56 protein-coding genes, 1 tRNA gene and 1 riboswitch (2 of these 58 running past the window's edge) are annotated in these 56,929 nt (G+C 69.3%); of the genes, 47 read left to right on the top strand and 10 right to left on the bottom strand.

Annotation, left to right across the window (positions count from 1 at the left end; all coding sequences use genetic code 11):
* The 11 genes from nusB to N2M23_RS16145 form a co-directional block, all read left to right on the top strand.
* Nucleotides 1-100 carry the 3' portion of a transcription antitermination factor NusB gene (gene nusB / locus N2M23_RS16195; RefSeq protein WP_341870608.1) on the top strand. Its footprint begins 383 nt before the window's first position, so only the last 100 of its 483 coding nucleotides appear in the window; the start codon falls outside the window, past its left edge; its stop codon occupies nt 98-100.
* Between the two features lie 11 nt (nt 101-111).
* Complete coding sequence (locus N2M23_RS16190; RefSeq protein WP_265446882.1) at nt 112-861, top strand: acetyltransferase domain-containing protein; 750 nt, start codon at nt 112-114, stop codon at nt 859-861.
* Nucleotides 862-928: 67 nt separating this feature from the next.
* Entirely contained in the window at nt 929-1,531 is a 603-nt protein-coding gene (pyrR, locus tag N2M23_RS16185) for a bifunctional pyr operon transcriptional regulator/uracil phosphoribosyltransferase PyrR (protein ID WP_265446880.1), read from the top strand.
* On the top strand, nt 1,528-2,454 hold the full coding sequence (locus N2M23_RS16180; protein ID WP_265446879.1) for an aspartate carbamoyltransferase catalytic subunit: 927 nt from the start codon (nt 1,528-1,530) through the stop codon (nt 2,452-2,454). The genes pyrR and N2M23_RS16180 overlap by 4 nt, the downstream gene beginning before the upstream one ends.
* Nucleotides 2,451-3,752, top strand: coding sequence for a dihydroorotase (locus tag N2M23_RS16175; RefSeq protein WP_265446876.1), 1,302 nt, complete (start codon nt 2,451-2,453; stop codon nt 3,750-3,752). Before N2M23_RS16180 ends, N2M23_RS16175 begins: the two co-directional genes overlap by 4 nt.
* Nucleotides 3,749-4,918 carry a glutamine-hydrolyzing carbamoyl-phosphate synthase small subunit gene (carA, locus tag N2M23_RS16170; protein WP_265446874.1) on the top strand — a complete coding sequence of 390 codons (1,170 nt, stop codon included), beginning with the start codon at nt 3,749-3,751 and terminating at the stop codon, nt 4,916-4,918. Before N2M23_RS16175 ends, carA begins: the two co-directional genes overlap by 4 nt.
* A gap of 1 nt (nt 4,919) precedes the next feature.
* Nucleotides 4,920-8,225 (top strand): carbamoyl-phosphate synthase large subunit, encoded by a 3,306-nt coding sequence (gene carB / locus N2M23_RS16165; RefSeq protein ID WP_265446873.1) that lies wholly within the window; start codon nt 4,920-4,922, stop codon nt 8,223-8,225.
* An 11-nt stretch (nt 8,226-8,236) separates the two neighbouring features.
* Nucleotides 8,237-9,073, top strand: a complete 837-nt coding sequence (locus N2M23_RS16160) for an iron-sulfur cluster-binding protein (RefSeq protein ID WP_265446872.1) — start codon at nt 8,237-8,239, stop codon at nt 9,071-9,073.
* Entirely contained in the window at nt 9,070-10,041 is a 972-nt protein-coding gene (locus tag N2M23_RS16155; protein ID WP_265446871.1) for a beta/alpha barrel domain-containing protein, read from the top strand. The genes N2M23_RS16160 and N2M23_RS16155 overlap by 4 nt, the downstream gene beginning before the upstream one ends.
* The gene (gene pyrF / locus N2M23_RS16150) at nt 10,034-10,906 is read left to right on the top strand and encodes an orotidine-5'-phosphate decarboxylase (RefSeq protein WP_265446869.1); all 873 of its coding nucleotides are present in this window, start codon (nt 10,034-10,036) and stop codon (nt 10,904-10,906) included. The genes N2M23_RS16155 and pyrF overlap by 8 nt, the downstream gene beginning before the upstream one ends.
* Before the next feature lie 41 nt (nt 10,907-10,947).
* Nucleotides 10,948-11,508, top strand: a complete 561-nt coding sequence (locus tag N2M23_RS16145) for a hypothetical protein (protein WP_265446868.1) — start codon at nt 10,948-10,950, stop codon at nt 11,506-11,508.
* Here the strand turns inward: N2M23_RS16145 and N2M23_RS16140 are convergent.
* Nucleotides 11,493-12,005, bottom strand: a complete 513-nt coding sequence (locus tag N2M23_RS16140) for a GNAT family N-acetyltransferase (RefSeq protein ID WP_265446867.1) — start codon at nt 12,003-12,005, stop codon at nt 11,493-11,495. The two genes, N2M23_RS16145 and N2M23_RS16140, sit on opposite strands and share 16 nt — an antisense overlap.
* 353 nt (nt 12,006-12,358) lie before the next feature.
* Here N2M23_RS16140 and N2M23_RS16135 point away from each other — a divergent pair, with 353 nt between their 5' ends.
* Nucleotides 12,359-14,059 (top strand): HNH endonuclease signature motif containing protein, encoded by a 1,701-nt coding sequence (locus N2M23_RS16135; protein ID WP_265446865.1) that lies wholly within the window; start codon nt 12,359-12,361, stop codon nt 14,057-14,059.
* 94 nt (nt 14,060-14,153) lie between these two features.
* On the opposite strand, the gene N2M23_RS16130 is transcribed toward N2M23_RS16135, so the two are convergent.
* The gene (locus tag N2M23_RS16130; protein ID WP_265446863.1) at nt 14,154-14,408 is read right to left on the bottom strand and encodes a DUF5652 family protein; all 255 of its coding nucleotides are present in this window, start codon (nt 14,406-14,408) and stop codon (nt 14,154-14,156) included.
* A 9-nt stretch (nt 14,409-14,417) separates the two neighbouring features.
* A complete protein-coding gene (locus N2M23_RS16125) occupies nt 14,418-15,794 on the bottom strand; it encodes an MFS transporter (RefSeq protein ID WP_265446862.1) in 1,377 nt (458 codons plus the stop codon).
* A 215-nt stretch (nt 15,795-16,009) separates the two neighbouring features.
* On the opposite strand from N2M23_RS16125, the gene mihF reads away from it, so the two are divergent.
* From mihF to N2M23_RS16025, 20 genes are all read left to right on the top strand, one after another.
* On the top strand, nt 16,010-16,336 hold the full coding sequence (gene mihF, locus N2M23_RS16120) for an integration host factor, actinobacterial type (protein ID WP_265446860.1): 327 nt from the start codon (nt 16,010-16,012) through the stop codon (nt 16,334-16,336).
* Nucleotides 16,333-16,935, top strand: coding sequence for a guanylate kinase (gmk, locus tag N2M23_RS16115; RefSeq protein WP_265446859.1), 603 nt, complete (start codon nt 16,333-16,335; stop codon nt 16,933-16,935). Before mihF ends, gmk begins: the two co-directional genes overlap by 4 nt.
* A gap of 49 nt (nt 16,936-16,984) precedes the next feature.
* The gene (rpoZ, locus tag N2M23_RS16110; protein WP_171158377.1) at nt 16,985-17,248 is read left to right on the top strand and encodes a DNA-directed RNA polymerase subunit omega; all 264 of its coding nucleotides are present in this window, start codon (nt 16,985-16,987) and stop codon (nt 17,246-17,248) included.
* 41 nt (nt 17,249-17,289) lie between these two features.
* A complete protein-coding gene (gene coaBC, locus N2M23_RS16105) occupies nt 17,290-18,504 on the top strand; it encodes a bifunctional phosphopantothenoylcysteine decarboxylase/phosphopantothenate--cysteine ligase CoaBC (RefSeq protein WP_265446858.1) in 1,215 nt (404 codons plus the stop codon).
* A gap of 61 nt (nt 18,505-18,565) precedes the next feature.
* Complete coding sequence (gene metK, locus N2M23_RS16100) at nt 18,566-19,789, top strand: methionine adenosyltransferase (protein ID WP_265447001.1); 1,224 nt, start codon at nt 18,566-18,568, stop codon at nt 19,787-19,789.
* Nucleotides 19,790-19,922: 133 nt separating this feature from the next.
* Complete coding sequence (locus tag N2M23_RS16095) at nt 19,923-22,016, top strand: primosomal protein N' (RefSeq protein WP_265446856.1); 2,094 nt, start codon at nt 19,923-19,925, stop codon at nt 22,014-22,016.
* Nucleotides 22,017-22,049: 33 nt separating this feature from the next.
* The gene (locus tag N2M23_RS21030; RefSeq protein WP_265446854.1) at nt 22,050-22,724 is read left to right on the top strand and encodes an HAD family hydrolase; all 675 of its coding nucleotides are present in this window, start codon (nt 22,050-22,052) and stop codon (nt 22,722-22,724) included.
* An 11-nt stretch (nt 22,725-22,735) separates the two neighbouring features.
* Nucleotides 22,736-23,281: a peptide deformylase gene (gene def, locus N2M23_RS16085; RefSeq protein ID WP_265446853.1), complete on the top strand. Its 546-nt coding sequence runs from the start codon at nt 22,736-22,738 to the stop codon at nt 23,279-23,281.
* Between the two features lie 3 nt (nt 23,282-23,284).
* Nucleotides 23,285-24,214, top strand: coding sequence for a methionyl-tRNA formyltransferase (gene fmt, locus N2M23_RS16080; RefSeq protein ID WP_265446851.1), 930 nt, complete (start codon nt 23,285-23,287; stop codon nt 24,212-24,214).
* The gene (locus N2M23_RS16075; RefSeq protein WP_265446849.1) at nt 24,211-25,731 is read left to right on the top strand and encodes an RsmB/NOP family class I SAM-dependent RNA methyltransferase; all 1,521 of its coding nucleotides are present in this window, start codon (nt 24,211-24,213) and stop codon (nt 25,729-25,731) included. The genes fmt and N2M23_RS16075 overlap by 4 nt, the downstream gene beginning before the upstream one ends.
* 10 nt (nt 25,732-25,741) lie before the next feature.
* Nucleotides 25,742-26,404 carry a ribulose-phosphate 3-epimerase gene (gene rpe, locus N2M23_RS16070; RefSeq protein WP_265446847.1) on the top strand — a complete coding sequence of 221 codons (663 nt, stop codon included), beginning with the start codon at nt 25,742-25,744 and terminating at the stop codon, nt 26,402-26,404.
* 32 nt (nt 26,405-26,436) lie between these two features.
* A riboswitch (FMN riboswitch) is annotated at nt 26,437-26,564 on the top strand.
* A gap of 111 nt (nt 26,565-26,675) precedes the next feature.
* Entirely contained in the window at nt 26,676-27,674 is a 999-nt protein-coding gene (gene ribD, locus N2M23_RS16065) for a bifunctional diaminohydroxyphosphoribosylaminopyrimidine deaminase/5-amino-6-(5-phosphoribosylamino)uracil reductase RibD (RefSeq protein ID WP_265446845.1), read from the top strand.
* A 2-nt stretch (nt 27,675-27,676) separates the two neighbouring features.
* Entirely contained in the window at nt 27,677-28,294 is a 618-nt protein-coding gene (locus N2M23_RS16060) for a riboflavin synthase (protein ID WP_265446844.1), read from the top strand.
* Nucleotides 28,291-28,995, top strand: a complete 705-nt coding sequence (locus N2M23_RS16055; protein ID WP_265446842.1) for a nicotinamide mononucleotide transporter family protein — start codon at nt 28,291-28,293, stop codon at nt 28,993-28,995. Before N2M23_RS16060 ends, N2M23_RS16055 begins: the two co-directional genes overlap by 4 nt.
* Complete coding sequence (gene ribB / locus N2M23_RS16050) at nt 28,992-30,185, top strand: 3,4-dihydroxy-2-butanone-4-phosphate synthase (protein ID WP_265446840.1); 1,194 nt, start codon at nt 28,992-28,994, stop codon at nt 30,183-30,185. Before N2M23_RS16055 ends, ribB begins: the two co-directional genes overlap by 4 nt.
* Before the next feature lie 52 nt (nt 30,186-30,237).
* Entirely contained in the window at nt 30,238-30,720 is a 483-nt protein-coding gene (ribH, locus tag N2M23_RS16045; RefSeq protein ID WP_265446838.1) for a 6,7-dimethyl-8-ribityllumazine synthase, read from the top strand.
* Nucleotides 30,717-31,727, top strand: a complete 1,011-nt coding sequence (locus N2M23_RS16040) for a DUF2971 domain-containing protein (protein WP_265446837.1) — start codon at nt 30,717-30,719, stop codon at nt 31,725-31,727. Before ribH ends, N2M23_RS16040 begins: the two co-directional genes overlap by 4 nt.
* Before the next feature lie 67 nt (nt 31,728-31,794).
* The gene (locus N2M23_RS16035; protein ID WP_265446835.1) at nt 31,795-32,058 is read left to right on the top strand and encodes a phosphoribosyl-ATP diphosphatase; all 264 of its coding nucleotides are present in this window, start codon (nt 31,795-31,797) and stop codon (nt 32,056-32,058) included.
* 16 nt (nt 32,059-32,074) lie between these two features.
* The gene (gene hisG / locus N2M23_RS16030; protein ID WP_265446999.1) at nt 32,075-32,923 is read left to right on the top strand and encodes an ATP phosphoribosyltransferase; all 849 of its coding nucleotides are present in this window, start codon (nt 32,075-32,077) and stop codon (nt 32,921-32,923) included.
* Nucleotides 32,911-33,399, top strand: coding sequence for a PH domain-containing protein (locus N2M23_RS16025; protein WP_265446833.1), 489 nt, complete (start codon nt 32,911-32,913; stop codon nt 33,397-33,399). The genes hisG and N2M23_RS16025 overlap by 13 nt, the downstream gene beginning before the upstream one ends.
* Here the strand turns inward: N2M23_RS16025 and N2M23_RS16020 are convergent.
* Nucleotides 33,396-33,953: a nucleoside/nucleotide kinase family protein gene (locus N2M23_RS16020; protein ID WP_265446832.1), complete on the bottom strand. Its 558-nt coding sequence runs from the start codon at nt 33,951-33,953 to the stop codon at nt 33,396-33,398. The two genes, N2M23_RS16025 and N2M23_RS16020, sit on opposite strands and share 4 nt — an antisense overlap.
* 25 nt (nt 33,954-33,978) lie before the next feature.
* On the opposite strand from N2M23_RS16020, the gene hisF reads away from it, so the two are divergent.
* Nucleotides 33,979-34,734: an imidazole glycerol phosphate synthase subunit HisF gene (hisF, locus tag N2M23_RS16015; RefSeq protein ID WP_265446830.1), complete on the top strand. Its 756-nt coding sequence runs from the start codon at nt 33,979-33,981 to the stop codon at nt 34,732-34,734.
* Nucleotides 34,735-34,779: 45 nt separating this feature from the next.
* On the opposite strand, the gene N2M23_RS16010 is transcribed toward hisF, so the two are convergent.
* Nucleotides 34,780-35,322, bottom strand: coding sequence for a PDDEXK family nuclease (locus tag N2M23_RS16010; protein WP_265446828.1), 543 nt, complete (start codon nt 35,320-35,322; stop codon nt 34,780-34,782).
* Between the two features lie 21 nt (nt 35,323-35,343).
* Here N2M23_RS16010 and N2M23_RS16005 point away from each other — a divergent pair, with 21 nt between their 5' ends.
* The gene (locus tag N2M23_RS16005) at nt 35,344-35,733 is read left to right on the top strand and encodes a hypothetical protein (RefSeq protein ID WP_265446827.1); all 390 of its coding nucleotides are present in this window, start codon (nt 35,344-35,346) and stop codon (nt 35,731-35,733) included.
* On the opposite strand, the gene N2M23_RS16000 is transcribed toward N2M23_RS16005, so the two are convergent.
* Nucleotides 35,730-36,374 (bottom strand): TIGR03085 family metal-binding protein, encoded by a 645-nt coding sequence (locus N2M23_RS16000; RefSeq protein ID WP_265446825.1) that lies wholly within the window; start codon nt 36,372-36,374, stop codon nt 35,730-35,732. The genes N2M23_RS16005 and N2M23_RS16000 overlap by 4 nt on opposite strands.
* A gap of 27 nt (nt 36,375-36,401) precedes the next feature.
* Nucleotides 36,402-36,572, bottom strand: coding sequence for a hypothetical protein (locus N2M23_RS15995; protein WP_265446823.1), 171 nt, complete (start codon nt 36,570-36,572; stop codon nt 36,402-36,404).
* A gap of 108 nt (nt 36,573-36,680) precedes the next feature.
* Between N2M23_RS15995 and hisI the strand changes: the two genes are divergently transcribed.
* The 12 genes from hisI (at nt 36,681) to N2M23_RS15935 (ending at nt 51,292) form a co-directional block, all read left to right on the top strand.
* Entirely contained in the window at nt 36,681-37,043 is a 363-nt protein-coding gene (hisI, locus tag N2M23_RS15990; RefSeq protein ID WP_265446822.1) for a phosphoribosyl-AMP cyclohydrolase, read from the top strand.
* Nucleotides 37,040-38,596, top strand: coding sequence for an anthranilate synthase component I (locus tag N2M23_RS15985; RefSeq protein ID WP_265446821.1), 1,557 nt, complete (start codon nt 37,040-37,042; stop codon nt 38,594-38,596). The genes hisI and N2M23_RS15985 overlap by 4 nt, the downstream gene beginning before the upstream one ends.
* A gap of 4 nt (nt 38,597-38,600) precedes the next feature.
* Complete coding sequence (locus N2M23_RS15980) at nt 38,601-39,200, top strand: Trp biosynthesis-associated membrane protein (protein ID WP_265446819.1); 600 nt, start codon at nt 38,601-38,603, stop codon at nt 39,198-39,200.
* A 54-nt stretch (nt 39,201-39,254) separates the two neighbouring features.
* On the top strand, nt 39,255-39,545 hold the full coding sequence (locus tag N2M23_RS15975; protein WP_265446817.1) for an HGxxPAAW family protein: 291 nt from the start codon (nt 39,255-39,257) through the stop codon (nt 39,543-39,545).
* Nucleotides 39,542-40,330, top strand: a complete 789-nt coding sequence (gene trpC, locus N2M23_RS15970; RefSeq protein WP_265446815.1) for an indole-3-glycerol phosphate synthase TrpC — start codon at nt 39,542-39,544, stop codon at nt 40,328-40,330. Before N2M23_RS15975 ends, trpC begins: the two co-directional genes overlap by 4 nt.
* Nucleotides 40,323-41,603: a tryptophan synthase subunit beta gene (trpB, locus tag N2M23_RS15965; protein ID WP_265446813.1), complete on the top strand. Its 1,281-nt coding sequence runs from the start codon at nt 40,323-40,325 to the stop codon at nt 41,601-41,603. The genes trpC and trpB overlap by 8 nt, the downstream gene beginning before the upstream one ends.
* 5 nt (nt 41,604-41,608) lie before the next feature.
* The gene (gene trpA, locus N2M23_RS15960) at nt 41,609-42,415 is read left to right on the top strand and encodes a tryptophan synthase subunit alpha (protein ID WP_265446998.1); all 807 of its coding nucleotides are present in this window, start codon (nt 41,609-41,611) and stop codon (nt 42,413-42,415) included.
* Nucleotides 42,412-43,302: a prolipoprotein diacylglyceryl transferase gene (gene lgt / locus N2M23_RS15955; protein ID WP_265446811.1), complete on the top strand. Its 891-nt coding sequence runs from the start codon at nt 42,412-42,414 to the stop codon at nt 43,300-43,302. Before trpA ends, lgt begins: the two co-directional genes overlap by 4 nt.
* Nucleotides 43,303-43,441: 139 nt before the next feature.
* Complete coding sequence (gene gltB, locus N2M23_RS15950; RefSeq protein ID WP_265446810.1) at nt 43,442-47,977, top strand: glutamate synthase large subunit; 4,536 nt, start codon at nt 43,442-43,444, stop codon at nt 47,975-47,977.
* Nucleotides 47,970-49,427, top strand: coding sequence for a glutamate synthase subunit beta (locus tag N2M23_RS15945; protein ID WP_265446809.1), 1,458 nt, complete (start codon nt 47,970-47,972; stop codon nt 49,425-49,427). Before gltB ends, N2M23_RS15945 begins: the two co-directional genes overlap by 8 nt.
* Nucleotides 49,428-49,502: 75 nt before the next feature.
* A complete protein-coding gene (gene pyk, locus N2M23_RS15940) occupies nt 49,503-50,951 on the top strand; it encodes a pyruvate kinase (RefSeq protein ID WP_265446808.1) in 1,449 nt (482 codons plus the stop codon).
* A 258-nt stretch (nt 50,952-51,209) separates the two neighbouring features.
* Nucleotides 51,210-51,292, top strand: a tRNA-Leu gene (locus N2M23_RS15935).
* A gap of 91 nt (nt 51,293-51,383) precedes the next feature.
* Here N2M23_RS15935 and N2M23_RS15930 read toward each other — a convergent pair.
* From N2M23_RS15930 to N2M23_RS15920, 3 genes are read right to left on the bottom strand one after another with little or no spacing between them, the layout of a single operon-like run.
* Complete coding sequence (locus N2M23_RS15930; RefSeq protein WP_265446806.1) at nt 51,384-54,155, bottom strand: alkaline phosphatase family protein; 2,772 nt, start codon at nt 54,153-54,155, stop codon at nt 51,384-51,386.
* A 2-nt stretch (nt 54,156-54,157) separates the two neighbouring features.
* The gene (locus tag N2M23_RS15925; RefSeq protein WP_265446805.1) at nt 54,158-55,462 is read right to left on the bottom strand and encodes an ABC transporter permease; all 1,305 of its coding nucleotides are present in this window, start codon (nt 55,460-55,462) and stop codon (nt 54,158-54,160) included.
* A gap of 50 nt (nt 55,463-55,512) precedes the next feature.
* The gene (locus N2M23_RS15920) at nt 55,513-56,457 is read right to left on the bottom strand and encodes an ABC transporter ATP-binding protein (RefSeq protein WP_265446803.1); all 945 of its coding nucleotides are present in this window, start codon (nt 56,455-56,457) and stop codon (nt 55,513-55,515) included.
* Between the two features lie 131 nt (nt 56,458-56,588).
* Between N2M23_RS15920 and N2M23_RS15915 the strand changes: the two genes are divergently transcribed.
* A protein-coding gene (locus tag N2M23_RS15915) for an acetamidase/formamidase family protein (RefSeq protein WP_265446802.1) crosses the window boundary here: on the top strand, nt 56,589-56,929 show its 5' end (the start). It continues 685 nt past the right edge of the window; the window shows 341 of its 1,026 coding nt (coding positions 1-341); it begins with the start codon at nt 56,589-56,591; its stop codon lies beyond the right edge, outside the window.

Raw genomic sequence — 56,929 nt, 5'->3', positions numbered from 1 at the left:
GGCGGTGCGCCTCGCCGGCGCGCTGTCGACCGAGCAGTCGCCGAAATTCGTCGGGGGACTGCTCAACAAGCTCGCGGCGGTCAAGCAGACCCTGGTCTGAGGCGGAGCTCCGTGCCGACCGGTGCCGTGGCGTCACCCGTCGTGACGACCCGCTGGGTCGCCGTGGACGTGGCTCGCGGCGTGGCGATCGTCGCGGTGGTGCTCTTCCATCTCGTCTGGGATCTCGGCAGCCTCGGTTTCATCGACTGGCAGATCAACGCCCATCGGTCCGGCAAGATCGCCGGCCGGGTCATCGCCGGCAGCTTCCTCGCCCTCGTCGGTGTTTCATTGGTGCTCGCCCACGGGCGCGGCATCCGGTGGCGCCGATTCTGGCGGCGTGAGGCGCAACTGGTCGTCCTCGCGCTTGCGGTCACCGTATTCAGCTGGTTCTACGACAGGGACGAACTGGTCACCTTCGGCATCCTGCAGGCGATCGCCGTCGCCTCGGTCGTGAGTGTCGGATTCGTCACGCTCCGACCGGTTTTCGCGTATGCCGCAGCACTCGTCGCGCTCGCCCTTCCCTGGGTGGTGCACCTGCCCGGCCGGTCACCGTGGGTCTCGTGGACCGGTCTTGCCGAAGGCAGCCGGCCGTCCCTGGACTGGCAGCCGCTGTTTCCGTGGATTGCGTTGACACTGCTGGCAGTCGGGCTGACCCGGCAGGTGGTTGCTGCGTCATACGAGCCGGAGGGGTGGGCCCACCGACTGCGCGAGTGGCAGCCGGCCGACCCGGTCACGCGGGCGCTCGCGGTGACCGGGCGGCACACGTTGTCGATCTATCTGGTGCACCAGCCCGTGCTCTACGGAGTGCTCTCGCTGCTGTAGCCTTGCAGCCGTTCGACATCCTTTAACGATCCGTCCCGTGAGGCGGCGAAGGAGGTCAGTGACGCACATGCAGCGTCCCGACTTTTCAGATGCAGGCTCTTTGGACCCTGGCTCCGCGCAGGCCGCTCCGCCGCCGGGCCGGACGGTCCTTTCCGCCGGCGACATCTCCCGCGCGCTGCGCCGCATCGCGCACGAGATCGTGGAGCACAACAAGGGTGCCGACGACCTGGTCGTGCTCGGCATCCCGACCCGGGGCGAGGCACTGGCGACCCGGCTGGTCGGTTTGCTCGCCGAGATCGAGGGCGCGCAGGTCCCGGTGGGCTCGCTCGACGTGACGATGTACCGCGACGACCTGCGCAGCCAGCCCACCCGTGCGGTCGGCGCGACCTTCATCCCCGAGTCCGGCATCGACGACAAGGTCGTGGTGCTGGTCGACGACGTGCTCTTCTCCGGCCGCACGGTGCGCGCCGCGCTCGACGCACTCGGCGATCTTGGCCGGCCGCGGGCGGTGCGCCTGGCGGTCCTGGTCGACCGCGGCCACCGCGAGTTGCCGATCCGTGCCGACCACGTCGGCAAGAACCTGCCCACCGCGCGCTCCGAGCGGGTGCGGGTGCGGCTCGACGAGAACGACGGTGTCGACGAGGTGCGCATCGTCGGAGGGGAGTCATGAAACACCTGCTGTCCGCGGCCGACCTGAGCCACGACGACGCCCTGCAGATCCTCGCCACCGCCGAGCAGATGCACGACGTGCAGCGGCGCGAAGTCAAGAAGCTGCCGGTCCTGCGCGGCCGGACGATCGTCAACCTCTTCTTCGAGGATTCCACCCGCACCCGGTCGTCCTTCGAGATTGCCGGCAAGTGGCTGTCCGCCGACGTGATCAACGTGTCTGCGAAGGGCTCGTCGGTCAGCAAGGGGGAGTCGCTGCGCGACACCGCGATGACGGTCGCGGCCATGGGGGTCGACGGTCTCGTCATACGGCATCACGCGAGCGGTGCGCCGCTCCAGGTGACCCAGTGGGTCGACGCGATGGTCGTCAATGCCGGCGACGGCACCCACGAGCACCCGACGCAGGCGTTGCTCGACGCCTACACGATGCAGCAGCGACTCGGCGATCTTGCCGGCAAGCGGGTCGCGATCGTCGGCGACCTGACCCACTCCCGGGTGGTGCGCAGCAACCTGATCCTGCTGCGCACGCTCGGCGCCGACGTGACCCTTGTCGCGCCACCGACGCTGATGCCGAGCGGCATCGCGGATTGGTCTGCGGCAGAAGGGTTTTCCTACGGTTACGACTTCGACGAGGTCCTGCCGGATCTCGACGCGGTGATGATGCTGCGGGTGCAGAAGGAGCGTATGTCGGGGGGTTACTTCCCGACGCCCCGCGAATACACCGTGGGCTACGGACTCACCCGGGACCGCCTGCGCGCGCTGCCCGATCACGCGGTTATCTGCCACCCCGGCCCGATGAACCGCGGCCTGGAGATCACCGCCGACGCGGCCGACGAGGCCAGGTCGCTCATCCTCGACCAGGTGTCAGCCGGGGTCGCGGTGCGAATGAGCGTGCTGTATCACCTGCTCGGAGGGGCTGAATCATGAGCAACCACAACACTTTCCTGATCAAAGGCGCCGACCTCGTCGGTGCCGGCCGGCAGGACCTGCTGATCAAGGACGGCGTGCTGGCCGAAGTGGGCAAGGCCGCGCCGAAGGGTGCGACGGTGGTCGACGCCGACGGGCTGGTCGCGCTGCCGGGTCTGGTCGATCTGCACACCCACCTGCGGGAGCCGGGGCGGGAGGACGCCGAGACGGTGTCGACCGGCTCGGCCGCCGCGGCGGCGGGCGGTTTCGCGGCGGTGCTGGCGATGGCCAACACCAACCCGGTCACCGACACCGCCGAGGCCGCCGAGCGCGTCCACGACCTGGGCCGCGCCTGCGGGCTGGTCGACGTGCAGCCGGTCGGCGCGGTGTCCAAGGGCCTGGCCGGTGAGTCGCTCGCCGAGCTCGGCCTGATGGCGCGCAGCCGGGCCGGGGTGCGGGTCTTCTCCGACGACGGCAAGTGCGTGCACGACGCGCGTCTGATGCGCCGGGCGCTGGAGTACGTCAAGGCGTTCGGCGGAGTCGTCTCCCAGCACGCGCAGGAGCCGCGGCTGGCCGACGGTGCCGCCTGCTGTCACGAGGGTGAGCTGTCCGGCCGCCTCGGACTGCCCGGCTGGCCCGGCGTCGCGGAGGACGTCATCGTCGCCCGCGACATAATGCTCGCCCGGCACACCGGGTCGCGCCTGCACATCGCGCACGTCTCCACCGCGGGATCGGTCGAGGTGATCCGCTGGGCGAAGGCGCAGGGCATCGCGGTCACCGCCGAGGTCACCCCGCACCATCTGATGCTCTCGACGTCCCGGCTCGACGGCTACGACCCGACCTACAAGGTCAACCCGCCGCTGCGCCCCGACGAGGACATCGAGCAGCTGCGCAAGGCGTTGGCGGACGGCACGATCGACGCGGTCGCCACCGATCACGCGCCGCACGCCCGGCACGACAAGGAGCACGCCTTCGCCGAGGCGGCGTTCGGGATGCTCGGGCTGGAGCAGGCACTGCAGGTGGTCAACACCGTCATGGTGCAGCCCGGTCTGATGACCTGGCAGCAGGTGGCCGACGCGATGTCCGTCCGCCCGGCGCAGATCGCCGGACTGGCAGGTCACGGCCGTCCCCTGGAAGTCGGCGAACCGGCAAACCTCACGCTCATCGACCCCAGTGCCACCGTGGAAATCGATGGGACACAGTCACATTCGCTGTCCCGCAACAATCCGTGGCACGGCGAGAAACTCATCGGCCAGGTGCAGGCAACCTTCCTGCGCGGCCGCGCCACCCTGCTCGACCAGGAGGTAATCACCGCATGACGACCCCGACCGGCGACACGGCATCGGTCATCGACCCGCTGACCGGCCGCGAGCCCGCGACGCTCGTGCTGGAGGACGGCACCACTTTCCGCGGACAGGCCTACGGCGCCATCGGTGAGACCTTCGGGGAGGCGGTGTTCTCCACCGGGATGACCGGCTACCAGGAGACGCTGACCGACCCCAGCTACCACCGCCAGGTCGTGGTGATGACCGCGCCGCACGTCGGCAACACCGGCGTCAACGACGAGGACCGGGAGTCCCGCAAGATCTGGGTCAGCGGGTATGTCGTGCGCGACCCCGCGCTGCGGCCGTCCAACTGGCGCGCCACCCGCACCCTCGAGCACGACCTGATCGAGCAGGGCGTGGTCGGGATCAGCGGCATCGACACCCGGGCGCTCACCCGGCATCTGCGCGAGCGTGGTGCGATGCGGGTCGGCATCTTCTCCGGCCCGGGCGCGGATGCAACCGATCTCGTGCAGCGAGTGCAGGATCAGCCGCTGATGGCCGGGTCCGAGCTGGCGTCGCAGGTGAGCACGAGCGAGGCCTACGTCATACCGGCAGAGGGGGAGAAGCGCTTCACCGTCGCCGCGCTCGACCTCGGGATCAAGGGCATGACCCCGCACCTGATGGCGCAGCACGGCATCGAGGTGCACGTGCTGCCCGCCGACAGCAGCTTCGAGACGATCCGGGCGGTGCAACCCGACGGGGTCTTCTTCTCCAACGGCCCGGGCGACCCGGCGACCGCGCCGCAGGTGGAGGTGTTGCGGGAGGTGCTCGCGGCGAAGGTGCCGTTCTTCGGCATCTGCTTCGGCAACCAATTGCTGGGCCGCGCACTGGGTTTCGGCACCTACAAGCTGAAGTACGGCCACCGCGGCATCAACCAACCGGTGCTGGACCGCACGACCGGCAAGGTCGAGATCACCGCGCACAACCATGGCTTCGCGGTCGACGCGCCGCGCGACGGCGAGCCGGTGACCGCACCCGCCGGTGACTCGTTCGGCCGGGTGCGCGTGTCGCACATCGGACTCAACGACGACGTCGTCGAAGGGCTGGAATGCCTTGACGTGCCTGCGTTCTCGGTGCAATACCACCCGGAGGCCGCGGCCGGCCCGCACGATGCGGCATACCTGTTCGATCGCTTCGTGGAACTGATGGAGAAGAACTGACATGCCCAAACGGGACGACATCAAGAGCGTGCTCGTGATCGGCTCCGGGCCGATCGTCATCGGGCAGGCCTGCGAATTCGACTATTCCGGCACCCAGGCGTGCCGGGTGCTGCGCGCCGAGGGCATCCGCGTGGTGCTGGTCAACTCCAATCCGGCGACCATCATGACCGACCCGGAGTTCGCCGACGCGACCTACGTCGAGCCGATCACTCCCGAGGTGGTCGAGGCGATCATCGCCAAGGAGCGGCCGGATGCGGTGCTGGCGACCCTGGGCGGTCAGACGGCGCTCAACACCGCCATCGCGCTGCACGACGCGGGGGTGCTGGAAAAGTACGACTGCCCGCTGATCGGCGCCAACGTCGAGGCGATCGAGCTCGGCGAGGACCGCGAGCGGTTCAAGGGCGTTGTCGAGCGCTCCGGTGCCGAGTCGGCCAAGTCGATCATCTGCCGCACGATGGACGAATGCCTCGCCGCCGCAGACGAACTCGGCTACCCGATGGTCGTCCGTCCGTCGTTCACCATGGGCGGGCTCGGCTCCGGCTTCGCCTATGACGAGGAAGACCTGCGCCGCATCGCCGGCGCCGGTCTGCAGGCGAGCCCGACCACCGAGGTGCTCCTGGAGGAGTCGATCCTCGGCTGGAAGGAGTACGAGCTGGAGGTTATGCGCGACCATGCCGACAACGTGGTTGTGGTTTGCTCCATCGAGAACCTCGACCCGATGGGGGTGCACACCGGCGACTCGATCACGGTCGCGCCGGCGCTGACCCTGACCGACCGCGAATACCAGCGACTGCGCGACATCGGCATCAAGGTGATCCGCGAGGTCGGCGTCGAGACGGGCGGCTGCAACATTCAGTTTGCGGTCAACCCCGAGAACGGCCGCATCATCGTGATCGAGATGAACCCGCGGGTGTCGCGTTCGTCGGCATTGGCCTCCAAGGCAACGGGATTCCCGATTGCCAAGATCGCCGCGAAGATGGCGATCGGCTACACCCTCGATGAGGTGCCCAACGACATCACCCAGGAGACCCCGGCCAGCTTCGAGCCGACCCTGGACTATGTCGTGGTCAAGGTGCCGCGCTTCGCGTTCGAGAAGTTCCCGGCCGCGGACCCGACGCTGACCACCACGATGAAGTCGGTTGGTGAGGCGATGTCGATCGGCCGCAACTTCACCGAGGCGCTGCAGAAGGCGCTGCGGTCGATGGAGCGATCGGGCGCGAGTTTCCACTGGCGGCCCGATGACAAGCCGACGCTCGAGATGGGCCGCGCTCTCCTCCAGCAGGCGATCACTCCGACCGATGGCCGAATCGTGTTGGTGCAGCAGGCTCTTCGCTCCGGGCTGAGCGTCGAGGAGGTGCACGAGGCGACCAAGATCGACCCGTGGTTCCTCGACCAGATCGAGCTGATCAACAAGGCGGCCGAGCTCATCGGCGGGGCCGACCAGCTCACTCCGGAGTTGCTGAGACTGGCCAAGCACCACGGTTTCTCCGACGCGCAGATCGCCCAGCTCACCGGGATGCCCGAGGCAGTGGTGCGCGGGGTGCGGCACGCGCTGGGGGTACGTCCGGTCTACAAGACCGTCGACACCTGCGCCGCGGAGTTCGCGGCCAAGACGCCCTACTACTACTCCAGCTATGACCAGGAGTCGGAAGTCGAGCCGCGCGAGCGTCCCGCGGTGATCATCCTCGGCTCGGGACCCAACCGGATCGGCCAGGGTGTGGAGTTCGACTACTCCTGCGTGCACGCGTCGTTTGCCTTGCAGGACAAGGGATTCGACACGATCATGGTCAACTGCAACCCGGAGACCGTGTCCACCGACTACGACACCTCCAGCCGGCTCTACTTCGAGCCACTCACCATGGAGGACGTGCTCGAGGTGGTGCACGCCGAGCAGGAGGCCGGGCCGATTGCGGGCGTCATCGTGCAACTGGGCGGTCAGACTCCGCTTGGCCTCGCCCAGGCACTCAAGGACGAGGGAGTCCCGATCGTCGGCACCACCCCGGAGGCGATCGACCTGGCCGAGGACCGCGGCGCGTTCGGGCGCGTCCTCGCCGAGGCCGGGCTGCCGGCGCCGAAGCACGGCACGGCATACAGCGTCGAGGAGGCGCTGGAGGTGGCGCGCGAAATCGGCTACCCGGTGCTGGTGCGCCCGTCATACGTCCTCGGCGGCCGCGGCATGGAGATCGTGTATGACGACGCGACTCTCAGCGACTACGTGACCCGCGCGACGCAGGCCTCGAGCGAGCACCCGGTGCTGGTCGACCGATTCCTCGACGACGCGATCGAGATCGACGTCGACGCCCTGTATGACGGCACCGACATGTATCTCGGCGGCATCATGGAGCACATCGAGGAGGCCGGCATCCACTCCGGTGACTCGGCGTGCGCTCTGCCCCCGGTGACGCTCGGCGCCGAGGAGATCGAGCGGGTGCGCAGCTCCACGCGTGCGCTGGCCGAGGGCGTCGGGGTGCGCGGCCTGATCAACGTGCAATTCGCTCTCGCGCACGACACGCTCTACGTGCTCGAAGCCAATCCCCGTGCCAGCCGGACGATTCCGTTCGTCGCGAAGGCGACCGGTGTGCCGCTCGCCAAGGCCGCTGCCCGGGTGATGCTCGGTGACTCGATCCAGCAGTTGCGCGACGAAGGCATGCTCCCGGCGCACGTCGACGGGGGCATGCTCCCCTCGGACGCGGCGATCGCGGTCAAGGAGGCGGTGCTGCCGTTCAAGCGGTTCCTGACCAAGGAGGGCCAGGTCGTCGACAGCCTGCTCGGGCCGGAGATGCGCTCGACCGGCGAGGTCATGGGCATCGACGACGACTTCGGTGCCGCCTTCGCCAAGAGCCAGCTCGGGTCGGTCACCGGCCTGCCGCGCAAAGGCGCGATCTTCGTATCCGTCGCCAATCGCGACAAGCGCGCGATGATCTTCCCGATGAAGCGGCTGGCCGACCTCGGGTTCGACATCCTCGCCACCGCGGGCACGGCAGATGTCCTGCGCCGCAACGGTATTCACGCCGAGGTGGTCCGCAAGCACAGCGAGGGCAAGGGCCCGGAGGGTGAGCCGACCATCGTCGACCGCATCCTCGACGGCGACGTCGCAATGGTGGTCAACACCCCGTCCGGTCAGGGCGCGCGGGCAGATGGCTACGCCATCCGGGCGGCGACGACCAGCATGGACCGTCCGATCATCACCACCGTGCAGCAGCTGGCTGCAGCGGTGCAGGGCATCGAGGCGCAGCTGGCCGGACCGGTGCGGGTCAAGCCGTTGCAGCACCACGCCCGCGACCTCGGTCTGTTCGAGCGGGTCTGAGAGCCGGAGCGGTGACCGTGGTCGAGGCGCGCGGTGAGCTGATCGCAAGCCGCCGGATGGGAGTGTTCCAGCACCACACGATCGTGGTGCCGGAGCTTGCCGACCGCGCCCGGCCCGGGCAGCTCGCGTCGTTCGCCGTCGGCGGGCGCACCTCGGCGCTGCTCGGCCGGCGCACGCTCCCGCTCGCCGCGATCACGCCCAGTGGCACGTATGGCGGGACCATCGAGGTGGTGGTCGATCCGGTGCGGGACGCCGGGATGCGCTGGCTGGCGGACCTGCGGGTGCACGACGAGGTCGACGTGATCGGACCGCTCGGCCGGGCCTTCCCGCTGCCGGCGCACGGGGTCGACTCCATGGTGCTCGGAGTGGGAGCGTCTGCGGCGCCGCTCGGCTGGCTGTCGACCGCCCTGCGCGATCGCGGTTGTCGAGTCGAGCTCATGCTCGCGGGGGAGACCGACCGGCACCTGGTGGGAGTCATCGAGGCACGCCGGGTGATCGGCACGGTGTCGGTGGTGACGCCCGGCCCGACCGGCCTGCTGCCTGTCCTGCGCGACGAGCTGCAACGCACGCTGCGGGCGACCGAAATCTCGGTGGTGTATGCCGCGGCTCGCGCACCGGAGCTGTCGGCCGTCGCCGAGGTGGCCCGCCCGTTCGGGGTGACGGTGCAGGCCCTGCTCGACGAGGCGATGCCGTGCGGCACGGGGTTGTGCGGCAGCTGCGAGGTGCCGGTGACGGGTTCGGACGGCATCAGTCGCACCATTCGCTGCTGCACCGAAGGCGCCGTCATACGTGGTGACCTGGTGGAGTGGGACCGTTACGTCGCCGAGCTGTGGGAGACGGTGCGGTGACTGCCGAATCCGTCTCTGCCGACATCGATCTCACGGTCAACGCCGGTGGACTGGCGCTCCAGACTCCTGTCATGGGCGCCTCCGGCTGCTGCGGCTTCGGTCACGAGCTGCTGCGTCTGGGACGAGCCGGAGACGTCTCCGCCCTCGTCACGCCGTCGCTCACCGCGCGGACCCAGTCGTCGGACCATCGCGGTGTGCTGCTCGAAGTGCCGAGCGGTCTGGTGTCGCCGACCGACCGGCCGAGCCTCGGCACGGGGCAGCTCGAGGCGACGCGGCTGCCATGGGACGCCGACGGCATCCCGCCGGTGATCGTGTCGCTGGCCGGCAACCTGTCCGGTGCGTATGCCGAAGCTGCCGACCAACTGCGCCGCCAGAGCCTGATGCGCCGGGTGGCCGGTGTCGAGGTCAACCTCGCCTGCGGTGATCGCAAGAACGACGACCGGCCGTTCGCCCACGACGTCTTCGGCGCTACCAAGGTGATCGCGCGGGTGCGCGAGCAGCTGCCGCGGGACTTGCCGCTCTTCGCCAAGCTCAGCGCAGACGTGCACGATCTGGTCGAAATCGCCCGTGGCTGTGTGAAATCCGGCGCCACCGGTCTGGTTGTGAGCAGTCCGTTGCGGGCACTCTCGATCGATCTGCCGACCTTGCGACCTCGGCTCACGCCGGCCGTCACCGGTCTGTCCGGACCGGCGATCCTGCCGATCACGTTGCGCGCGGTGTGGGAGCTGCGCGCCGCCGTGCTGTCGGGTCGACTGCCAAACGTGGCCGTCGTCGCCGTCGGCGGCATCGCGCGCGCGAGTGATGCGGTGCAGGCCCTGGCCGCGGGCGCTTCCGCCGTGCAGGTGGGCAGCGTGATGTTGCACGACCCTTCCTCCGCGGAGCGGGTCACCACGGGTCTGCTCGCGGAGTGCGAGCGGCTCGGCATACCATCTGTGAAAGATCTGATCGGGCGGGCACATCATGACTGAGACTCCAATACCGTTGGAACCATTCGGCATTCGGCTCGGTGCGGCGATCGGCGAGCATGGGCCGATCTGTGTGGGCATCGATCCGCATCCGTCGCTGCTGGAGCAGTGGGAGCTACCGGTGTCGGTGCGCGGGCTGCGCCGGTTCGCCGAGACCGCCGTCGAGGCGTTCGGGGGTGCGGTGGCGATGGTGAAGCCGCAATCGGCCTTCTTCGAGCGCTTCGGCGCGGCAGGCGTCGAGGTGCTCGAAGACACCCTGTGCGGTCTGCGGGAGACCGGCACACTGAGCCTGCTCGACATCAAGCGCGGCGATATCGGCTCCACCATGCAGGCGTATGCCGAGGCATATCTCAGCGACGACTCGCCGCTGCGATCGGACGCGATCACCGTCAGCCCCTTCCTCGGATTCGGTTCGCTGGCACCGGCATTCGACATCGCTTCCCGCACCGGCCGAGGCGTTTTCGTGTTGGCGATGACGTCAAACCCGGAGGGCGCCTCCGTCCAGCACGCCACATGGGAGGGGGAGACGGTCGCCGGTGCGGTCATCGACGCCGTCGGGGAACGCAACGCGCTGGCGGCAGTGGGCGAGTTCGGTGACGTCGGAATGGTGGTCGGCGCGACCGTGGGCAAGGACATCGCCGCCCTCGGGCTGACCGAGCGACTGCTCGACTCGCGGGCGCCGTTGCTGGCGCCCGGATTTGGGGCCCAGGGCGCCACCATCGGTGACATCGCCGCCGGCTTCGGGGCGGCACGCCGGCTGGTGCTGCCGACGACATCGCGGGCGGTGCTCGCCGCGGGTCCCGACGTGGACTCGCTGCGCGACGCACTGCGACGGGTGCAGGACGAGGCGCGGGAGCTGACCGACTGAATTCGGTGGCGCACCCTGATCATTCGGCGCAGGATGAGCGGGTGCCACCGCCACCCACCGTCGTCCTGCTCGAGGGACGCAGCGACGTCGTCGCCCTCGCGTCATTCGCGCGCCGGCGCGGCGCGGGCGAGCTGGACGGCGCCGAGCTGGTCGATCTCGGCGGCGTGACGAACGTGCGAAGTCACCTCGATCGGCTCAGCATCCAACCGACTCCTTCTCGTGCGGCCGGGCTCTGCGACCGTGGTGAGGTCGACGTGGTGGTGCGTGCGCTGCGCCGCTTCCATCCAGACGTGCAGGTGGTGGGCGATCTGCCCGGTCACGGCTTCTTCGTCTGCGACCGTGACCTCGAGGACGAGTTGATCCGCGCGCTCGGGATCCCCGGCTGTATGTCGCTGCTCGACCGCCTCGGCCTCGGCGCACGCTTCGCCACCTTCTGCCGGCAACCTGCCTGGCAGTCCCAGCCGATCACCGACCAGCTGCACCGGTTCGTGGGGACGACATCGGGACGCAAGGAGCTCTTCGCCGGCGAGGCGGCCTGCGCCATACCGCTCGATCGGGTGCCGGCCCCGATCGCCGGCCTGCTGGATTACGTCCGCGGCTGAGGCAACGGCTTCTCGAAGAGAGCCACCGGACGCCATTTCGGGTCCTCGAAGGCGCGACGTCCGACCTCCCGAAACCCTTGGGAGGCATAGTAATTGCGCAGCGCATGGTTGGCCTCCACACAGTCGAGCCGGAGATGGTCGCGGCCCTCGTCTGCCGCGCGCCGTTCCGCCCAGCGCAGCAACTCGCCGCCGACGTCGGTGCCGGCGTGCGAGCGATCGACCATGAGGCCGTGCAGGTATGCCGCCGGGGTCTCGTCGCCGGGCCAGACGTCGTCGTCGCGGTGCAAATAGCGGACTGTCGCGACGATGGTGTCGTCGGCGCCGGTCAGCACGAACCATTCGCCGGCCGCCACCTGGGCGCGGATGTCCTTGAGTGGTACGTCATCCGGGTGCCACTGCTCGACGCCGCGGTCGAGCAGCCAGTCGGCCAGTGAGCGGCGCAGGTCGTGGATCGCGGGCGCGTCCGCGGCGATGGCCGGGCGAGGGGTGGGCTGCACGGGGCCAGTGTGCGGGACGACGACGACGCGGGACGACGGGGCCGCGGGGCGACGGGGCCGCGGGACGACCGGAGCCGCGGGGCGACGGGGCCGCCCTCGCGGCTTCACTCCGCTTCACTGCCGCTGGCGCTCCGTTCCGCTGCATAGGGCCGCTCGCGCGGCCCCTCGCCTCGCTGAGTGACCTCGCCACTCACCTCGTCGCGCGGACAGAAAACCAGTGCCGACTCCACCACGCAACACTCTCTCACCGGGCACTGACAAGGCCAGATAACGACGCGAAACACGGTGCAAACAATACAAATTGGGGTACGCAACTCCTTCCCAACATCATCGAACAAGTGTATGGTTGTGATATGTCCAACCTGCAGCAAGCACTCACCCCCGCGGTGATCTCCGCTGCCTCCACCCGGCAACTGTTGGAGGCAGCACACACGCTGCTGCAGGTCGCGTTCACCCACGCCCGCACCGATCCGACCGGCCCGTCGCATGGCCTGTCCGGCCACGATCTGCCCGGCCACGAGCTGTCCGGTGTGGAACTACCGGAGCACGGGTTGCTGGAGTTGGTGGCGGTCGCTCAGCAGGTGCAAAACGCTGCGTGGGCGACCCAAACCATCTGCCTGGAGCAGTTGGCTGCGCACGAGCTGCGCAAACACCCCGAATCCCCGGACACGTGGACCCCGCTCGAAGTCGGCGCCCGCCTAGGTTGGTCCGACCGGCAAGCCTCCCGTCGGCTCACCGAAGCCGGCGACACCGTCCGGCACGCTGCCCGGCTGTTGGACCGTGCCGGCACCGGGGCTATGGACGGCCGCAAAGTTGCCGCCATCGCGGGCGTGCTCGCCGACGCGCCCGCCCACGCTGCCGGGCCGATCGAGGACGAACTCCTCGCCGGTGACCCGGAGATCTCGACATCGACCACACTCACCCGACGAGCACGACGACTCCTGGCCAAACACGCACCAGTCGAAGCCGACCAGGCAGCGGCCCACCGGCGCCGGGACTACACCGACGTCACCTGCGAACCGCACTGGGAACCAGGCATGTCCACCCTCACCGCCGTCCTGCCCGCCCTGGACGCCACCACGTTGATGGCCGCGATCAACACCCACGCCCGGTTACTGAAGAAGTCGACCACGACGGACAAGACCCTCGGTGAACACCGGGTCGACGCGTTGACCGACCTGCTGCTATCCGACGTGCACGTCAACACCGAACTCGTCGTGCACGTCCCATGCCACGCGACGACCATCCAGGTAGTTCCCGAGCCACACGTGCCGGTGCAAGTGTCGCCCGACTGCCCGATCACCGCCCAGGACTACCTCGACCAGATCGCCGACCTCGACACCCGCCGCAGGCAACTCACCACCAGCTCCGGCACCGACCCGGCCACGGGCCCGCCAGACAGCACCGCGGGTGTTGCGATCCCGGACCCGGTGACCGACCCCAATGACTGGATCGACTACCAACGGCACTACTCACCCGAAGCATTACTCGACGAAGAACTCGAAACCCTCCTCGCCACACCAGGACTCACCTTCACCACCACCACCGATCCGCGACGGGACGAACCGAACGACCCGGGCGAGCCCGCGCAACCATGCACGATCGGTGACGTCCTCGTGCCCGGCATCGGCACCATCCCCGCCGGTGCAGTCCGCGAACTCAGCGGGTTGCTCGGCACCACCGTGTCTCGTGCCCTGGTCGACTCCGCCACCGGCATCACCGCCGAAACCGGCTGCCGGTCCTATACACCCAACGCCCGCCTTGTCCGGTTCCTCCACACCCGAGACCAACACTGCCGGTTCCCCGGCTGCACCCGCCCCGCGACCGCGACCGACATCGACCACGTGGTCCGCTACCCCGACGGCCCGACAGCGGCCCACAACCTGCAATGCCTGTGTCGGCACCACCACCGCGCCAAGCACGAAGGCGGCTGGACCGTGTCGATGACACCCGACGGGGTGTGCACCTGGACCAGCCCCGGCGGCTACACCTACCTCACCCGACCAAACGATCAACCCCCACGCACCGGCACCGCCCGTTCGGCAATCTCGTAAGTGACTGTGACGCGGATGGCACCCTCGCTTACGAGACGCGCGAGGGCGCGACTCTGCACGCACCGCCTCGGCGAGACGACTGTGCCCGGCCGGGTCAGCCAGCACGCCGCCCGCGCAAGAAGTAGACGATTGGCAGGATGCCCGCGGAGTTGACCACCGGCAGGGCGAGACCCCATGCCCACTTCGGGCCACGCACCTGCGCCGCGGGACGCTTCGCCAGGTCCACCAACGCGGCGCCCTTCAGCGCCGTGTCGATCGCACCCACCGCCACCACCAAGCCGCGCTGTGTGCTGCTCAGACCATGCCAAAGGTCCGCAGGAGATCGGGAGCCGTTCGTCGAGTCAGCCATGGGCGCAGCCTACGCGCGCCCGCTGGACGCGCCAGCCCCGTCAGCCAGCTCCTCCTCGGCCTCCGGAGTGCCGGGAATCTCTGTGCCGCGCAACGAAACTCCCTTCGTCTCGATCACGAACCACAGCGCGACCAGACCGATCACGCAGGCCACGACCATGTAGTACGCGGGCCAGAGATTGTCACCGGTCCAGCTGATCAACCGGTCGTTGACCAGGGGAGCGGTGCCACCGAAGAGCGAGGTCGACACGTTGTAACTGAGGGCGAGTCCGGCATACCGCACATGGGTGGGGAAGAACGCCGGGAAGGTCGCCGAGATGGTCGACAGCTGCGGCGCGTAGAGCAGGGCGAGCACGGCGAACCCGACCACGGCACCCCCGGTGCCGGTGCCCATCAGCGCGAACATCGGCACCGACATGATCCCGAGCCCGACCAACGACGTTGCCCACATCGGTTTGCGCCCGACCCGGTCGGACAGTGCGCCGAGGAACGGCAGCACCGCCATCATCAACAACTGGCCGATGATCGGCACGATCAGCGCACCGTTGTCGGACAACCCGACAGCATCTTGCAGGTAGGTCGGCATGTAGCTGATCAGCGTGTAGTTGGCGACGTTGAGCGCGAGCACCAGGCCGGTCAGCTGGAAGATCTGCGGCGAGTACTTCGCGATCAGGTCGCGCAGCGTCCGTGCCGGGTTCTCCTCGACCTCGTCCTTCTCCTCCAGCTCCCGATAGATCGGAGTGTCCTGCATCTTCGAGCGCAGGTAGCTGCCGATGAGGCCGAGCGGGCCGGCGATGAGGAACGGAATGCGCCAGCCCCAGCTGTCCATCTGCGAGGTGTCGAGCACGTTGATCAGCAGCAGCATCATCAGCGCGCCGACGCTGAACCCGCCCAACGTGCCGAACTCCAGGAAGCTGCCCCAGAAGCCGCGTCGCTTGTCCGGCGCATACTCGGCCATGAAGGTGGCCGCACCGCCATACTCGCCGCCGGTGGAGAAGCCCTGCAGCATGCGCAGCGTGTAGAGCAGCACCGGAGCCCAGATCCCGATCGTTTCGTATGACGGGATCACGCCCACCAGCACCGTCGACCCCGCCATCAGCAGGATCGTCATCGCCAGCACCCGCTTGCGGCCGATCTTGTCGCCGAGCGGACCCCAGAAGAAGCCGCCGATCGGGCGGATCAGGAAGGACAGTGCGAAACCCAGCAGGGTGAATGCGACCGCATCGTCGGACCCCGAGGGGAACAACGCCTTGCTGATGTGGGTGACCCCGTAGGCGTAGATGCCGTAGTCGAACCACTCGACGGCATTGCCGAGAGCGGAGGCGGCGACTGCGCGGCGCAGGGTGGGGGTCGGGACGTTCTTGGTGGTCGGGTGAGTGGAACTCACCGAATCAACTCCGGGTCCATTGACGGCACATGGGCAACGGCGCACGACCTTAACGAGATCGGTGCTCGCTGGCCAGGCCCCGGGTGTCGCGCGTGTCCGGTCCGCGTTGCCGAACCTACCCGTGAGTCGCTAGGTTCGCCGGGAGCGGGTGGCTCTGGTCGCGGACGGCCGTCCGCAGCCCACCCGTTCCGCCGGACGACGCAGGAGAAGTACCCGTGGCCCTACCCCAGTTGACGCCGGAACAGCGTGCCGAAGCACTCGCCAAGGCTGCTGCCGCGCGACGGGAACGGGCTGAGGTCAAGAACCGGCTGAAGTATGCGCAGGGTTCGCTGCGCGAGGTCATCGAGGCCGGTAAGGACAATGAGGTCATCGGCAAGATGAAGGTGTCCGCGCTGCTGGAGTCGATGCCCGGTGTGGGCCGGGTGCGGGCCCGTCAGATCATGGCCGAGATCGGCATCGCCGAGACCCGGCGAGTGCGCGGGCTCGGCGCCAACCAGGTGCAGCACCTGCTGGAACACTTTGAACGGGAACAGCATTCGTGACTTCTGGCAACGCACCAGAGACGGAGCAGAAAACCTGCGCCCCGTTGGTCGTGCTTGCCGGGCCGACCGCGGTCGGCAAGGGGACCGTGTCGGCATACATCCGCGATCACTATCCGGAGGTCTGGTTGTCGGTGTCGGCGACCACCCGCCCGCCGCGCCCGGGTGAGCTCGACGGCAAGCACTACCACTTCATCAGCCAGGAACGATTCGACGCGATGGTGTCTGCGGGGGAGTTCCTGGAGCACGCGGTCGTGCACGGCCGGGCGAGCTACGGCACACCGCGCGGCCCGGTGCTGGACGCGGCTGCCGAGGGCAAGCTGCCGCTGCTGGAGATCGACCTGCAGGGCGCCCGCCAGGTGCGCGAGCAGATGCCCGAGGCCTACTTCGTCTTCCTCGCCCCGCCGAGCTGGGACGAACTCGTGCGCCGGCTCGTTGGGCGCGGGACCGAAACCGAGGAAGAGCGCACCGTCCGGCTCGACACCGCACGGCGCGAACTCGCGGCCCGGTCGGAGTTCGACACGACGATCATCAACGACGACGTGCAGCGGGCTGCGGAGGAACTCGTACAATTGATGCAGCAGCACATCTGCGTCCCCTGACGCGACCCGCTGCGACCCGAACCACCACCGACGAAACGAGAGTTCTTTCGTGTCTGGCACCAAGGCTGCCCCCGAGGGCATCACCAACCCGCCGATCGACGACCTGCTGAAGGTCGCCGACTCCAAGTACGCGCTGGTCATCTACGGCGCCAAGCGTGCGCGGCAGATCAACGCCTACTACTCGCAGCTGTCCGAGGGCCTGCTGGAGTATGTCGGCCCGCTCGTCGACAGCCAGGTCAACGACAAGCCGCTGTCGGTCGCGCTGCGTGAGGTCAACGACGGCCTGCTGTCGATCGAGAAGATCGAGGCCTAAGGTCCGGGTCAGCCCGGCCACACCCACACCAGCCCACCCAGATGCGGATCGTTCTCGGTGTCAGCGGCGGCATCGCCGCCTACAAGGCGTGCCTGTTGCTGCGCCTGCTCAAGGAAGCCGGTCACGACGTCACCGTCATCCCGACGGCGGCGGCGCTGCACTTCGTCGGCGCGCCGACCTGGGCGGCCCTTTCGGGGAAGCCGGTCGCCGATGACGTGTGGACCCGGGTCGAGGACGTGCCACACGTGCGGCTCGGCAAAAGCGCCGACCTGGTGATCGTGGCGCCCGCGACCGCCGACCTGCTCGCCAAGGCCGCGCACGGCCTGGCCGACGACCTGCTGACCAACACGCTGCTCACCGCGCACTGCCCGATCGTGCTCGCGCCCGCCATGCACACCGAGATGTGGCAACACCCGGCGACCGTTGCCAACGTCGCGACCTTGCGCGAGCGGGGCGTGCACGTCCTCGACCCGGACTCGGGTCGGCTCACCGGCGTCGACACCGGGCCGGGCCGGCTGCCCGAGCCGGAGCACATTGCCGACTTCGCGCTGGGTGTGGCCGACACCGACCGGCCGACACCACTGGCCGGTCACAAGGTGGTCGTGTCCGCGGGCGGCACCCGCGAACCCATCGACCCGGTGCGCTATCTCGGCAACCGCAGCAGCGGCAAGCAGGGCTACGCACTGGCCGAGATCGCCGCGCAGCGCGGCGCCGCGGTGACCCTGGTGAGCGCGAACGCCACGCTCCCGGTGCCGCCCGCCGTCGACGTCGTCGAGGTCGAGACGACCCTCGAACTCCAGGAGGCCGTCACCGCCGCGGCGCGGGACGCCGACGTCGTCGTGATGGCCGCCGCGCCGGCCGACTTCCGGCCGGCGACCTACGCCGACCACAAGATCAAGAAGTCCGGCTCCGGCGCGGGACTCGACCTCGACCTGGTCGAGAACCCCGACATCGTGCGCGGACTGGTCGACGCCCGCGGCGAGGGGCGCACGCCGTTCATCGTCAGCTTCGCCGCCGAGACCGGCGACTCCAGCGGGTCGGTGATGCAGCACGCCCGCGCGAAGTTCGCCCGCAAGGGCAGCGACCTGCAGGTGGTCAACGAGGTCGGCCCCGGGGTCACCTTCGGACAGGACACCGCGACCATCCGCATCCTGCACCGGGACGGCGGTGACGAGAACGTCATCGGTCCGGCCGACAAGCGCACGCTCGCGTCGGCTGTGTGGGACGCCATACAGGATCAACTCGGAACCGTCTAAGCTGCGAGCGGCCGTCCGCATCGGACGTCAGCCAGCAGCCGCTGCAACTAAGGAGCACACCATCGTGGCACGCCTCTTCACGTCCGAATCGGTCACCGAGGGACACCCCGACAAGATCTGCGATCAGATCAGCGACTCCATCCTCGACGCGATGCTCGCCGAGGACCCGAACTCGCGTGTGGCCGTCGAGACGATGGTGACCACCGGCCTGGTGCACGTCGCCGGCGAAGTGCGCACCAAGAGCTACGTGCCGATCGCCAAGCTGGTGCGCGACACCATCGTCGAGGTCGGCTACGACTCCTCGCTCAAGGGCTTCGACGGTCACTCCTGCGGCGTGTCGATCTCGATCGGCGAGCAGTCGCCCGACATCGCGCAGGGTGTCGACACCGCCCACGAGCACCGGGCCGAGGGCGGCACCGACCAGCGCGACAGCCAGGGCGCCGGCGACCAGGGGCTGATGTTCGGTTACGCCTGCTCGGACACCGCGGAGTTGATGCCGCTGCCGATCTTCCTGGCCCACCGCCTCTCCGAGCGGCTCACCAGCGTCCGCAAGAGTGGCGAGCTGGCCTACTTGCGTCCGGACGGCAAGACCCAGGTCACCATCGGGTATGACGGCGACAAGGCGGTCCGCCTCGACACCGTGGTGCTGTCCACCCAGCACGCGCCGAACATCTCACTCGACGGGATGCTCGAGCCCGACATCGACACCCACGTCATCAAGCCGGTGCTCGAAGAGCTCGCGGCGACCGGCAACACCCTCGACACCTCCAGCTACCGCAAGCTGATCAACCCGACCGGCGTCTTCGAGATCGGCGGCCCGATGGGCGATGCCGGCCTCACCGGCCGCAAGATCATCGTCGACACCTACGGCGGCATGGCCCGCCACGGCGGCGGTGCCTTCTCGGGCAAGGACCCCTCGAAGGTGGACCGGTCGGCGGCATACGCCATGCGCTGGGTGGCCAAGAACGTCGTCGCCGCTGGCCTGGCCGACCGCTGCGAGGTGCAGGTCGCCTACGCGATCGGCAAGGCGCAGCCGGTGGGACTGTATGTCGAGACCTTCGGCACCGAGACCGCTCCGCTGGACAAGATCCAGGCCGCGATCACCAGCGTGTTCGACCTGCGTCCGGCAGCCATCGTCGAGGAACTCGACCTGCTCCGCCCGATCTACCAGCCGACCGCGGCATACGGTCACTTCGGCCGCACCAAGGCCGACGGCGTGGAGAACGCCTTCACCTGGGAGCGCACCGACAAGGTCGAGGACCTGCAGCGCGCGATCAAGGGCTGACCAAACGCTGACCGAGTAGCGATGCTGATCGAGTAGCGGCGAGGAACGAGCCGCGTATCGAGATCACCCGCACCCGCGAGATCACCGGCACCGGCACCTTCGGGTGTCGGTGCCGTCGCGTATAACAATGGGCATGCCTGACTCCGACGACGCGCCGCACCCGGCGACGACGGAGCAGTTGCAACTCCTGCACTCGGCAGTGCAGCCGAAGTCATCGACAGCCGAATCCCGTGATGTTGCAGTAGATCTCCCGGTTGCTCGGGTGGTGCTCGACGTGCCCTTGCCGCACCTGGACCGGCCGTTCGAATACGCCGTGCCTGCTGACTTGGCGCAGGCCGCGCAGCCGGGCGTGCGGGTGAAGGTGCGCTTCGCCGGCAAGGAGGCGGGCGGCTTCGTGGTCGACCGCGCCGAGACTGCCGAGCACGTCGGCCGGCTGACCCCGTTGCGCCGCGTGGTCAGCCCGGAGTCGGTGCTCACTCCCGCGGTGCTCGACGCCGCCCGGCGAGTCGCCGATCACTATGCCGGGCCGCTTGCCGACGTGCTGCGGCTTGCGGTGCCGCCGCGGCACGCTGCGGCCGAGAAGGCGCTGGATGCCAAGGACGCACCCGCGTGGTCGCCGCCGTCGATGCCGGAATCGGTTGCCTGGCAACGCTACCCGGCCGGGGCCGCCTTCCTGCGGCGGCTCGCAGGAGATAGCGACCCGGCCGCCAGTTGGCTGGCCGCTCCGACGGTCGACCCCGCGCAGGACTGGCCGGCGGCGCTGGCCGAGGCGGCGCAGGCGACATTGTCAGGCGGCCGTGGGGTGCTGATCGTCGTGCCCGACCATCGCGACGTCGACCGCGTCGAGCGCGCACTCGTCGCGCAACTGGGCGAGGACCGGCACGTCCGGCTCACCGCGGAGCAGGGCCCGCAGGCCCGCTACACCGCGTGGCTGAAAATCCTGCGCGGCCAGGTGCGCTGCGTGGTCGGCACCCGCGCCGCCGCGTGGGCGCCGGTGCGCGATCTCGGCCTGGTCGCCTGCTGGGACGACGGGGACGACCTGCTGGCCGAGCCGCGCTCGCCATACGCACAGACCAGGCAGGTGCTGCGCATCCGCGCTCGACGTGAGCGCGCGGCACTGTTGCTGGGCGGCTTCGCCCGATCGGTCGCGGTCCAGCGGTGGCTGGACGACGGCGTGGTGCAACCGGTCGAGGCGCGGCCCAGCCGCGGCGACCTGCCGCGGGTGATCGTCGCCGGGGACGACGTGCAGGTCGAGCGCGCCGGAGCGGCGGCACACGCGCACCTGCCGCCGGTGGCCTGGTCGGCGGCACACGAGGCGTTGCGGTCCGGGCCGGTGCTGGTGCAGGTGCCGCGTCGCGGCTACCTGCCGACACTGCGCTGCGCCAACTGTCGCAGCCTCGCGCGGTGCGCGCACTGTCACGGCCCGCTCGGGCTGCGTAGCGCCGACGGCCCGCCGGTCTGCCGGTGGTGCGGCAAGGTTGCGCAGCCGTGGAGCTGCGCCGAGTGCGGTGCGGATCGGCTGCGGGCGGCGGTGGTCGGTGCGCGGCGCACCGCCGAGGAGCTGGGCCGGGCATTCCCGGGGGTGGAGGTGGTCCGGTCCGGTGCGGGTGAGATCGTCGCGCACGTCGACTCGGGCCCGGCACTGGTGATCGCCACACCGGGCGCCGAGCCGGTCGCCGAAGGCGGGTATGCCGCAACGCTGCTGCTGGACGGCTGGGCGCTGCTGGACCGCCCCGCGCTGGACGCGGGGGAGGAGACGCTGCGCCGCTGGCTGGCCGCGGCGGCGCTGACCCGGCCGTCGCGAGCCGGTGGCACCGTGGTGGTCTGCGGGGTGGCGACCGACGCGCCGCAGCCCGCTGTGGAGGCGGTCGTGCGCTGGGCGCCATACACGTTCGCCGAGCGTGAACTCGCCGAACGTCGTGAACTCCGGCTCCCGCCGGCCGAGTGGGTGGCAGCGCTCACCGGGACGACCGCCGATCTGACCGCGTTCGCGGACGCGGTCGACCACGCGCTCCCCGCCGGTGCCGCAGTGGAGCGTCTCGGGCCGCTTCCGGTGGAGGGCGGCAACGATGGCACCGACGGTGCTGCCCGCCTGTTGCTGCGCGCCCCCCTGGCACAGGGCACGGCAGCGGCGCACGCCGTCATGGCCGCGCGGGCCGGCCGCAGCGCTCGTAAGACGCCGGGCACGGTGACCGTGCGGGTCGACCCCAGCGGTGCACTGCTTTAGGTGTGCCGTCGACGCGTCGATAGGGTCTGCCGGGTGACCGACCAGCAGACTGCCAGCTCCGGTGACCGGCCGAACCTCGACCCGGCGCCCGTCGACGCCGTCGTCTTCGACCTCGGCAACGTGCTGATCCGATGGGACCCGCTGCCTGCGATCGCCGCCGGCGTCGGGCAGGAGCGTGCCCGGCACTTCCTGCACGACTCCGGCTTCGACTTCGCCTCCTGGAACCTCGCCCAGGACGCCGGGCGCAGCTTCGCCGACGGGGAAGCGGACGCCATCGCCAAGCACCCTGAGCTGGCCGACGAAATCCGTTCCTACCGCGCCAATTTCGAGCATTCGCTGCGGGGCCCGGTCGAGGGCACTGTCGCCATACTCAAGCAGTTGCATGCCGCTGAGGTGCCGCTGTTCGCGCTGACCAACTGGCCGGAGGAGACGTTCCCAATCGCGCTGGACCGCTTCGACTTCCTCGACATCTTCGAGGACATCATCGTCTCCGGGGAGGAGGGCGTGGCCAAGCCTGACCCGGAGATCTTCGAGGTGCTCGAGGAGCGCGTGCGGCACGTCGGAGGGCTCGACGACTGCGTCTTCATCGACGACAGCCTGGTCAACGTGCAGGCGGCCGCCGTCGCGGGTCTGGACGCCATCGCGTTCACCTCGCCCGAGGAGCTGCGCGCCGACCTGCTGGTCCGTGGCCTTCCGGTCGGGGAGTAGGAGACTCGGGTATGTCAGTGACTCCGATCCGGCTCTACGGCGACCCGGTGCTGCGCACCCCGGCGGCCCCGGTCGTCGACTTCGACAAGGAGCTGCGCACCCTCGTCAAGGACCTGACCGACACGATGATGCACGCCCCGGGCGCGGGGCTCGCGGCGCCGCAACTCGGCGTCGGCCTGCGGGTCTTCACCTACTACATCGACGGCGAGCTCGGGCATCTGGTCAACCCCGACCTCGACCTGTCCGCCGAGCAACAGGTCGACGACGAGGGTTGCCTGTCGATCCCCGACTTCGCCTGGCCGACACCCCGCGCGCTGCGCACGGTCGCCAAGGGCTTCGACATGTATGGCGAACCGCTCACGATCGAGGGCAGCCACCTGATGGCGCGCTGCATCCAGCACGAGACCGACCACCTCGACGGCATCCTCTTCATCGACCGGCTCGACAAGGAGCAGCGCAAGCTGGCGCTGAAGGAAATCCGCGCCGCCGAATGGGCCGGCCTGCCGGGCCCGATCGTCCGGGACAGCCCGCACGCCAACCCGACCTTCGAGGGCTGAACCATGAGACTCGTCTTCGCCGGCACCCCCGAGGTCGCGCTGCCCGCGTTGCGCGCGGTGGCCGACTCCGCGCACGAACTCGTCGCGGTGGTCACCCGGCCCGACGCGCCTGCCGGGAGGGGCCGCGGGCTGCGGCCGTCACCGGTCAAGGAGCTCGCCACCGAGCTGAGAGTGCCGGTGCTCACGCCCCGCTCGGCCAAGGACCCGGACTTCGCCGAGGAGCTGGCAGCGCTGCGCCCCCACGCGTGTCCCGTGGTCGCCTACGGGTCACTGGTGCCGCGCGCGGCTCTCGTCATACCGACGCACGGGTGGGTGAACCTGCACTTCTCGCTGCTGCCCGCCTGGCGCGGTGCCGCCCCCGTGCAGCACGCGATCCTGCACGGTGACGAGGTCACCGGCGCGACGACCTTCCTGCTGGAGGAAGGCATGGACACCGGGCCGGTGCTCGGGACCATGACCGAGACGATCCAGCCCACTGACACCAGCGGTGCGCTGCTCGACCGGCTGGCCTCCGCGGGAGCGGGGCTGCTCGTGGCGTCGCTCGACGGCCTCGCCGACGGATCGATCACGCCGGTGGCACAGCCTGCCGATGGCGTGTCGATGGCGCCCAAGATCACCACCGAGGATGCCGAAATCCGTTGGTCCGCACCAGTGTTCGCGGTCGACCGACGCATCCGCGCCTGCACGCCGGCGCCCGGCGCGTGGACGACCTTCCGCGGGCAGCGGCTGAAACTGGGGCCGGTCACGCCCGCCCCGGACGATGCTGAGCAGCTTGCTCCCGGGACGCTGTCGGCCGGGAAGCGCGAGGTGCTGGTCGGCACCGGGACGACCCCGGTCGTGCTCGGCGAGGTGCAGCCGCACGGCAAGAAGGCGATGCCGGCTGCCGACTGGGCACGAGGAGTGCGGGTGGAAGCGGGAGAATTGCTGACATGAGTGAAAATCCGTCCGGCGGCTACCGCGACGCCAAGGGCCGGCAGCGGCCGGAGTCGCGCCGGCATGGTGCCGGCAAGCGCACCGCCACCCGGCCGGCCGACCGCCGCCGCGGCGGCGACCCCGCACGCAAGGTCGCCTGGCAGGTGAGTCGGGCGGTGGCCGACGGTGCCTACGCCAATCTGGAGTTGCCCAAGGCGCTGCGCACCGCCGAATTGCACGGCAGGGACGCCGGATTCGCGACCGAGCTGACCTACGGCGCTATCCGGATGCGTGGACTGTATGACGCGATCATCGAGTTCGCGGCCGGTCGACCGGCGGGGCAGATCGACCCGCCGGTGCTCGACACGCTGCGCATCGGCGCGCACCAGATCCTCAACATGCGGGTGCCCGCACACGCGGCCGCGTCCGAGACTGTCGCGCTGGCGCGTGAGGTCAACGGCGCGGGCGCGTCCGGCTTCGTCAACGCGGTGCTGCGCCGCATCACCGAACGCACCCGTGAGGAGTGGATCGCCGAGGTCACCGCCGGGCGCGACCGCATCGACGCGCTCGCGGTCGAGCACTCCCATCCCGCGTGGGTGGTGCGGGCGCTGCGGGGTGCGCTGCGGGCCGGCGGCATCACCGACGACGGCGAGCTCGACACGGCACTGGTGAAGCTGCTGGAGGCCGACAATGCACCGCCGACGGTCTCGCTGGTGGCCCGCCCGGGCCTGGCGACGGTCGCCGAACTCGTCGAAGCCGGCGCCGAGGCGTCGACGCTGTCACCCGTTGGCACGACGCTGCCCGGTGGGGACCCGGCCGACATCCCCGCGGTGCGTCAGACGCGGGCCGCGGTGCAGGACGAAGGGTCTCAGCTGGTCGCGCTGGCCCTGGCTGCTGCCGACGGGACCAACGACGCATCCGGGGAGTGGCTCGACCTGTGTGCCGGGCCTGGCGGCAAGGCAGCGTTGCTCGCCACCCTTGCGGCACAGCAGGATTCGGTGCTGTTCGTCAATGAGGTCAGCGAGCACCGCACCGACCTGATCCGTCGCACGCTGGCCGCCGCGATCGACTCCGGCATCGAGGTGATGATCGGCACGGGCGACGGACGCGAGCTCGGCGCCGAGGAGCCCGACACCTACGACAAGGTGCTGGTCGACGCGCCGTGCACCGGTCTCGGTGCGCTGCGTCGCCGCCCGGAGGCGCGCTGGCGGCGCACTCCGGCGGACGTCACGACGCTGACCCAGTTGCAGGGCGAACTACTCGGCTCCGCACTCGCCGCCGCCAAGCCCGGCGGCCTCGTCGCCTACGTCACCTGCAGTCCGCACGTTGCCGAGACCGCCGAGATCGTGCGCGCCGCCGTCGAAGGCCGCGACGACGTCACCGTCGAGGACGCCCGGCCGCTCTTCCGCGACGCCGCGGGGGAGCAGGTCGCCGACCTCGGCGACGGACCAACCGTGCAGCTCTGGCCGCACGTGCACAACACCGATGCGATGTTCTTCGCGTTGCTCCGCAAATCGCCTGCCAGTAAAGAAGATTGAGAACCGCCGCATGCTGATCGCTCCGAGCATCCTGTCCGCTGACTTCGCCAATCTGCAGCGTGATCTCGATCGGATCGCCAACGCGGACTGGGCACACGTGGACGTCATGGACTACCACTTCGTGCCCAATCTGACGCTCGGGCTGCCGGTGGTCGAGTCGCTGCTCAAGGTGTCGCCGATCCCGCTCGACTGTCACCTGATGATCGACGATCCCGACAAGTGGGCACCGTCATACGCCGAAGCGGGCGCGCAGAGCGTCACCTTCCACATCGAGGCGTCCAACCAGCCGCGCAAGCTCGCGGCCGATCTGCGCGCCGCGGGCGCCCGGGCGGCGATGGCGCTGAAGCCGGCGACGGCGTTCGCACCGTATGAAGAACTGCTCGACACGCTCGACATGGTGCTGGTGATGACGGTCGAGCCCGGCTTCGGCGGGCAAAGTTTCATGGCCGACCAGCTGCCGAAGGTGCAGCAGGTGCGGGAGGCGGTGAAACGCCGCGGCGGCGAGGTATGGGTGCAGGTGGACGGTGGAGTGTCCGCCACCACGATCGAGCAGTGCGCCGAGGCCGGCGCGGACGTCTTCGTCGCGGGCTCCGCGGTGTATGGCGCGCAGGATGCCGCCGCCGCGGTCGACCAACTGCGTGAGCTTGCGAAGGGTTGCGCCACGCACGCGTGAGGGCGGCTTGCACCCCGTGGCATACTGGTTGTCACGTGCTCCGGGGTCGGTGAAATTCCGAGCCGGCGGTGATAGTCCGCGACCCGGCCGCTTCGGCGGCCGGTTGACCTGGTGAAACTCCAGGACCGACGGTTAAAGTCCGGATGGGAGGCAGCACGAGGGTCGCGTCGATGACGCGACCCACGGCGACGCGTTCGTCGGCACTGAGGCCGGCGGATTCGCGCGGTCGTCCGTCACCCCCGGAGTCCGATCGGACCCGGGAAGGAGTGACATGGCGGCAACCGAAGCCCTTATGCGCGAAGCGATTTCGCTTGCTGCGCGCGGGCCTGCCGTCGATCCCAATCCGCGGGTCGGCTGCGTGCTGGTGCGCGACGGCGTCGTCATCGGTCGCGGCTGGCACCGCGGGGCCGGCACGCCGCATGCCGAGGTTGCTGCCCTCGCCGACGCCGGCGACGCGGCGGGTGCCACGGCATACGTCACGCTCGAGCCGTGCGCGCACGTCGGCCGCACCGGAGCCTGTGCCGACGCCCTCGCCGCGGCCAGGGTCGCGCGCGTCGTCTTTGCCCAGAGCGACCCCAACCCGATCGCCCGGGGTGGCGCGGACGTGCTGCGCAGCCACGGCATCGAGGTGTATGCCGGCACCCTCGCCGGCGAGGCGTCCGCCCTCAACGACCACTGGACGTTCTCGCTCACCCACGGACGCCCGTGGGTCAGCTGGAAGTTCGCCGCGACCCTGGACGGCTACTCCGCGGCGGCGGATGGCAGCAGCAAGTGGATCACCGGCCCCGACGCACGCGCCGACGTGCACCGGCTGCGTGCGACCGCAGGAGCGATCGCCGCCGGCACCGGCACCGTGCTCGCCGACGACCCGCAACTGACCGTGCGGGCCGCCGACGGGGAGCCGGCGTCGCAACAGCCGTTGCGCGTGATCATCGGAGAGCGTGAAATCCCGGCAACCTCAAGGGTGCTCGACGACACCGCCCCGACGGTGCAACTGCACACCCATGACCCGGAGCGCGTGCTGAAGGAACTGCACGACCGTGGCATTCACCACCTCTTCCTCGAGGGTGGGCCGACGCTCGGCGCCGCCTTCGTCGCCGCCGGCCTGGTCGACGAGGTGGTCGGCTACATCGCCCCCAAACTTCTCGGCGCTGGCAGCAGCGCGGTCGGCGCGCTGGGCATCGAGACCCTCGCCGACGCAGTCTCCCTGCGACTGCACGACCTCACCCGCGTCGGCGACGACGTGCGGCTGACCTATCGGAGGAAATGACAATGTTCACCGGCATCGTGGAAGAACTCGGCAGCATCGAAAGTCTTGAGCTACAAGGGGACTCGGCAACTCTGCGCGTCGCGGCGAGCACCGTCCTACAGGGCGCAGAGCACGGAGCGTCGATCGCGGTCAACGGCGTCTGCCTGACCTTGGTCGACTTCGATGACTCGCAGTTCAGCGTGGACGTGATGGCCGAGACGCTGGAGCGCAGCAGTCTGGGCGCTCTGCAGTCGGGCGCCCCGGTCAACCTCGAGCGCGCAGTGCGGGCCGATGGACGACTCGGCGGACACATCGTCCAGGGCCACGTCGACGGCACGGCGGCGCTGGTGTCACGCACCGAGCGGGACCACTGGACCGAGGTGGTCTTCGCGTTGCCCGAGAGTCTTGCGCCATACGTGGTGGAGAAGGGTTCGGTTGCGCTGGACGGGGTTTCACTCACCGTTGCCGCGGTCACCGAGGACACGTTCACTGTCTGTCTCATCCCGACCACCCTGACGCTGACCACGCTCGGCCGTCGGCAGGTCGGGGACGTCGTCAACGTCGAGGTCGACGTGCTCGCCAAGTATGTCGAGCGTCTGGTCGCCACCGGCCGGGTGCCGCAGGAAGCAGGCCGTTCGTGAACGTCTTCGAGCGGCTCTACGATGCGTCGATCACGATCGGCGGACACGGCATCACCTGGCGCGAGATCGTCGGCAACCTCTTCGGTCTCGCCTCCGCGATCGGCGGCATGCGGCGCAAGGTCTGGGCCTGGCCGATCGGCATCATCGGCAACGCACTGCTGTTCACCGTCTTCTTCGCGCTCGGCTTCACCGCGCACGGCGGGCAGGTGATGTTCGGGCAGGCCGGCCGCCAGGTGTTCTTCATCCTCACCTCGCTCTACGGCTGGGTCCTGTGGCAGCGCAATCGCCGAGGACGCGCGGACGACGCCCCCGCGGTGCAGCCGCGGTGGGCGACGATGACCGAACGTGCCGGCTACATCGGCTTCTGGATCGTCGGAGTCCTGGTCTGCCAGTGGCTGTTCCGGGTGATCGGGGTCGGCTGGACCCCGCCCGACTTCTACTACTGGGCCGACGCCTGGATCTTCGTCGGCTCCATCGTCGCGACCTTCGCGATGGCCCGCGGCTGGGTCGACTTCTGGCTGGCCTGGCTGGCCGTCGACCTGGTGGGCGTGCCGGAGCTGATCCACTTCGAGTACTACCCCTCGGCGGCGCTGTACGCGATCTACGCGGCCTTCGTGGTCTGGGGTTTCTTCGTCTGGCTGCGGATCAGCCGGGCGAAAGGCAGGACGAACGAACCCACGGGGCAGGTGGTGGCGTCATGATCGCCAAGATCGAGCAAGCAATCGCCGAAATCGCAGCGGGCAGACCGGTGCTGGTGGCTGACGACGCCGACCGCGAGAACGAGGTCGACCTGGTGATCGCCGGTGACGATGTCGATCCGCAGTGGGTCGGCTGGGCGGTGCGGCACGGCTCCGGCGTGATCTGCGCGCCGATGCCGGATGCCGTCGCCGACCGGCTCGGATTGCCACCGATGGTCACCGCGAACGAGGACCCCAAGGGCACCGCCTACACCGTCTCGGTGGATGCGCGGGTCGGGGTGAGCACCGGCATCAGCGCCGAGGAGCGTGCCAGAACCATTGCCGTGCTTGCCGATCCGGCGTCGACTGCGGAGGCGCTCACTCGGCCGGGTCACGTCTTCCCGTTGCGAGCGCGGCCCGGCGGCGTGCTGGAGCGGACCGGGCACACCGAGGCCACCGTCGACCTGTGCCGGCTCGCCGGTCGGCCTCCCGTCGGCGCGATCGTCGAGCTGGTGCACGACGACGGTTCGATGATGCGACTGGCCGACGCGGAGCGGCTGGCCGAGCGGGACAGTCTGGTCGTGGTGACCATCGCCGATCTGGTCGCCTGGCGGCGCCGGCACGACCGGGTGGTCCGACGCGCGACGACGACCTTGCCCACCGAGCACGGCATCTTCACCGCGGTCGCCTACAGCGACGAACGCACCGGCGCCGAGCATGTTGCGCTCGTCTCCCCACGTGGGCTGATGGACGAATCACCCCTGGTGCGAGTGCATTCCGAATGCCTCACCGGCGACGTCTTTGGCTCCCAGCGCTGCGACTGCGGCCCGCAGCTGGCCGAGTCCATGCGCCGCGTCGCCACGTATGGCGGGGCAATCGTCTACCTGCGCGGGCACGAGGGACGCGGCGTCGGTCTGGTCGACAAACTGCGCGCCTACGAGGTGCAGGACACCGGGCTGGACACCGTCGACGCGCAGACCGCGCTCGGCCTGCCGGTCGACGCCCGCGAATTCGACGCAGCAGCAGCGATCCTCACCGATCTCGAAGTCGAGACACTCCGGCTGCTCACCAACAACCCGGCAAAGGTGGCCGCCCTGGGTGAGCTCGGCATGCACGTCGAACAAGTGCCACTGCAGGTGCCGAGCACCCCCAGCAATCGCAGCTATCTCGAAACCAAACGCACCCGACTCGGTCACACCCTGGAGGCATCATGATTCACCCCACAAAGTGCTCGCTAGCGCTCGCTACTTTGCGGGGGCCCCGAAAATGAGCGGATCCGGCGCTCCCACAACTGTCGTCGACGGCAGCGGCCTGCGCGTCGCGGTCGTCGCCGCGTCCTGGCACACCCAGGTGATGGACGGGTTGCTCGACGGCGCACGGCGCGGGCTGGAGGCTTGCGGCGTCACCGACAGCGACGTGGTCCGGGTGCCCGGCACCTTCGAGCTGTCCGTCGCTGCCGCACGACTCGCTGCGTCATACGACGCGGTGGTGACGCTCGGGGTCGTAATTCGCGGCGGCACACCGCATTTCGACTACGTCTGCCAGTCGGCGACAAACGGGCTGACCGAGGTCGCCGTCCGCACCGGCGTCCCGATCGGGTTCGGCGTGCTCACCTGCGACACCGAGCAGCAAGCGCTCGATCGCGCCGGACTGCCCGGGTCGCCGGAGGACAAGGGCTTCGAGGCGAGCACCGCCGCGATCGCGACCGCGGTGACGCTGCGCGCAGCCGCAGTACCGTCGACAGGGTGAGCGACGACAACAACCTGGTCTGGCACTACACCGACGCAGCTGGTCTGCTCTCGATCCTGCGCACCGACACGCTGTGGGCGACGTCGTCGCAGTTCCTCAACGACCGGGGCGAGATCGAGCTCGGCCAGCACCTCGCCGGTGAGCGTATGGCGCAGCGCGCGCAGGCCGAGCCCGACGGCGTCTACGGTCAGGTCCGCCAGCTCATGCGGGACAAGGGTGAGGAGGCGGCGCCCCGCGGAAGGGAGGGGGTGCCCGAGGCAGGAGCGATCTTCTTCGTGCTCAGCGCGTCGTCCGCGCCGGACTCCCTTGCGATGTGGCGCAATTACGGTGGCGCCGGTGAGTCCTATGCGCTCGGTCTGGACCGCGACGAATCGCTGCGCGTGCTCGGCACCGCACCCGGCATACGCTCCACGCCCGGCACCGCGACGGTCGGCAGCACCGGCCGGTTGCGGCGCAAACCGTGGCGGTCGGTGCGTTACGCGCGCGCGGCCCAGGAAGAACTGATCGACGCCGTCCTGGACAACCGGGCCGCAACGTTGCGGCGGATCCGGGACGCGCTCGGGTCGCAACCGTCCGGCGCGACGCCGGAGGAGATGCGCGAGGCGTTGTCCAAGGACCAGGAGCTGGATCTGCAGGGCATGTTCGACGATCTCGAGGATGCTCTGTTGCTGATCAAACACCCCGGCTTCGTGGACGAGGACGAAGTGCGGGCGTCATACGTGTTGTGGATGCAGGGCGACCGTTCGACGCTGCTGCACGACCTCGCGGACGTCGTGCAGTACCGGCCGAGCCGGTACGGCCTCGCGCCATACTTGCAACTCACCGGACCCGGAGACGACCCTGACACGCTGCTGACTCCGGCGTCATGCCCGCTCCCGATCCGGGCGGTCACCGTATCCCCGTCGGCGCACGGCGCCGCAGCCGAGCAGTCGGTGCGTGACCTGCTGGCCGCGCACGGCCGGGCCGACGTGCCGGTGACCCGCTCCGGCATACCGTTTCGCGAATGACGCGATGCGTCCCGATCGGCGGGCGCGCGGACGGAGCAGTCCAGACGCTCACGTAGCCTTGTCCGACGTGAAGACGTTCGATCAGCTGTTTGCCGAGCTGACCCTCAAGGCCCAGGAGCGACCTGCCGATTCCGGCACCGTGCGGGAGCTCGACGCCGGGGTCCATCAGATCGGCAAGAAGATCGTCGAGGAAGCGGCCGAGGTGTGGATGGCCGCCGAGCACGAGGGCGACGAGCGCACCGCTGAGGAGATCAGCCAGCTGCTCTACCACCTGCAGGTGCTCATGCTGGCCCGCAACATCTCGCTGGAGGACGTCTATGCCCACCTCTGACACTGAATCCCGCCCCGTGCTGCGCGTCGCGATGCCCAACAAGGGCGCGCTCGCCGAGGCCAGCGCGGAGGTCATGCGTGAGGCCGGCTACCGCGGCCGCCGCGAGTCCAAGGAACTCGTCGTCGTCGATGCCGAGCAGCGCGTCGAGCTGTTCTACCTGCGCCCGCGTGACATCGCGGTGTATGTCGGCCAGGGCACTCTCGATGTCGGCATCACCGGCCGCGACCTCCTGCTCGACTCACAGGCACCGGCCGTCGAGGTCATGCAACTCGGGTATGGCGGATCGACCTTCCGCTACGCCGCACGTCCCGGGCAAGCGGCTTCCGTCGCCGAGCTCGACGGCAAGCGGATTGCCACCAGCTTTCCCGGCCTGGTCCGAAAAGACCTGGCGGCGAAGGGGATCGACGCCAGCGTCGTACGCCTCGACGGTGCCGTGGAGACCGCGGTCACCCTCGGGGTTGCCGACGTCATCGCCGACGTCGTCGAGACCGGCACGACCCTGCGCAATGCCGGCCTCGAGGTTTTCGGTGAGCCGATCCTGACCAGCGAGGCAGTGCTGATCCAGCCGCAGGACCGGGCCGGCGACACCGGTGCGATCGACGTGCTGGTGCGGCGTCTGCAGGGTGTGCTCACCGCGCGCCGCTACGTGATGATGGATTACGACATCAAGGTCGAACTCGTCGAGCGGGCCTGCGCGCTCACGCCCGGCCTGGAGTCGCCGACCGTGTCGCCGCTGCACGACAAGGGATACGTCGCCGTGCGCGCGATGGTGCCGCGCAGCAGCACCAACACCGTCATGGACGAGCTCTACGAGGTCGGTGCCCGCGCCATCCTGGTGACGGAGATCGCCGCATGCCGACTGTGAGCAATCCACGCAGCGACCCGGCGAAGCGGGCCGCGGCATACGCCACCTTCCGCCCGCGCAGGTCGCGCATCGTGTCGATCGTTGCGGCGGTCGCGACGGTCGTCGTCTTCGCGATCGTCGGCATCCAGGTGCCGCGCGGCGGTGAAAACGGCTGGAGCGGGCAGGATTCGGTGGCTCTGGTCGTCTTCGGGGTGGCTATCGCACTGTTCTTGTTGCGCTATGCGCTGGTGCACGCCAAGCCGACCGAGAGCGGCCTGCATGTGCAGAACCTGATCTCATCTCGCGACATCCCGTGGGCGGAGATCGTCAACGTGCAATTCGGCGGCGGTCCGCCCTGGCTGATCCTGGAACTCGCCGACACCGAGACGCTGTCGGTGATGGCGGTGCAGCGCTCGGACGGCGACCGGGCCATGGCGGAGGCGCAGCGGCTGGCGGCCTTGGTCGACGCGCACAATCACACGGCGCGCGACGATTAATCCGTCGCGATGACGACCTCGGCACGCTCTCGCGTGCCGTCGGCGCCGAACACCGCGTCCTCCTGATCGGCCCAGCGCTGCCAGTACGGCGCGTACGCGTCGCCGTCGCGCGCGAGACCGCGGGCCTTCCGGGTCGATCGCGCGGCCTCGAGCCAGACCCGCACGTCGGCGTGCCCGCCGGCCGGCTCGACACTGCTGCCGGCCCCTTCGATGATGACGAAGGTCGCGGTGGGCACTGTCACCTCATCGGCGTAATCGCCAGTGGCCCAGTCAAATCGGCGGTATGACGCAGCTCGCCCCGCACGCAGCGGCGTCATCAGCCACGCGGCCACGATCTTCGGGGTCGCGGCGAGCCCGTCCCATCCGGGGTAGAGGTCGTCGAGGTGCACGACGGTGGCGTCGCCGAGCTCGGCGGCGAGCGCGGCGGCGAAGGTCGTCTTGCCCGAACCGCTGCGCCCGTCGATGGTGATGATCGCGGGGGTTCCGCCGGCCGCGTGCGCGAGGTCGGCGACCCGGCGCACGTCCTCGGGGCGGGGCTGCGGGTGGGTGATCACGGTTGCCCAATCTAGGCTGAGCGGCGTGAGTGTTGCGGTGCGCGTCATACCCTGCCTGGACGTCGACGCCGGGCGGGTGGTCAAGGGCGTCAACTTCGAGAACCTCCGCGACGCCGGCGACCCGGTCGAGCTTGCCGATCGCTACGACCGGCAAGGGGCCGACGAACTCACCTTCCTCGACGTCACCGCGAGCTCGGCCGACCGAGAGACGACCTATGACGTGGTCGGCCGCACCGCCGAGCAGGTCTTCATCCCGCTCACCGTCGGCGGGGGAGTGCGCACGGTGGGCGACGTGGACCGGCTGTTACGGGCGGGCGCCGACAAGGTCGGCATCAACACCGGAGCGATAGCCCGCCCGCAGGTGATCGCCGAGATCGCCGATCGTTTCGGCTCTCAGGTGCTGGTGCTTTCAGCGGACGTGCGCCGCTCGCAGCGTGGCAACTTCGAAGTCACCACGCACGGCGGGTTGAAGTCGACCGGTCTCGACGCCATCGAATGGTGCTCTCGCGCAGCGCAATTGGGCGTCGGTGAGATCCTGCTCAACTCGATGGACGCCGACGGCACCAAGGCCGGCTTCGACCTCGAACTCATCGGTGCGGTGCGCGCCGAGGTCGACGTGCCGATCGTCGCCAGCGGTGGCGCCGGTCGCGTCGAGGACTTCGTCGCCGCCGTCGAAGCCGGGGCCGACGCCGTGCTCGCCGCCTCGGTGTTCCACTTCGGCGAGCTCACCGTCGGCCAGGTGAAGGACGCGCTCCGGGCCGCGGGTCGCGAGGTGCGCTAGAGGCGGCGGCGCTGTGCAGATCGTGCGGTATGGCGCACGTTCCGTCTAGCCGGAAGCCCTGCGGAGCGCGTAATAGGCAGCGCGAACCTGAGCAAGGAATTGGTCGGGTTGCAGCCGTAACCCGATTACCGGTCTCCGCAGCACATGTTCGCCCGAAACAACGCGTTCGTTCTGCCGAAGCGCATCGTCGATCGGGTTCAGGGCCAGGAAGTGGTGACCACCGTCGATCTCGACGACGAGGCCGACATCGTCCCAGCTGGCGTCGAGGTAGACGCGTCCTCGCCCTCCTGCGCGCACCGCCTGTCGGGTTGGAGCCGGCAGGCCGACACGGCGACACATCCGCGCGAAGTCGAGTTCACCCAACGACTCCGCACCACTGCACACGTCGCGAATGACCGCATCGAGAAACCTTTTACGTGGAGACCGTTGGACGCCCTTCCAAGCCAGCAGTAGCTTCGCTGGCGAGGTCAGCCGCTGCTGTACCGGAAGGCAGATCAACAGTGCGGCCTGGCGGTCGCTGATGGCCCACTGCGCCGCATGCAGTGTCGCCCCCTCGACTCCGACGCGAGGCAGTCCGACGCCCTGCACCGGTGCGGCGATCCTCGGTCGATGCAGCACGACGCCGTCGACAGGCTGAGCTCGTCCGTGGGCCGGAACAGTCACATCAATGGCATCTGGCCGGAAACCGTGCAGTCCTGCGGCAATGAGCGCAGCGGCGCCGTCGAGTCTCGCTTCGGACCCGACCTCCCACACCGCGTGCCACAAGAGGCCTTTCCCGGACGGCGTCCGACTTCCGATCACGACGGTGTGTCGGCCGGCGAGGAACCACCGCCCCGCCGCGACCTCATTGCGCACGGCGAATCGATCAATTCCGTGCAGGGCCAAGGCTTCCCGATGCACCACCCCGCCGCACTCAAGCGCGAGTTCCGCCGCGATGACTCGCCGCTGATGCGAATCTGGCCGGGCGGCGACAGCGAGGTGTCGGGCGCCGCGCGTTAGAAGCCGAGGGTCGCCTCCCCGAACGCGGCCACATCCCGGTCGGCACCGTCCAGCTGCACGTCGGTCACCGGCTGGCGGCCATAGATGTAGAGCAGGACTTCGCCCGGAGCGCCGGTGAGCACCACGTTGCCGTGGTCGTCACGGGGTGGCCGAAGGGTGCGGCGCCCGTGGCCGGGGGACTCCGCGACCACGCCGACGCGGGAGTCGCGCAGGGTGAGCCGGCCGAGACGGGGGAGCACACCCCAGAGCGCGGTCTGTTCACCGTCGGGCAGTTGGCGTCGTGCGTCGCCGTGGTCACCCGCTCGCAGCACGTCCTCGTGGTGGACGAAAAACTCACCGAGGTTGGCCAGTTCGTCGACCCGTGGCAGCCCGAAGATGCTCAACCGGGGCGGTCCGCTGCGGACCTTCTCCACCAGTTGCTCCCAGGGCTGCGCGGCGACCTTCGCCTGCACCGACTCGAGGTGGCCGCGCAGCGGCGAGACGAACATCCCGGCGGCCGCATCGGGGCGCGACTCGCGCACCACCAGGTGCGCCGCCAGATCGCGAGCGGTCCAGTCACCGGAAAGGGTCGGTGCGTCGGGCCCGACCTGCAGGAAGGTGTCCGCGAGACCAGCGCGTTCGGACTGTGCGAAATCTGTCATGCCGCCGATCATTCCGCACCGCGGGCGCTATTCGGTGTCCTCCGGCTCCTCGGACTTGGCTTCGGGGTGGGAGGCACGGTGCGGCGACAATGGTTCGGCCAACTCGAAGACGACATTGGCCGGTTTCCCCTTGTCCAGCGGCTCGACCGGCGGGGCGAGTTCTTCGTCGATGCGGTTCAACCACTCGTCCGGGGCCATGTCGGGAACGCTAGACGGATGTCCTGAACGTGCCGTGAACGGAGGCCGTGAAATCGCTAAGAGCCCGACGTCGATCCGCATTCTGACGCGCAGATCCGGTGCGGCACAATGAGAAGGGTGACCTCCACCGCCCTCGACCCGACCGTTGCCGCGCGCCTCAAACGGGACTCCGACGGCCTGGTGCCCGCAGTTGTACAGCAGCACGACACCGGTGAGGTGCTGATGGTCGGCTGGATGGACGACGAAGCACTGCACCGCACGCTGACCACCGGCCGGGTGACGTTCTGGTCCCGCAGCCGGCAGGAGTATTGGCGCAAGGGCGACACCTCCGGTCACATGCAGACCGTCAAGACCGTCGCACTCGACTGCGACGGTGACACGCTGCTGGTGCGAGTCGATCAGACCGGCGCCGCCTGCCACACCGGTGAGCGCACCTGCTTCTTCACCGACCTCGGCGCGGTTTCGGGATGAGCGAGGCGATCGTGACCCCCGACATACACGCCGAGACCGGGTGGGGTGCGACCTGGCCGGAGCTGCCGACCTTCTTGGAGCTGACCCGCGACCGGCGGGTGATCCCGGTGGTCCGACGCCTGCTCGCCGACGGCGAGACACCGCTCGGCATCTACCGCAAGCTCGCAGGGCAGCGGCCCGGCACCTTCCTGCTGGAGTCCGCCGAGCACGGCGGGGTCTGGTCGCGCTACTCGATCATCGGCGCCGCGAGCAGCGCCACCCTGACCGAGACCGGCGGCCGGGCGCACTGGATCGGTGCCGCGCCGGCCGGAGTGCCCACCGACGGGGCGCCGACCGACGTGCTCGCCGAGACCCTGCAGGTGCTGGCGACACCGCGCATACCGGGGCTGCCGCCACTCACCGGTGGCCTTGTCGGAGCCGTGACGTATGACGCCGTGCGCCGCTGGGAGAAGCTCCCGGACGGCGCACGCGACGAACTCCGACTGCCCGAGCTGGCCATGCTGCTCGCCACCGACCTCGCGGTGCTGGACCACAGCGACGGCTCGGTGTTGCTCATCGCCAACGCGATCAACTACGACGGCACCGACGCGCGAGCCGAAGCAGCCTGGTCCGACGCCGTCGACCGCCTCGACCGGATGCAGGACGCGCTCGCGGCCGACGCCCCGAGCACCGTTGCGGTGCCCGAACCAGTCGAGCTCACACCGCAAAGCACTCACACGCGCGAGCAGTTCCACGACATGGTGGAGACCGCCAAGGAAGACATCCGCGCCGGTGAAGCCTTCCAAATCGTTGTGTCTCAACGGTTTTCGGTGCCCTGCCCGATCGACGCGCTCGACGTCTACCGCGCGTTGCGGGTGGGCAACCCCAGCCCGTACATGTATCTGTTGCGGCTGCCACACCCGGACGGGTCGACGTATGACGTCGTGGGGTCGAGCCCCGAGGCGCTGGTTAAGGTCACCGGCGACCAGGTCATCACCCACCCGATCGCCGGCTCCCGGCCCCGTGGCAAGAGCCCCGAGCACGACGAGTTGCTGGCCGATGAGCTGCGCGCCGACCCCAAGGAACGCGCCGAGCACCTGATGCTGGTCGACCTGTCGCGCAACGACCTGCAGCGGGTGTGCGACGCCGGCACCGTCGACACGGTCGAATTCATGCAGATCCGGCGCTACAGCCACATCATGCATCTGGAGTCGACGGTCGTCGGCCGCCTGACGGAGGGGCGCACCGCGTATGACGTGCTGCGGGCGACGTTCCCGGCGGGCACCCTGTCCGGGGCGCCGAAGCCGCGGGCGATGCAGATCATCGACCAGTTGGAAGGCGTGCGGCGTGGCCTGTACGGCGGGGTGGTGGGCTATTTCGACTTCGCCGGAGACCTCGACATGGCGATCGCGATCCGCACTGCGCTGATCAAGGACGGCACCGCCTTCGTCCAGGCCGGGGGCGGGATAGTGGCCGACTCGGTGCCGGAGCTGGAATACCAGGAATCGGTCAACAAGGCGGCGGCGGCCATCCGCGCGGTCGCCACGGCCGCCGGCATGCGCGAGATCGGCTGACCCCGTGCCGATCACCAAACGCACCGTGCTGGCCTGCGGCGTGCTCGCCGTCGCCCTGCTGCTGCTGGCCAACTCGCGCACCTGGGTGGAGGGCAGCGTCAGCGACGCCGTCGTGCAGAGCGCGCGCACCTCGGCGTCGGGCGGCAAGGCCGCGCCCGCCGTGCTCGCGGCCACCCTCGTCGGTGCAGCCGCCGTCCTCGCGGCGATCACCACCGGTCGCGTCGCACGGTGGATCGCGGCCGTGATCGCGGTCCTCGCCGGGGTCATCGCGATCGTGGCGACCATCGTCGTCATACGCGGCCCGGAATCGACGTTGCGGGACAGCGCGACCAGCCTCACCGGGCACACCGGGGACCAGACGGTCACCGCGAGCCTCACGTTCTGGCCCTGGGTCGGCCTGCTCGGCGGTGTCCTGTTGCTGCTCACCGGGCTGCTGACCGTGCTCGGCGCCCGCGCCTGGTCTGGCCTCTCCAGCAGGTATGACGCACCGGCCGCGCGCGCGGCGAAGACGCGCTCCGATTGGGACCTGCTCAGCGACGGCGAGGACCCCACGGACCTCCCATCCGGGTCTGACACAATCGACCCGCCGCGACCTGCGGGCTGAGCTGCCCGAGCCGGTCACGCCACGATCGTCCGAACGACAAGGAGCACCGCCGTCATGGCTGAAGAAGTCCCCCACGAGGACCACGGGCACAGCGTCGCCGCCTGGACCACTGTCGTGCTCCTGCTGCTGGCTGCCGCGTCCGTCTCGATCGGTGTCGCCTGGGGCCTGCACTTCTTCTACTACCTCGGCGGTGCGCTGCTGATCGTCGGCCTGCTCGCCGGCAAGATCCTCGCCTCGATGGGCTTCGGCAACAAGCACGTCCACCTCCCGCCGCCACTGCCTGCCGACCAGCAGGAGCAGGGTGCACGGCAGCAGGTGCGGTCCGCCTCGGCGAAAACGCAGTGACTGTCCTCGACGACATCATCACCGGCGTCCGCGAGGACCTCGCCGAGCGTGAGGCGCGCGTTCCGGCAGCCGAGGTCGCCCGGCTGGCCAGGGAAGTGCCGGGAGCGCGCTGCGCCCTGACGGCATTCCGCGCGCCGGCTCCGGTCAAGGTGATCGCGGAGGTCAAGCGGCGCAGCCCGAGCAAGGGCGACCTCGCGACGATCCCGGACCCCGCCGAACTCGCCGGCGCCTACGAAGCCGGCGGTGCCACCGCCATCTCGGTGTTGACCGAGCAGCGCCGCTTCGGTGGCTCGCTGGACGACCTCGACGCGGTGCGCGCCCGGGTCGGCATACCGGTGCTGCGCAAGGACTTCATGGTCGGGCACTACCAGATCGACGAGGCCCGCGCGCACGGCGCCGACATCATCCTGCTCATCGTCGCAGCGCTCGACGACAGCGCCTTGCAGGATCTCTTCGCGCACGCCACGGAGCTCGGCATGACCGCTCTGGTCGAGGTGCACGACGAGGCCGAGATCGACCGCGCGATCGCCCTCGACGCACAGGTCATCGGCATCAACGCCCGCAACCTCAAGACGCTCGACGTCGACCGGTCGACGTTCGCGCGGTTGGCGCCGCGGGTGCCGGCCGACCGGGTGCGCGTCGCCGAGTCCGGCATCCGGCACGCCGCCGACGTCACGGACTACGTCGCGGCCGGGGCCGACGTCGTACTCGTCGGGGAAGCGCTGGTGACCGGTGGGGACCCGCGGCTCGCCATACCCGAACTCATTGGTACTCCGCATGACTGATTCGACACCCGCGCCGCAGCCGCTCGGCCGCTTCGGTGCGTATGGCGGGCGCTACGTTCCCGAAGCGCTCGTGGCGGCGCTGGAGGAGCTCGACGAGCACCGCCGCAAGGCGATGGCCGATCCGGCGTTCCTCGGCGAACTCACCGAGTTGCAGCGCAGTTACACCGGCCGGCCCAGCATCTTGACCTCAGTGCCGCGGTTCGCCGCCGAGCATTGCGGGGGAGCGCAGGTGGTGCTCAAGCGCGAGGACCTCAACCACACCGGCTCGCACAAGATCAACAACGTGCTGGGGCAGGCATTGCTCACCAAACGGATGGGCAAGACCCGGGTGATCGCCGAGACCGGTGCCGGCCAGCACGGCGTCGCCACTGCGACCGCCGCCGCGCTCATGGGGTTGGACTGCACGGTCTACATGGGTCGGGTCGACACCGAGCGGCAGGCGCTCAACGTCGCCCGCATGCGCCTGCTCGGTGCCGAGGTGGTGCCGGTCGACCACGGCTCCCGCACCCTCAAAGACGCTGTCAATGAAGCGTTTCGGGACTGGGTGGCGAATGTCGGCCACACCCATTACGTGCTCGGCACGGTCACCGGGCCCTATCCCTTCCCCGAGATGGTGCGCGACTTCCACCGGGTGATCGGTGTCGAGGCGCGGGCGCAGATGCTGGACGAGTATGGCCGCCTGCCCGACGCAGTGCTCGCGTGCGTGGGTGGCGGTTCCAATGCGATGGGCATCTTCCACCGCTTCCTGGACGACGCCGACGTGCGGTTGATCGGACTCGAAGGCGGCGGCGAAGGCATCTCCTCAGGACGGCACGCGTCCCGCTTCAGCGGTGAGGCGTCGCCCGGCGTGCTGCATGGAGCGTTCACCTACGTGCTGCAGGACGACGAGGGGCAAACCATCGAATCCCATTCGGTGTCAGCGGGTTTGGACTATCCGAGTGTCGGTCCGGAGCACTCCTACCTGCGCGACGCAGGCCGGGCCGAATACCGGCCGATCACTGACACCCAGGCCATGGAAGCGTTCCGGGCGCTCTCGCGCACCGAGGGCATCCTGCCGGCGATCGAGAGCGCGCACGCGGTCGCGGGCGCGATGCAGCTGGGTCAGGAGCTCGGGCCGGACGCGTTGCTGCTGGTCAACCTCTCCGGGCGCGGCGACAAGGACGTGCACACCGCCGCGCAGTGGTTCGGTCTGCTCGAGGGCGACGACCCGATCGAGTCCGCACCGATCGGGCAGGCACCCGACGGCGCGGAGGGTGAGGGCGTGCAGCTGTGAGTGAGATGCGCACCGAGTCGTCGGTCAGTGCTGCGCTGGCCAACGCCCGAGCAGAGGATCGGGCCGCGCTGGTCGGCTATCTGCCGGTCGGTTACCCCACCGTCGAGGGTTCGCTCGAGGCGATGCGCACCATGGTGCGTGCCGGCGTCGACATCGTCGAGATCGGCCTGCCCTACACCGACCCATTGATGGACGGCCCGGTGATCCAGACCGCCGCCACTGGCGCGCTCGCCGCCGGCGTGCACGTCGACGACGTCTTCCGCGCCGCGCAGGCCGTCACCGACGAAGGCGCGGCGTGCGTGGTGATGACCTACTGGAACCCGGTGCTGCGCCGCGGGGTCGACAAGTTCGCGGCCGACCTGGCCGCCGCGGGTGGCTCCGGCCTGGTCACCCCGGACCTGGTGCCGGACGAGGCAGCCGATTGGCTGGCGGCCAGTGATGCGCACGACCTCGACCGCATCTTCCTGGTCGCTCCGAGCTCGACCCCGGAACGTCTGGTCTCGACCACCGCCGCCAGCCGCGGGTTCGTCTATGCGTCCGCGCTGATGGGAGTCACCGGCGCACGCTCCGCGCTGGGTGGCGACGCCGCTGTCCTGGTCGACCGGGTGCGGCAGGTCAGCGACATCCCGGTGTGCGTCGGACTCGGTGTGTCGACCGCCGAACAAGCGCACCAGGTGGCGCAATTCGCCGACGGCGTCATCGTCGGCTCCGCTCTGGTGTCCTGCCTGGTCGACGCACCCGACGATCTGGACCGGGGCCTGGCCGGTCTGGACATGCTGGCGCGCGAGATCGCCGAGGGCGTGCGCCGATGACGGCCGAGGCGTCATACCTGCCGAGTCCGACCGTCGGGGTCTTCTGGCTCGGCCCGCTGCCGATCCGGATGTATGCCGTGTGCATCCTCGCCGGCATCGTCGCGGCGATCTGGGTGTGCGGCCGGCGCCTCGCCGATCGCGGCTACCACAGCGAGGACGCCCTCACGGTCGCGTGGTGGGCGGTGCCGTTCGGCATCGTCGGCGGCCGGCTCTACAACGTGATCACCTCCTGGCAGCCATACTTCGGTAAGGACGGCAACCCGCTCGATGCCTTCGCGATCTGGAAGGGCGGTCTGGGGATCTGGGGTGCGATCGCGCTCGGCGCGGTCGGCGCCTACATCGGCTGCCGCCGGCACGGCATCGCCTTCTGGGATTACGCCGACGCGGCCGCGCCGGGCGTGGTCCTCGCCCAGGCGATGGGGCGTTGGGGCAACTACTTCAACAACGAGTTGCACGGCCGCACCACCGATCTGCCGTGGCGACTGAAGGTCTACGAGTGGGACGAGAGCGCCGGCCACGCGGTGAAGGACGCTGCCGGCAATCCGGTCGTCGCGGGCTACTTCCAGCCCACCTTCCTCTACGAGTCGATCTTCTGCCTGGTCATCGCGCTGGTGATCGTGCTGCTGGACCGCAGGCTGAAGCTCGGCCGCGGACGGTCGTTCTTCCTTTACGTGATGCTCTACCCGGTCGGCCGCATCTGGATGGAGTGGCTGCGCAACGACCCGGCCAACCACATCCTCGGCCAACGCGTGAACGTCTGGGTCTCGGTGCTGGTCTTCCTGATCGGGCTGGCCGGCTTCGTGCTGATGGGCCGCCGGCACCCGGACGGCGTGCGCGAGCACCTGGCCGAGGAGGACGAGGACGAGGCCGAGGCCCCCGTCGCCTGAGCGCGTCTCATCATGCAAGATGCCATGTCCAGGTTGTGAACACGAGGGCGCGACAGATAGTCTGACCCGACCGGTGGCCAGCGACGTCCCCCGAACCTTTATGTCTCGTTCGATTACAAGGTGAGGACGGTGGTTCCCCGTGAGCGGCGCCTTCTCCGGCATACCTGCGGCGCAGGGCCTCTACAACCCGGCACAGGAGCACGACGCGTGCGGCGTGGCGATGGTCGCGACGATGCGCGGCACGCCCGGCCACGACATCGTCGACCACGCGCTGACCGCGCTGCGCAATCTTGAGCACCGCGGTGCCACCGGCGCGGACCCGTCCGTCGGTGACGGGGCAGGCATCCTGACCCAGCTTCCGGACGAGTTCTTCCGTGCGGTCTGCGACTTCGAACTGCCCGCCAAGGGTTCGTATGCCGTGGGCATCGCCTTCCTGCCGACCGACGCCGACGAGCAGTGGTTCATCGGTGAGCGGTTCGCCCAGATCGCCGCCGATGAGGGCCTGCGAGTCGTCGGCTGGCGCGACGTGCCGACCGACCCGACGCTGGTCGGCGAGGCCGCCCGCGAGGTCATGCCGGTCTTCCGGCAGGCGTTCGTCGCCGGCGCCGAGTCCGACCTGTCCGGCCTTGACCTGGATCGCAAGGCCTATGCGCTGCGCAAGCGCATCGAGGCCGAGCGCGAGGTCTACTTCCCGTCGCTGTCCGGCCGCACCATCGTCTACAAGGGCATGCTGACCACGGGACAGCTCGAGCCGTTCTTCCCGGACCTGTCCGACCGCCGGTTTACCAGTGAGCTCGCGCTGGTCCACTCGCGCTTCTCGACCAACACCTTCCCGTCGTGGCCGCTGTCGCACCCCTACCGGATGATCGCGCACAACGGCGAGATCAACACCGTGCGCGGCAACCGCAACTGGATGCGAGCTCGCGAATCCACTTTGCGCAGTGACGTTTTCGGCGGTGACATCGAGCGGCTCTTCCCGATCTGCACCCAGGAGGCGTCCGACTCGGCGACCTTCGACGAGGTGCTAGAGCTGCTGCACCTCGGCGGGCGGAGCCTGCCGCACGCGGTGCTGATGATGATCCCCGAGGCGTGGGAGAACCACGAGACCATGGACCCCGCTCGCCGGGCGTTCTACGAGTACCACTCGGCGATCATGGAGCCGTGGGACGGGCCGGCCTGCGTCGCGTTCACCGATGGCACCCTGGTCGGCGCCGTGCTGGACCGCAACGGGCTGCGCCCCGGCCGTTACGCGGTCACCGACGACGGTCTCGTCATACTCGCGTCCGAGGCGGGGGTGCTGAACCTCGACCCCTCCCGTGTCGTACGTCGCGGGCGTCTGCAGCCGGGCCGGATGTTCCTGGTCGACACCGCGCAGGGCCGCATCATCAGCGACGACGAGATCAAGCGGGACCTGGCCACCGAGCACCCCTACGAGGAGTGGCTGCACGCCGGCATCATCAAGCTGTCCGACCGCCCGGACCGCGAACACGTCTGGCACACACCGGCTTCGGTCGTACGACGGCAGCAGACCTTCGGCTACACCCATGAGGAGCTGCGCCTGCTGCTCAGCCCGATGGCCGCGGGCGGCGCGGAGGCGCTGGGGTCGATGGGCACCGACACCCCGATCGCGGTGCTGTCCGACCGGCCGCGGCTGCTGTTCGACTACTTCAGCCAGTTGTTCGCGCAGGTGACCAACCCGCCGCTCGACGCGATCCGTGAGGAGCTGGTCACCTCGCTCGGCACGCTGATGGGCCCGGAGAGCAACGCGCTCGAGGTCGGTCCGCAGCACGCGCGGCAGCTTGAGCTGGACTTCCCGGTGCTCGACAACGACGAACTCGCCAAGATCGTCAACCTCAACAACGACGGCAGCTTCCCCGGCTACGAGACCTACGTCATCCGCGGCACCTACCGCGTCGCGGGCGGCACCAGCGCGCTGCGCGCCCGCCTCAAGGGCATCTGCGCCGAGGTGTCGCAGGCGATCGAGGACGGCCACCGCTTCGTGGTGCTGTCCGACCGGGAGAGCACCGCGGCGTTCGCGCCAATCCCGTCACTGCTGCTCACCGCCGCCGTACACCACCACCTGGTGCGCGAGAAGACCCGCACCCAGGTCGGACTGCTCGTCGAGGCCGGTGACGTGCGCGAGGTGCACCACGTCGCGCTGCTCATCGGGTATGGCGCAGCAGCCGTCAACCCCTACCTGGCGATGGAGTCGGTCGAGGACCTCGTCCGGCGCGGCGCGATCACCGGGGTCACCCCCGAGCAGGCGGTCAAGAACCTGATCAAGGCGCTCGGCAAGGGCGTGCTCAAGGTGATGTCGAAGATGGGCATCTCGACCGTCGCGTCATACCGCGGTGCGCAGGTGTTCGAGGCGGTCGGGCTCTCGCAGGAGCTGATCGACGAATACTTCACCGGCACCGTTTCCCGGCTCGGCGGCATAGGTCTCGACGCCGTCGCGCGGGAGATCTCCGAGCGTCACCAGACCGCCTACCCGCGCGGCGGTCAGCACCAGTCGCACCGCACGCTGGAGACCGGCGGCGAATACCAGTGGCGCCGCGAGGGCGAGCCGCACCTGTTCGACCCCGAGACGGTCTTCCGGTTGCAGCACTCCACCCGCTCGCGCCGCTACGACATCTTCAAGCAGTACACGAAGGCAGTCGACGACCAGTCCTCGCGGCTGATGACGCTGCGAGGGATGTTCTCCTTCAAGCAGGTTCGGCCCGCCATACCGATCGAGGAGGTGGAGCCGGTCAGTGAGATCGTGAAGCGGTTCTCCACCGGGGCGATGAGCTACGGCTCGATCAGCAAGGAAGCCCACGAGACGCTCGCGGTCGCGATGAACCGGTTGGGCGCCCGGTCCAACACCGGTGAAGGCGGCGAGGACCTGGACCGGCTGCTCGACCCGACCCGGCGCTCGTCGATCAAGCAGGTGGCGTCCGGCCGGTTCGGTGTCACCTCGGTCTACCTGACGCAGGCCGACGACATCCAGATCAAGATGGCGCAGGGCGCCAAGCCCGGCGAAGGCGGCCAGCTGCCCGGTCACAAGGTCTACCCGTGGGTGGCCAGCACCCGGCACTCGACACCAGGTGTCGGCCTGATCTCCCCGCCGCCGCACCACGACATCTACTCGATCGAAGACCTGGCCCAGCTGATCCACGACCTGAAGAACGCCAACCCGGCGGCCCGCATCCACGTGAAGCTGGTCTCCGAGGTCGGCGTCGGCACGGTCGCGGCCGGTGTGTCCAAGGCGCATGCGGACGTGGTGCTGATCTCCGGTCACGACGGCGGCACCGGTGCCGCACCGCTGACGTCGCTCAAGCATGCGGGCGGTCCGTGGGAGCTCGGGCTGGCCGAGACCCAGCAGACCCTCCTGCTCAACGGCCTGCGCGACCGGATCGTGGTGCAGACCGATGGCCAGCTGAAGACCGGTCGTGACGTCGTCGTCGCCGCGCTGCTCGGCGCCGAGGAGTTCGGTTTCGCCAGCGCGCCGCTGGTGGTCAGCGGCTGCATCATGATGCGGGTGTGCCACCTCGACACCTGTCCGGTCGGCATCGCGACGCAGAACCCGGAGCTGCGGGAGCGCTACACCGGCAAGCCGGAGTTCGTCGAGACGTTCTTCGAGTACATCGCCGAAGAAGTCCGAGAACTACTGGCATCGCTCGGTTTCCGCAGCCTTGACGAGGCGATCGGCCAGGTCGGCGCGCTCGACACCCAGCGGGCCGTGGAGCACTGGAAGGCAGCCGGTCTCGACCTGGCGCCGATCCTGGCCGACGTCGAGCTGCCCGACGGCTCGGCGCGCCGGCACATCGTCGCGCAGGATCACGGGCTGGAGAAGGCGCTCGACCAGCAGCTGATCATGATGAGCCGGGACGCGCTGGAGCAACAGACACCGGTCCGTCTCGACCTGCCGGTGTCCAACGTCAACCGCACGGTCGGCACCATGCTCGGTCACGAGGTGACCAGGCGCTACCCAGAGGGACTGGCGGACCAGACGATCGACGTCACCCTGACCGGCGCCGCCGGGCAGTCGCTCGGCGCCTTCTTGCCCAAGGGCGTGACGCTGCGGCTCTTCGGGGAAGCCAACGACTATGTCGGCAAAGGCCTTTCGGGCGGGCGGGTCGTCGTCCGGCCCACGCGTGACGCGTCCCTGGTCGCTGAGCGCAACGTCGTCGGCGGCAACGTCATCGGTTACGGCGCGACCAGCGGTGAGATCTTCCTGCGCGGACTGGTCGGCGAGCGCTTCTGCGTGCGTAACTCCGGTGTGACCGCGGTCGTCGAGGGCGTCGGCGACCACGGCCTGGAGTACATGACCGGCGGCACCGCGCTGATCCTCGGCCCGACCGGGCGCAATCTCGGCGCGGGTATGTCGGGGGGCGTCGCCTACGTGCTCGACCTCGACGAGCACCTGGTCAACACCGAGCTCGTGGATGTCACGCCGTTGCGTGAACAGGACCGCGAGCTGGTGCACAAGCTGCTGACCAAGCACGTCGAATGGACCGAATCCGCAGTGGCCGCAAAGCTGCTCGCCGACTGGCCGGTCAGCGCGGAACGCATTTCACTGGTGCTGCCGCGCGACTACCAGCGGGTGCTGGACGTCCGCTCGCAGGCCGAAACCGAAGGACTCGACCCCGACGGAGACGTCGTGTGGGATCGCATCATGGAGGTGTCCCGTGGCTGACCCCCGCGGTTTTCTGAAGACTAGGGAGCGCAGCCTCCCGCAGCGCCGGCCGGTGCCGGTCCGGATCAAGGACTGGAAAGAGGTCTACGAGGAGCAACAGCTGGGAGACCTGCAGCAACAGGCCGGTCGCTGCATGGACTGCGGCATCCCGTTCTGCCACCAGGGCTGTCCGCTCGGCAACCTGATCCCGGAGTGGAACACCCTTGCCTGGCGCGGGGATTGGGGCGACGCGATCGACCGGTTGCATGCCACCAACAACTTCCCCGAGTTCACCGGCCGGCTCTGCCCGGCGCCGTGCGAGTCGGCCTGCGTGCTGAGCATCAGCCAGCCCGCGGTGACGATCAAGCAGGTCGAGCTGACCACGATCGAGCAGGCGTTCGCCGCCGGCAAGGTGACCCCTGAGCTGCCGGTCCGGCTGACCGGTCGCACGGTCGCCGTCGTCGGTTCCGGGCCGGCCGGCCTGGCTGCCGCGCAGCAGCTGACCCGTGCCGGGCACACCGTCGCGGTCTACGAACGTGCCGACAAGCCAGGCGGATTGCTGCGTTATGGCATTCCAGAGTTCAAGATGGAGAAGTCCGTCCTGGACCGGCGCATCGAGCAGATGACCGCCGAGGGCACCCGCTTCCGGTGCAACACCGAGATCGGAGTGGACGTCACCGCCGACGAGCTTCGTCAGCGGTATGACGCCGTGGTCCTCGCGGTCGGTGCCACCGTGCCGCGCGACCTGCCGGTCGAGGGCCGGGAGCTCGCCGGGATCGTGCAGGCGATGGACTTCCTGCCCGACGCCAACCGGGTTGCGCTGGGTGAGACGGTCCCCGATCAGGTGACCGCGGAGGGCAAGCACGTCGTGGTCATCGGCGGCGGTGACACCGGCGCAGACTGCATCGGCACCTCGCACCGGCAGGGCGCAAAGTCGGTGACCTCGCTGGAGATCATGCCGCAGCCCGGCGAGGATCGTTCCGAGGCGCACCCTTGGCCGACTTACCCGATGATCTTCCGCGTCGCGAGCGCGCACGAGGAGGGCGGTGAGCGGGTCTACTCGATCAGCACCAAGACCGCGATCGATGACGGCAACGGCAGTGTCAAGGCCCTGCGGTTGGTCGAAGTGCGTTCCGGCCAGGGCGGATTCGAGGAGGTCGAGGGCTCCGAGCGCGAGATCCCGGCCGACCTGGTGCTGCTCGCGATGGGCTTCCTCGGCCCGCAGGGCGAAGGCTTCATCGAACAACTCGGGGTTGAGCTGGACGAGCGGTCCAACGTCAAGCGCGACGACAACTTCATGTCGTCGGTGCCGGGCGTCTTCGTCGCCGGCGACGCCGGCCGCGGCCAGTCGCTCATCGTCTGGGCCATTGCCGAGGGCCGCGCCGCCGCGCGCGGTGTCGACGCCTTCCTGTCCGGCCAGTCCGACCTGCCCGCACCGATCGCTCCGACGGATCGGCCGCTGGTCGTCTAAGCCTCACCTCAGGGTTACTCGCACGTATGCCGGACGGGGGTTCCGGCATACGTGCCCCTCACTAGGCTTGGTGGCATGCGTCGAGCCAAAATCGTTGCCACTCTTGGACCTGCGACCTCTGCACCCGACAAGCTCCGCGCCCTCGTCGACGCCGGCATGGACGTCGCCCGGCTGAACCTGTCGCACGGTTCCTACGCCGACCACGAGAAGGTCTACTCCGAGATCAGGAAGGCGAGCGACGAGTCAGGCCGGGCGGTCTGTGTGATGTGCGACCTGCAGGGGCCGAAGATCCGCACCGGACGCTTTGCCGACGGACCGATCACGCTGGCCAAGGGTGACCGCTTCACGATCACCGTCGATGACATCCAGGGCGACCAGACGCGGGTGTCGACGACCTACAAGGGGCTGCCCGGCGACGTGCAGCCGGGCGACCTGCTGCTGGTCGACGACGGCAAGGTCTGTCTTCGTGCGATCGAGGTGACCCCGACCGACGTGCTGACCGAGGTGGCCGAGGGCGGGGTCGTCTCCAACAACAAGGGCATCAACCTGCCCGGCGTCGCGGTGAGCGTGCCGGCGCTGTCCGAGAAGGACGAGGCCGACCTGCGGTGGGCGCTCGGCCTCGGCGCGGACGTGATCGCGCTGTCCTTCGTGCGCGACGCCAAGGACATCGAGCGGGTGCACCAGATCATGGACGAGGAGGGTCGGCGCATCCCGGTCATCGCCAAGGTCGAGAAGCCGCAGGCGGTCGACAACCTGGAGGCGATCATCGAGGCGTTCGACGGGGTGATGGTCGCTCGCGGCGACCTCGGCGTCGAGCTCCCGCTCGAGGAGGTCCCGCTCGTGCAGAAGCGGGCGATCGAGATGTGCCGGCGCAACGCCAAGCCGGTGATCGTCGCCACCCAGGTGCTGGAGTCGATGATCGAGAACTCCCGGCCCACCCGCGCCGAGGCCAGCGACTGCGCCAACGCGGTGCTCGACGGCGCGGACGCGATCATGCTGTCGGGGGAGACCAGTGTGGGCGCCTGGCCGATCGACGCGGTGCGCACGATGGCGCGGATCATCTCCAGCACCGAGGAGCACGGCCTGGATCGGGTGCCGCCGCTCGGCACGCGCCCGCACACCAAGGGCGGCGCGGTCACCGCGGCGGCCGCGGAGGTCGGCGATCTGCTCGGCGTGCGTTATCTAGTGACCTTCACCGAGTCCGGTGACTCCGCCAAGCGGATGTCGCGGCTGCGCAGCCCACGCCCGATGCTGGCCTTCACCCCGAAGCAGTCGACGCGATCACAACTGGCACTGGTGTGGGGTGTCGAGACCTACCTGATGCCGCAGGTGCAGCACACCGACCAGATGGCGATGCAGGTCGACGAGACGCTGCTCGAGACCGGCCGCGCCCAGGAAGGAGACCTGGTCGTCATCGTGGCCGGTTCGCCGCCCGGGATCCCCGGCTCCACCAACGCGCTGCGCGTGCACAAGCTGGGCGACGCCAGGAACCACGTCGCGCCGGCGTACGAAGAGCTGCGCTGACCGGCGCAGGTCGCGAGCAGCCGCTGGTCTCGTAAGCGAGGGTGACGCCAGCGGCACTGTTGCTTACGAGATGCGCGGGGTTGTTGGTCTCGTAAGCGAGGGTGACGTCAGCCGCACCGTCGCTTACGGGATGCGCGGGATGGTTGGTCTCGTAAGCGAGGGTGACGCAAGCGTCACTGTTGCTTACGAGATGCGCGGGTCGTCGTACGCCGATTGGGGCCGGGCAGGCCCGCTCCCGTACACTGGCGCAGCACTCTCGCCGGAGTGGTGGAACGGCAGACACGGAGCACTCAAAATGCTTTGCTCGAAAGGGCGTGCGGGTTCAAATCCCGCCTCCGGCACCCCTGACTGACAAAGTCGCTGACCCCGACGGCTGCTGAAACGAAACTCGCCCCGGCCAACCGGCCGGGGCGAATCTCGTGGGGTGTCAGGTCATTCCACCTCGTTGCTGGGCAGGTAACCGCCGGGCACCTGCGACGGGGTGTAGATCTTCTTGTCGCCCGGGTAGGGCTTGGACCAGTTGTTCGCCTGGTACCACGTGAAGCGGTTCATCAGCTCCGGTGACGCGGAGTCCGGCGTCGGGTTGGCGCCCGCGAACGGCTGCTTCTTGCGCCAGGACTCCCAGGCCGCAGCAGTCGCCTGCTGTGCCTTCGGCACGGTCCGCGGCTTGGCCGCGGCTCCCGTCGTACCGGCCGGGGTGTCCGGACCGCACGCCGGCTGCGGCGTGACGCTCTCGGTGAGCGGCACCTGGTTCGGCGTCGCGGTGTATGGCGTGAAGTCCGGCTTCTTGGTGAACGCGTCGTACATCGGGGTCGCCGCCGCCAACTTCTGGTTGAGCGGCTGCGCACCGAGGATCTGCTGGATGGTGCGCACCATGTTGATCTGCGAGTAGAACGTGCTGTTCACCGTGCCGCGCTTGGCCCACGGGCTGATCACCTGCACCGGCGCACGGTGCCCGTCGACGTGGTCGGCGCCGTTCTGGCTGTCGTCCTCGACCACGAAGATCGCCGACTGCTTCCAATACTTGCTGTGCGAGATCTGGTCCACGATCTTGCCCACCGCGAGGTCGCCATCGGCCACCTGTGCGCGGGACGACGGCGCGCCGCCGGTGTGGTCGCTCGACAACCAGAACATGTTCAGGTTCGCCGGGCCGTTCTTCTCGAAGTCCTTCTTCCAGATCTGGTAGCGGTAGATGTCCGGCACGTTGGTGTCGAACTTCGGGTAGTCGTGCACCGTGATGTCGTTGAGCGACGGGATCGGTGACGAGGTGTCCGACTTCAGCGCGGGCGTGGTGAGCGTGCTCGGGTCCGCGCCCTTCTCGACGCCCTTCGCCGCGCAGTAGTACGACTGCCAGTCCGCACCCTTCGGCTTGGTCAGGAACTGGGTGAACTCGCCGAAGTTGCGGGCCGACTTCTTCGCCGATTCCACGCTGGTCCAAAGGAATCCGGACCGCTGGTGGCCGAGCACGTCGTCCTCGGTGTCGTAGCTGCGCTCGTACTCGCCGGCACTGGACTCGGTGTATGCCGGGTTGTCGCCCTGCATCAGCCAGTTGTGACCCTCGGCCGAGTTGGTGCCGATGTCGTAGACGTTGTCGTAGAGGCCGAACTGCTTGGCCAGGTCGTGCTGGTTGGGGGTGACCTGCTTGCCGAACTGCGCCAGGCTCGGGTCACCGTTGCCGCGCGGGTCGTCGCCATACACCTGGTCGTAGGTGCGGTTCTCCTTCACCAGCAGGTAGACGTACTTGATCGTCGACGGGTCGCCGATCTTGGCCGGCACCGGCACGGCGGCCTGGCGATTGCCGGTGGCCCGCTTCACGTCGTTCTTGCCCCAGCCGTTCTGGTCGAAGACGGTCTTGGTGGCCTTCTTGATGTCCTTGTCGCTGGGCAGGGTGAAGCGGGTCAGCGACGCCGTGGTGCTGTGCGTGCCGTGGCCGCTCACCACCGGCACCTCCGGGCCCTTGTTGATCGTGACGGCCGGGCCACGCGCGTCGATGCCACGGGTGTTGGTGACCACGATCTGCTTGCCGACGGTGGCGAGCGTCATCGGGAAGTAGTCGGTCGGCAGCAGGCCGACCAGCCCGACGGGTTCCTGCGGGTTGCCGGCGTAGTTGAAGACGGCCACCGCGTTGGCCCGACCGAGCGTCACCAGCAGTTTGCCGTTCTGCACGGCGATGCTGGTCGGCTCGTAGCCGACCTTCGACGACGCATAGGGCTGGGTGTTGACGGTCTGCACGACCTTGTCACTGCCGGTGTTGATCACCGACACCGTGTCGCTGCCGGTGTTGGCGACGAACAACGCCTTGCCGTCGCTGCGCAGCGCGGTCGGGTGCAGGCCGACGTCGATGGACTTCACCTCGCCGGACCCCGCGTCGATGACGCTGACCGTGCCTGTCGTCGACGTGCCGAGGTAGGGGTCGGCCGGCACCTGCGTGCCGTACGAATTGATAGTGGTCTCACCGGGTTTCGCGGGTCGGCCACCCTCGTTGCTGACGTAGAGTTTGCCGTCGACCTCGGCGATCTGCCGCGGTGCGATGCCCACCTGGTAGGTCTTGTTGACCGTGCCGGTCTGCGGGTCGAGTGCGATCACCTTGTTCTGGCCGTTGACGGCCACGTAGAGCGTCTTGCCGTCGGCGGAGTAGGTGCTCTGCGCCGGCAACGCCGACTTGTCGCCGTCCTTGGGCAGCTTGACCGTGGTCGGTGCACCGAGGGTGCCGTCGGCGTTGACCGGGAACCGGGTGAGCCCGTCCTTCTGCGGCAGCCAGAGCACCTTGCCGTCGGGGGAGTAGGTCGGCCCCTCCTGGCCGACGCTCAGGTCGGACAGCTTCTGATCGACACCCGCTGCCGTGCCGACCTTCCAAATCACCTTGTATGTCGACAGATCGACGATCTGCAGCGACACCTTCTTGTCGGTGCTGGACGCCGCCAGGTAACGCTGGTTCGGGCTCACGGTCGAGCCCATGAACTTGCCGTCCTCGGTGAGCAGCCGGTCGCCGATCGGTTTGATCACCTGGTTGCTCGAGACCTGGATGCCGTCGGCATAGGTGCCGCCGACCTGGTGGTCCTTGAACGCGCTGGTGGAGGCCGCCGCGAGGCCGCCACCGGCGACGGTGAGCGCGGCGGCGCCGGCGACTGCCAGCCGAAGGCGGCGACCGGTGAGCTTACGTTGTCCCTGCGGGGCACTACGACGTTGCCGTGTGACGTGCATGTTCAGCCTTTCGGGGAGTCCAGCAGGTCGATGAGCCCATCGATCTGCCAGAGGGGGTTGGGTGAATCTCCTGCGGGGGTGCGCACCTGGAAGTAGCCGTTGACCGGGGGCGGGCCGTCGCCGTCGGCGACGAACTTGCCGTCGGCCTGCACGTCGAGCTGGTATATCGCCGAGCCGGTCGACGCCACGCCCGGCAACCGCCAGGTGACGACGCACCGCCAGTCGTTGCCCGGGCCGGAGCCACCCGTCGCGCCACCCTTGGTGCAGGTGGCGGCGCTGCGCAGCTGGGCTTCGGGCACATCGGGGCGGTGCAGTTCTTGGGACTGCAGCCGGTAGAGGTGGCCGTATGCCGTGGCAATCGACTGCTCGACCGCGCGCCCCGAGACGCCGGAGCCGCCTCCTGCGCCGAAACCGGCTGCGACCGCAGCGGTTCCGATCGCGGTCAGTGCGACCAACGGCACGCCGCCGGCGAGCACAACGCGCCGGCCTGCCCCGTCATACGCGAGGTCGGTGAAGTCCCTGCGACGGAACAGCAGGTAGGCCACGGCGGTGGCGGCGACGGTCCAGGCGAGACTCACGATCAGCCCGACGACCATGGGCGTGAGCTGCGCCGGGGTGGTGAACAGGCCACGCCACGCGAGGAACGGCTGACTGGGCAACGCCATCCGGAGGGCAACCGGCAGCGGCAGCATTTGCAGCAGTTGCAGGCAGATTGCCAGCACGGCCGGCAGCAGGAGGCCCATCGGGGAGCGTCCGAACGCGACTGACCCGAGCAGTCCGACGGCTGCGAACGCGAGCGCGGCAACCGCCACGTAGAGCCAGGCGGCACCGACCAGCCGGGCCGCCTCGCCGGAGGCGATCTGGTGGCCGTCGAGGCCGACGAGCGGGTTGTTGCCGACGGCGAGCAGGCCGCCGGCGACCGCGGAGACCGCGAGGCCCAGCACCATCACCAGGATGACCGAGACCGCCGCGATCGCCTTCGTGGCGAAGATGCGACGGGCAGAACGCACCGAGACCAGCAGATGACGCCAGGTGCCGAGGCGGTCCTCGGCGGCGAAGACGTCCCCGGCGACCAGTGCCGTCAGCAGTGGCAGCGCCCACGTGCAACAGAAGCTCAGCACGACCAGCGGGCCTGCCCACCCGGTGGCGTGCATCCAGCGTCCGAAGACGGTGTCGGTCGGTAGCGAGCTCTGCTGGCTGACCACCGCGACGAACACACCGGGCGCGACCCAGCAGGCGATCAGGACGATGCGAACCCGCCACTGGGACAACAGTTTTGCCAGCTCGAATCGCAGGGTCGGTGCCATGCGGGCGACGGTGGCTTCCGCCGGGACGGGCGTGCTCCGCGCGAGAGTGGTCATCGGCCACCGTCCTCAGCGCCGTCGGTGAGGGCGAGGAAGGCCGCCTCCAATGGCGGCACGACCGGACCGAGCTCGCGCACGGCGATGCCGCTTCGGACCAGGTCGGCGATCAGGTCGTCGATGGCCGCGACAGCGCCGTGCACGACGACCGCGTCCGGTGTCGCGGGGTGTCGGCCGGTGTCATTGACGAGCCGACTGCCACTGGTGTCCGCAGCAATTCGCGCCGCGTCCGAGGGGCGGGAGGTGACGATCCGGTAGTCCAGGTCGCCGCTCTCGGCGGCTAGCTTGCCGACCGGTCCGGAGAAGACGACCCGCCCGGTGTGCAGGATCGTCACCTCGTCACACAGTGCCGCGAGCTCGTCCATGCGATGGCTGGACATCACGATCGCGACGCCGGAGTCGGCGAGCCGGGTGAGGACCCGGTGCACCTGGCGGGTTCCCGACGGATCCAGACCGTTGGACGGCTCGTCCAGCACCAACAGCCGCGGCTCGGTCAACAGCGCAGCCGCCAGCCCGAGCCGCTGTCGCATGCCGAGGGAGAAGCCACGCAGCCGGTCGTCCGCCATATCGCGCAGGCCGACCTCGTCGAGCGCCGCACCGATGCGGGTGTCGTCGCGCCGGCCTCGCAGACCGGCCAGCGCCGCAAGGTTCTGTCGTGCCGTCAGCGACGGGTAGAGCCCCGGGCCGTCGACGAAGCCGGCGACTCCGGCCGGAGTCGCCCCCGCCATACCCATCTCGGTGCCGAGCACCTCGAGCGAGCCCGAAGTGACCCGGGCCAGGCCCAGCAACAAACCGAGCAAGGTCGTCTTGCCGGCGCCGTTCGGACCGATCAGTCCGTGCACCTGCCCGGCGGGGAGGTCGAGGTCGACGGCGTCGAGCGCCACCACCTCACCGAACGTCTTGCTGACCTGCCGCGCGCGTACGACGGCACCTGTCTCCATCGGCTCCCACCCTCATAACCAGTTCACATCGCATCCATAGCGGACCGACGGAAACCGTATGGCGGGCCGAGTGCCCTTGAGGCAGAACTCAATTGAACGTCGAGCAAACGCTGGGTGGCTACGCTGCGGTCATGGCTGCAAACCTCGATGTCCGTCCCTTCCGGCCGACTCCGGAGCAGTTCGCGTGGACTTTCGGCGGAGCTGCGCCGATCGCACGCGTCCCGTCCGGGGCAGTGCTGGAGGTCTTCACCGAGGACTGTTATGCCGGCAAGGTGCGCCGCGCGACCGACCTGGTCAGCGAGGTATGCGACTTCCCGTTCCTCAACCCGCAGACCGGCCCGTTCTACCTCGAAGGCGCCGAGCCGGGTGACACCGTCGCCGTGCACTTGGTGGACCTGCGCCCGGCCCGCGACTGGGGTGCGTCGACCACGGTGCCGCTCTTCGGGGCGCTGACCTCGACGCACCTGACCGC

This window comes from Flexivirga meconopsidis (assembly GCF_026162425.1).
Classification (GTDB): Bacteria; Actinomycetota; Actinomycetes; order Actinomycetales; family Dermatophilaceae; genus Flexivirga; species Flexivirga meconopsidis.
Note: the sequence above shows the minus strand (reverse complement) of the source record. Positions and strands in the feature narration are given on the sequence as shown.

Bases quoted from the DNA above. Each gene is read 5' to 3' on its own strand.
- pyrR (WP_265446880.1), top strand. From the start codon at position 929: ATGCAGCGTCCCGACTTTTCAGATGCAGGCTCTTTGGACCCTGGCTCC.
- N2M23_RS16180 (WP_265446879.1), top strand. From the start codon at position 1,528: ATGAAACACCTGCTGTCCGCGGCCGACCTGAGCCACGACGACGCCCTG.
- N2M23_RS16175 (WP_265446876.1), top strand. From the start codon at position 2,451: ATGAGCAACCACAACACTTTCCTGATCAAAGGCGCCGACCTCGTCGGT.
- carA (WP_265446874.1), top strand. From the start codon at position 3,749: ATGACGACCCCGACCGGCGACACGGCATCGGTCATCGACCCGCTGACC.
- carB (WP_265446873.1), top strand. From the start codon at position 4,920: ATGCCCAAACGGGACGACATCAAGAGCGTGCTCGTGATCGGCTCCGGG.
- pyrF (WP_265446869.1), top strand. From the start codon at position 10,034: ATGACTGAGACTCCAATACCGTTGGAACCATTCGGCATTCGGCTCGGT.
- N2M23_RS16135 (WP_265446865.1), top strand. From the start codon at position 12,359: ATGTCCAACCTGCAGCAAGCACTCACCCCCGCGGTGATCTCCGCTGCC.
- N2M23_RS16130 (WP_265446863.1), bottom strand. From the start codon at position 14,408: ATGGCTGACTCGACGAACGGCTCCCGATCTCCTGCGGACCTTTGGCAT.
- coaBC (WP_265446858.1), top strand. From the start codon at position 17,290: ATGCGGATCGTTCTCGGTGTCAGCGGCGGCATCGCCGCCTACAAGGCG.
- N2M23_RS16095 (WP_265446856.1), top strand. From the start codon at position 19,923: ATGCCTGACTCCGACGACGCGCCGCACCCGGCGACGACGGAGCAGTTG.
- def (WP_265446853.1), top strand. From the start codon at position 22,736: ATGTCAGTGACTCCGATCCGGCTCTACGGCGACCCGGTGCTGCGCACC.
- fmt (WP_265446851.1), top strand. From the start codon at position 23,285: ATGAGACTCGTCTTCGCCGGCACCCCCGAGGTCGCGCTGCCCGCGTTG.
- N2M23_RS16075 (WP_265446849.1), top strand. From the start codon at position 24,211: ATGAGTGAAAATCCGTCCGGCGGCTACCGCGACGCCAAGGGCCGGCAG.
- rpe (WP_265446847.1), top strand. From the start codon at position 25,742: ATGCTGATCGCTCCGAGCATCCTGTCCGCTGACTTCGCCAATCTGCAG.
- ribD (WP_265446845.1), top strand. From the start codon at position 26,676: ATGGCGGCAACCGAAGCCCTTATGCGCGAAGCGATTTCGCTTGCTGCG.
- N2M23_RS16060 (WP_265446844.1), top strand. From the start codon at position 27,677: ATGTTCACCGGCATCGTGGAAGAACTCGGCAGCATCGAAAGTCTTGAG.
- ribB (WP_265446840.1), top strand. From the start codon at position 28,992: ATGATCGCCAAGATCGAGCAAGCAATCGCCGAAATCGCAGCGGGCAGA.
- ribH (WP_265446838.1), top strand. From the start codon at position 30,238: ATGAGCGGATCCGGCGCTCCCACAACTGTCGTCGACGGCAGCGGCCTG.
- N2M23_RS16025 (WP_265446833.1), top strand. From the start codon at position 32,911: ATGCCGACTGTGAGCAATCCACGCAGCGACCCGGCGAAGCGGGCCGCG.
- N2M23_RS16005 (WP_265446827.1), top strand. From the start codon at position 35,344: ATGCAGCACGACGCCGTCGACAGGCTGAGCTCGTCCGTGGGCCGGAAC.
- N2M23_RS16000 (WP_265446825.1), bottom strand. From the start codon at position 36,374: ATGACAGATTTCGCACAGTCCGAACGCGCTGGTCTCGCGGACACCTTC.
- N2M23_RS15995 (WP_265446823.1), bottom strand. From the start codon at position 36,572: ATGGCCCCGGACGAGTGGTTGAACCGCATCGACGAAGAACTCGCCCCG.
- hisI (WP_265446822.1), top strand. From the start codon at position 36,681: ATGAGAAGGGTGACCTCCACCGCCCTCGACCCGACCGTTGCCGCGCGC.
- N2M23_RS15985 (WP_265446821.1), top strand. From the start codon at position 37,040: ATGAGCGAGGCGATCGTGACCCCCGACATACACGCCGAGACCGGGTGG.
- N2M23_RS15975 (WP_265446817.1), top strand. From the start codon at position 39,255: ATGGCTGAAGAAGTCCCCCACGAGGACCACGGGCACAGCGTCGCCGCC.
- trpB (WP_265446813.1), top strand. From the start codon at position 40,323: ATGACTGATTCGACACCCGCGCCGCAGCCGCTCGGCCGCTTCGGTGCG.
- trpA (WP_265446998.1), top strand. From the start codon at position 41,609: ATGCGCACCGAGTCGTCGGTCAGTGCTGCGCTGGCCAACGCCCGAGCA.
- lgt (WP_265446811.1), top strand. From the start codon at position 42,412: ATGACGGCCGAGGCGTCATACCTGCCGAGTCCGACCGTCGGGGTCTTC.
- pyk (WP_265446808.1), top strand. From the start codon at position 49,503: ATGCGTCGAGCCAAAATCGTTGCCACTCTTGGACCTGCGACCTCTGCA.
- N2M23_RS15930 (WP_265446806.1), bottom strand. From the start codon at position 54,155: ATGCACGTCACACGGCAACGTCGTAGTGCCCCGCAGGGACAACGTAAG.
- N2M23_RS15925 (WP_265446805.1), bottom strand. From the start codon at position 55,462: ATGGCACCGACCCTGCGATTCGAGCTGGCAAAACTGTTGTCCCAGTGG.
- N2M23_RS15920 (WP_265446803.1), bottom strand. From the start codon at position 56,457: ATGGAGACAGGTGCCGTCGTACGCGCGCGGCAGGTCAGCAAGACGTTC.